Origin of the sequence: Pontibacter sp. H249 (assembly GCF_037892465.1) — a bacterium.
In the GTDB taxonomy this organism is placed as follows: Bacteria; Bacteroidota; Bacteroidia; order Cytophagales; family Hymenobacteraceae; genus Pontibacter.
On sequence record NZ_JBBKTR010000003.1, the window covers coordinates 1 to 57,671 of the forward strand.

The window sequence follows — 57,671 nt, forward strand, 5'->3', positions numbered from 1 at the left end:
CCAGGACAGCGAAAGGGCCAGTAAATTGAAACAAGAAATGACACAGTTTAAATTACACTCCCCATGGTTGCGGTTACTGTTCTCTAGCTTTGTGAAAGTTACACGGCCCATGTTCATACGTGTAGTAATTGTGTAGCCTTTCTTGCTGGCTCTTCTCTTTTTATAATAATCAATGTCAGGATTTGGAACTGCAGGTGGTTGTTGTATACTTTTCAACTCCTTTTGTTTGCCAAACAGGTAAAATGCCGACAATTGCACAACAACATTCCTTTTCCAGTTTTCCTGATCGATTACTTCTTTAAAACTCTGATTGAAGCGAACACCTAAACCCAGACCTGATAATGTTTGGTACCCAAAGCCACCGACGAAGCCAATATCAAATCTTTCAACAACACCAATCAAATTCCTGGTATGGCTGTGTTTGTTAATTGCACCACCAGCATCAGTTGTGCGTGTTACAGTCCGCTCTCCGTCCGCAAGAAAAGAGAACTGCGGTCCTAGTTCGAAATAAAAGCCTTTTGTCCCAATTTTAGCCAATATAGGCAGGTCGAGGTAATTAATTCGATTAGTTTCCTGATATAAGACAGTATCCTTATAAACCTGTTTATTGCTTCTGGCGATCTCGTATTGGTATCCCTTTTGAGCATAGTTTAGCTCTGGTTGCAGATAAAGGTTATCGTTGATCTTATGCGCTAGTATTATACCACCGTGGTAATGGCGTATCCAGTTGTAGCTGCCAAAAGAGGTGCTGATGCCGTTAATTTTGCTTATACTTCCTCCAAGGCGTATTCCAGGCATTGTTTGTGCCAAAAGCAGGTTTGTCTGTATCAGGAATAAGAGCAGTAGTAGAGCTTTCTTCATAAATATCAGAAAGTGAAAAATAGCTGATGTTTATGGAAGATATACGTATTGCAGCAATCTGGAAGGTAATATTTATACTTCTGAGTTAAGAGTGTAAAACAGCAGGTGCAGCTGCATTATTTATAAGTAACAGTGCAACAGCAGGGCCAAGAATAATCAAGTTGTTTTAGGGAGGAGGTTTATACTTTAACTAGAGATTGAAGGTTGAAATCTGAAGGCCAAAGCCATAAAACAAGTAACCCGCCTGCCAGTGCAATACCAAACAGCAAGAATACTCTCAGAAATACTCGCCGATTACCAAGTATGCCAACCAGTGCTCCTTTAAATACCAAGTTCGATAAAGCCGCCACAAGTATAACTTTCCAGCCTGTTTGCACCTCCAGGTTTCCAATGTTCATTAAACGAGCTGTAGATAACGTAATGGCATCAACATCTGTTAACCCGGAAACAATGGCTACAATAAACAAGCCTTTACTGCCTAGTTGGTCTTTGGCAAAGGCTGTGGCAAGTATAACAAGGGCATAAACCAACCCGAATACAAGTGCAGTTTTAAGTTGAGCCGGGTTATCCTGCTCCGGCATTTTCTCGCGGTCTTTTTTGCTGAACAAGTAGGTAACAGCACCTATAATCAGCATTAAAACTAGGAGTGCTGCAAGCGGAGGTAATACCACTGATATAGTGCCAGGAGCTACCACCGCTATTTCGGTTATAATGCGTGCTATAGAGACAATGGTGGCAATAAAAATAACAATGGCAGCAAGGCTGGTGCTGGTTTCAGCTTCTTTGCTGCGGCGGGCATAGCTTACGGTAGTAGCTGTGCTGGAAATTAACCCACCTAAAACACCGCCTAGTATCGTTCCGGCTCTTCCTCCAAATACTTTATAAGCAAAGTAGCCCAAAAGGCTAATGCCCACAATGAGCACTACCATTAACCAAATATTGTGAGGGTTCAGTACTTCATAAGGGCCATAAGTTTCGTTGGGCAGCACCGGCAGAATAATGAGCAGGAGTACTACAAACTGCATAATGGCTTTCAGATCCTTTTGCCCGATACGCTCTACAGCACGGTGCAGTGTTTCTTTGAGGTGTAGCAGAACTGCAGTAGTAGCACCAATGGCAATGGCTACAGTACCGCTACCCAGCATCAGGAAAGCTCCCACAACAAACATAAGTAAAGCTGCTGCCTCTGTGGTAAGGCCTGGGTCAAAATTTGGGTTATCTCTTCTCAGGGTGTTGGCAACAGCAACGAGTGCGGCCAGGCTAAGTAAACCTGCTGCCAGTACCCATCCGCCAAATTCCTGAGAAAGAAGTGCGGTAACAGAACCAAAAAGCGTTATAAGCGGAAACGTACGGATGCCTGCCAACTCAGACCGGTCGTGTTGCCGCTGTAAGCCTACAAGTAGTCCTAGTCCAAGGGATATCGCTAGTTTCTGGAACAGCTCTGACTCCATAAGGTGATGTTAGGTAATGCAATATACATTGCCTAAAACGATAAAAGTATAGCTATGGCTATACTTTTATACTTATATGCTTTAACTAAGGCAGAGTATGTAACTATAGTTGCTTTTCCTGGAGCAGTGTTCCAGATAGTCGTTTCATTTCAACTTCGGCGGTTTTGGCCTGGAACTGAATATCTATTAACCGATTAGATGCTACTAACTCGTTACGCTGCGCCTCTCTTAGCTCAATGGCTGTTAAAAGGCCTAATCGGTAACGCTCCAGGGCAATCTCTGCATTCTCTTGTGCCAGTTTCAGGTTATATTCTTCCAGGTCCAGTAGCTGCAGGCGGTTAGCGTACTGGCTGTATGCACGTGCCAGGTCAGATTGTAAGCGGTTTTGTTCCCGCATATACTCCAGGTTCACTGACTCCAGGTTTATGCGTGCATTCTGGGCCTGTCGATTAATGTTGAAGCCGTTAAAAATGGGTACACTAAGTGTTAAACCATAGTTGTAGCCTCTGTTCTGGTTAAACCGTGCCTGGAATTCGTTCAGAGGTTCTGCTTCCGAACGGCTAAAGTTATAGGCGCTGGTAACACCAATCACAGGAAAACGACTGGCACGAATAGCTTTTACATCAAGTTGAGCTAGTTGGCGGTCAAGTTGCAGGCGCTGCAGCAGCGGGTTAGAGGCACTCAGGTCTGTAGCGGCCATACCATAAGTTAGAGTAGGGTCTACTACAATGCTATCTGTTACTACAAAATCAATATCAGGATTGCGGCCTAACAATTGATTCAGGTTTATTTTGGCGTTTTGCAGTAGCTCCTGCTGCAACAGCAGCTCCGACCTATCGGCGTTGTAATCTACCCGTGCACGCAATATTTCTACTTTGGCACTAACGCCTACCTCGTATTGTGCTTGGGCAATTTCTACTCGCGCCTCTGAAATAGCAATGGCGTCCTGCAATGCCTGTATTTTAAAGGCCTGTCTGGCAACTTCAAAATAGCTTGCTGTAATTTGAGCTAGCGTTGCCTCCACTGTCTGCTTGGTAAAAAGCTCACCGGATTTTTCTAGTGTCTTTAAACGGTCTAAGTTGATAAACATGCCTAAGCCATCAAAAATTACCCAGTTTAGATTTGCCCCATAGCTCAGGTTGTTGGAACTGGCACCTCTGCGTATGCGGTCTGGTCCGGTGTTAAACTCCTGCCTGGAGTTGTTTTCGCTGAAGGTACGTGAAGCCCTGCCATCCACATTTGGCAGAAAACCTGCATTGCCCAACGTTACATTATTTTCAGAAATTGCCTCCTGCTTGGATGCAATCTGTATATCGTAGTTATTTTGCAGACCTAAACGAATGGCCTGCTCCAACGAAAGCTGCTCCTGGCTTAAAACTTTACCAGGCAGTAGTAGTGCTAATGCGACAAGAAAAAGCGCCGCTGCTCTATATGAATACATTTATACTTACTCTATCGCGTTAAAATCCTTTGGCTAATAATAATTGGTGCGAACTGGCGTGCTTATACGTACTCCGGCTGCTGCTTTTTGGCTTTCTCTTGTTTCTCCTCTTCATCAAGGTCCCGGATTACGTTAGCCTCAGCAGTTGAGAAGTAAGAATAAACCGCTGGAATTACATAAAGTGTAAGACCTGTGGCCAGAATAAGACCGCCCACAACGGCAATACCCATTGGCACACGGCTCTCTGCACCTGTACCCAGCGCAAGCGCAATTGGTAAAGTACCTAATATAGTAGAGAGCGATGTCATCAGGATAGGGCGGAAACGGGATACGGCGGCATCTGTGGCTGCATCAAGTTTCGTGAGGCCTTCTTCTTTACGTTGGTTGGCAAACTCTACCAGCAGGATACCGTTTTTCGTTACCAGACCTACCAGCATAATCATACCAATCTGGCTGAAGATGTTCAATGTTTGACCAAAGTACCATAAACTTACTAAAGCACCCGAAAGGGCCAGTGGTACGGTAAACATGATAATGATCGGATCACGGAAGCTTTCGAACTGTGCGGCAAGTGCCAGGTAGATAAGGCCTAGCGCTAGAAGGAAAGCAAACATTAAGCTGCCTGAGCTCTCAGAAAAATCTCTTGACTGGCCGCTAAGGCTGGTCTGGAAGGTTTCGTCCAGTACTTCGTCTGCAATACCATCCATTACTTCTAAGCCATCGCCAATAGTTTTGCCTTTAGCTAGTGTAGCACTAAAAGTTGCAGCCGCAAAACGGTTAAAACGGTAAACCTGAGGCGAAGCGCTTTCTTCTTTTAATTCGATCAGGTTGTCTAGTTGGATCAGTTCACCGCTGCTGCTCTTTACATAAAGGCTGCGCAGGTCTAGAGGTTCACTGCGGTTTTCGCGGGCTACCTGGCCCAGTATCTGGTACTGCTTGCCGCCTTTTACAAAGTATCCGAAGCGTGAACCGCTTAAGCCGAGCTGTATAGTTTGTGCAATATCGCGCACACTCACACCTAAGCTTTGTGCTTTTTCACGGTCAATTTCTACGCGCAGTTCGGGTTTGTTAAATTTCAGGTTTACGTCTACAAAGTTGAAGGTCGGGTCTTGCTGTGCTTTTTCAAGGAACGGCGGGATGATCTCGCGCAGCTTCTCCATATTCTGAGACTGCACCACGAACTGTATAGGTTGCCCGGCGCCACGTCCGCCGCCTAGTCCTTTATCACCTGAGGCAAAAGCCCTTGCACCTGGTATCTGGTTAATTAGCGAAGACATACTTTCCACAATTTCCTGCTGTGTCTGGGTACGCTCCTCAGCAGGCACTAAACGCAGGCGTATAAAGCCTGAGTTTGAGTTTCGCGTCATGGAAGTTATACTTGAGATACCCTGCACCGAATCGTTAACCAAAGCGGTAAGCTCATTCATGTACTGGTCCATAAACTCAAACGATGCACCCTCAGGGCCTGTGGCGTTTATTCTAAGTCCTGCTCTGTCTTCATCAGGCGTTAGCTCAGATTGCAGCGTAGACATCTGCCACCAGATAGTGCCTGCGGCAACACCAATAAGTATAAAGGCTACCCAACGTACGCGCATAAAGGCTTCCAGGCTGCTGCGGTAGCCATTAGTCAGAGCCAGGAAAAACGGCTCAGTTTTGCGGTAGAACCAGTTTGGCCTGTCTCTGTGCTTAAGAATGCGCGACGACATCATCGGCGTTAAGGTAAGCGACACAAACGACGAAATAATTACTGAACCTGCCACCACAATACCAAATTCACGGAACAGCCGGCCTGTTGAGTCTTCCAGGAAGGCTACCGGCATAAACACTGCCGCAAGTGCAACAGTAGTAGAGATAATAGCGAAGTAAATCTCCTTGGCTCCTTTTTTAGCTGCCAGCAAGGGTTTTTCGCCCTTCTCTATACGGGTGTAAATATTCTCCAGCATTACAATGGCATCATCTACTACCAGACCAATGGCCAGTACGATACCCAGCAACGTGAGCACGTTAATGGAGAAATCCATCACGTACATGATAAAGAAGCTACCGATCAGGGATACCGGAATAGCAACCACAGGTATAACTGTAGAACGCCAGTCGCGCAGAAACAGGAAGATCACAATTACTACAAGGCCAAAAGCTACAATAATGGTCTCCTTCACCTCTGCAATAGAAGCCCTTACATACTGCGAGTTATCGAAGCCGATAGTCAGTTGCAGGTCTTCGGGGATATCTTTTTTGATGTGCTCCAGGCGTCGGTAAAACTCGTCGGCAATCTCTATTTGGTTAGATCCTGGCTGCGGTACCAGCACCACACCGATCATCGGGATACCGTTGTAACGCAGTACTGTTTTCTCGTTTTCAGGGGCTAGCTGGGCGTAGCCGATATCTCGGAAGCGGATCAGGCGGTCAGCATCCTGGCGCACAATCAGACTATTAAACTCCTCTGGTGTAGAAATACGGCCCATAGTTCTAACGGAAAGCTCGGTGGTAGCACCTTCTATACTTCCGGAAGGCAGCTCCACGTTCTGGCGCGCTAAGGCTGTTTGTACTTCAAGAGGTGTAACGCGCAGGGCAGCCAGTTTTTCAGGGTCCATCCAGAGGCGCATCGAGTAACGCTTATCACCCCAGATCATGATCTCACTAACACCCGGTATGGTTTGCAGCTGCTCCTTAAATACGTTTGTTCCGATGTCTGAAAGATCAAGCAGCGAACGGCTCTCACTTCTGATGCCCAAGAACAGAATAGGGTTGGCATCGGCATCGGCTTTTGCTACGGTAGGTGGCTCAGCATCTTCAGGTAATCTCCGCTGTGTTCTGGCTACACGGTCGCGTACATCGTTTGCAGCAGTTTCCAGGTCTACATCCAGGTTAAACTCTACGGTAATGTTACTGCTACCATCGCTGCTAGTTGAGGTTAGTGTTCTGATGCCCGCAATACCGTTGATTGACTCTTCCAGTGGCTCCGTAATCTCGGATTCTATTGTTTCGGCGTTGGCACCCGTGTAGGAGGTTCTTACGTTAACAATCGGCGGATCCACGCTGGGGTACTCCCGCACCCCGAGGTAGGTAATGCCAATAAATCCGAATACCATGATTGTGATGCTCATCACGATGGCCAGTACCGGACGCTTTATACTTATATTTGATAAACTTGCCATATAGATCTTTGGTAGTATCTGGTAACAGAAATAAGTATACTTTAAAGCAGCTTGTGCTATGTAATGTTTAAGTGCTTAATTCTTTTACCTGTTTGTAAGCGTTTATTAGTTTGTCTTCGGGTTAGCAGCCTGCCTGCATTAATTATACAAAGGCCGGCTGCCACTATTTTAGAACGTTTCCGGATATGTTTCCGGCATTTCTGCGGTGTAAATTATTCTTTAGCAGCTGGTTGTTGTGCAGTAGTCTCAGGCTCATCAGCTTTTTGCACCTTGCGTATGTTCAGGTTTGAGCCGTCGCGTAATTGCATAATACCAGAGCGGATAATTGTATCGCCGGGAGCCACACCTTCTACAATCTGTATTAGGGTTTCGGAGCGCTGGCCAATTTTTACCATTTGCGGTACTGCTTTACCATTTTTAGCCAGATAAATTTTATGTCCGGTTGCCTCTGGTATGATAGACTCTGTCGGGATCAAGATGGCATCGTCTGAGTTTTGCAGCGAAAGGGCTACACTTACAAAGGCGCCTGGCTTTACCTCTTCGTTTTTATTGTCAAAAAGGGCTCTCACCTGTAGCGTACGGGTGGTTGGGTCTATCCCCGGCTGAACAGCGTAAACAGATGCATCATATACTTTTGGATTTCCTTCTACTGTAAAGGTAATCTTATCGCCGGCTTTTACCTGCTGGCTATAGCGGCCGGGTATGGCAAAATCTATTTTTACAGGACTGATGTCTACAATGCGGGTGATAGGCGTAGTGGCAGACACATAGCTGCCCTCACTTACCTGGCGCAAGCCGATTACTCCATCAAAAGGAGCTCTGATATACGCTTTAGCCAGTGTAGCTTTTAAAGCCTGTATGTCGGCAGTTGCCGTAGCTAACTGGTTGCTTACCTGGTCGTACTCCTGCGCGCTGATGTACTCTTTCTTCAGCAGGGTGCGCTGGCGCTCCTCCATATCGCGGTACAACTTCTGGTTAGATTCCAGCTTTTGCAGCTGAGCACGCAGTTCGGCATCGTTTACAGTTACCAGTAGTTGGCCTTTCTGCACGCGGGTGCCTTCCTTAAAATTTATACTTGTAACACGGCCGGCAATCTCGCTGCGTAGTTCTACTTCTTCGTTTGGTAGCACTGTACCGGTAGTTGTAATTTTGTTTTGGTATGCAGACGGCGAAACGACAAACACATCCACGGCTACTCGCTGCACCATAGGACCGCCGCCACCCCTTCCGCTTGCTGCTGGCGCTGCATCTTCGCCGGCAAATATTTTAGAATAGAGGAGGTAGCCAACAGCTACAACAGCTACCAGTATAAGAATGGACTTGACAGGTTTACTCATTTAGTTTAGTTCCGTGTTATTTTATAGGTTAGCGTAAATTACAATGCCCTTTGCTTCGTAAAGTCTTTTAAACAAGGCATCTTGTCTTAGACTATGCAAAAGGTAAAACGTTTAAAGTTACTCCATAGCAAAATTAAACAAAAGTAAGGGTGCTGGTTACTCTACCAAACGAGGCATTTAAAAGACAAACAACTTGCCTCTGTGTTTAAACAGTATTTGTATAAAATTAGTCCTCTATGAGCGAAAACAAAAAGAAAGAGAATTTTTTTCAGGATGTGTACGAAGTGGTACAGCTTATACCAAAGGGTAGAGTAACATCTTACGGTGCCATTGCCAGTTACCTGGGGGCCAAAGGCTCTGCTCGCATGGTGGGTTGGGCACTTATCGCCTCGCACCCGCTTACAAAAATACCAGCACACAGAGTGGTTAACAGAGTAGGCCTACTAACCGGAAGCCAGCATTTTGAAGTTCCCAACGCCATGCAGGAGCGGCTGGAGGCAGATGGTGTTAAAGTAGTGAACAACCAGGTAATTGATTTTGAGAAGCTGTTCTGGGACCCGGCAAAGGAACTAGTTTAAAGTAAACGTTAGGGCATGTTGCAACGGAATTATGCAGCCAAAGCCAATAGCGTAAGCGAAGATTACAACGTCAGAATTGAGATGGGAGAGATAATGTGTTAAGATACATCATCTTTTGCTTTACCCACTTCGCCTGGCACATAAGATAATCTAGTTATAAGTATACTCAGTTGTAACAAGCAATGTAAGTTATACCTGTTTTGTTGCAACAGACTATTTCTAAACCCGCAAAGTATTTGTTTGAGTTCTCGTTTATACTTTACCCTAATACTTATTTAACAGAGCTAAAAATTCTTCCCCACCTGATTTTATCAAACAAACCACCGTATTGGTTCGTTGACATCCAAACAAATACTGCCTTCCCTACAATATGGTCTTCTGGCACGTAGCCCCAGTAGCGGGAGTCTAGGGAGTTGTGGCGGTTGTCACCCATCATAAAATAATAGTCTTGCCTAAAGGTATACTGCTTCGTTTCTTTGCCGTTGATGTATAACTTCCCATCCCTTACAGCTGCATCCTCGTTGTGCTCATAATCAAGTATAGCCTTCTGGTAGAAGGGCAGAGACTCAGGTGTTATGGCTACGGTAGCACCTTTTTGAGGGATGTATAACGGTCCGAAGTTATCTCTGTTCCAGTTAAGGTTTGCCAACTGTGGGAAAACCTCTCCGGCTGTATCAGTTTGCTCCCACAGGGCAACTTCTTTTATAAAGTCAAGCGATTTAAGCTCTGCAACCAACCCAGGAGAGGCATCAATTACATATCCTTCATCCCATAGCATCACATCATGCACTCTAATATTTCTATCAAGGAAGAACTTCTCACTTAATCGCCGGTCTGTTTTAATGTAGTACTTGTACTGCGTCTGCTCTAACATCGACAGTGCTTTGCCATTTATGTACACCTGGCTGTTCCGAATCATGAGGGAGTCGCCGGGTAAGCCAATGGCGCGCTTGATATAGTTGGTGCGAAGGTCGGCAGGGTGATGATCCTCTGTGGGGAAATTAAACACTACCACATCGTTGTGCGCTACAGCTGAGAAGCCCGGCAGGCGGTATGAGGGCAACTGAAAGGCATTGGAGTATGAGGGAATGTTTGTGCCCCAAATGGTCTGGTGTGTTAGGGGAACCTGCAAAGGGGTAACTGGTGTACGCGGACCGTAATGCAACTTGCTTACAAACAGGAAATCGCCCACAAGCAAGGACTTCTCCATGGATGGTGTGGGAATGGTGTAGGCTTCAACTGTTCCCCACCTGATCAAACTGGCGGCCACTACGGCAAAAAGTATAGCATCTCCCCACTCACGGGCAAAACTTTTTTTCTTTTTGGGCGCTGTAACGGCTGGTTTCTTATTGAATAGCTTTGTTTTCATGAGTGTTGTCATTGTAGGCTGCTGAAGATAAGTATTAATTTGCTTATCTGTATCGAGAGAGGTTTGGAAGGCAGCCCTAAAGTATTTCTATTCTTCGTAAACGGTACTGCTAAAGACAGCCGCCGTATCAGGTTTAATTCGTTAACTGCAGGCAAGATAGCTATTTGCAGAGGAGCTATCCAACTACATGGCGGCGGTTGCCTTTAGCTTTGGTTGGCAGCTGGCTTTATTATTTATCCATATGCTATCATTATCAACTGTATACAATAAAGCTTGTCAATATTAAACAGAAAGCTATTATTGTCAAATTAATAAATGCTCGTATAATCCAGATTTGTTTCGAAAAATTATGCTTAAGAACTTTAGTTAACAAAACAGCAAGCCCCATAAACATAAACCAAATTGTAAAAAAAAAGCGAAATTCTCCCTCTAACGATTATCGTAACAGCATCATGAATCAGGCCACAAAAAATAAATGTGAAAATCAATGAAATCGAAACTGGCAAAATCCTTTTCAGTGGTTTGAAAATGAATTTTCCTAAATAATATCCAAAGATGGGATTCCAATAATTCCAAAATGTTGAAAAATTTTTCGCTCCCAATGAACGATAAAGATTGTTTCTTAAAGATTTTGGGCCTCCTATTGCTACGCCATTCCTTTTTTTTACATATTGTGTTAAAGTTAAATTCATTTCTAAATGGCTTTTTTGATTACCACAAACGGTCTAGTATTTGGTTTGTAGCTATAAAAAATCATTATACTGTCCGTCTGCGAAATAGTGAGTTGAGAGCCGATGACCTTATTTTAAGCACTTTCCCCGCCATGAAATAAATGCTGTATTGGTACGCGTGCTTTTCATTATTCTATATTAATTTTTTGTCGTTCTTCTTCCACTTTGTCCCATAATTCTTGGTTGTCCGATTCCGCCATAGCTTTTTTAACTGCAATGACATAATCTGGGTGGTTTCGGTACTTGAATTCTAACCAGGCCTCTTTTGGGAGGAGTAACATAATTAGTCCAAGTCCACCGTAAACAGCAATGCGCTTAAATATTTTTGTGTAGTAGTCTGATTTTGACTTGGAGTACTTCACTGCTCCAACTATCAAGGCAACTACGAGCCCAAACAGGCCAACACCTAAATTTATACTTGCGCCAGGCCAATCTTGGAATTTGAAAAGTAACCCGATGAGTGTTATTGAGAGAGCAAGTCCTGTCAGTACAGCCCCAATAATTCGCATGGTGCTAATGCCTTTATAGGAGTCTTTCTTGAAAATGTGGCGTAGGCGTATGCCGTTGAAGAGAGCAAAACTCAAGTACATGTAAAGCACCGAAATTGCTGATAAGGATAATACTGTCAGGACGCTACCACCCGGAGCAAATAGTAAGTTGAGCAATAGTGCTACAGCAGCAATTGCTCCAAGAACTATTTCTGTTTTCTTCATTTTTGTCTATAATATATGTGTGCCAATTTACTTAGCTAAACTGTGGCGTAGCTAAAGTGCAGGTGTGGTTAGGTTAAAGCATATTAAAGAATGTTCACTTACATTAACTGATATAAATTCAGTAGAAGCAAAAGCACACTTATAATTAAAGTGATTAGCGAAATGATCTTCCATACTGCTGGTAGCTTCATAGCGATGTTGCTTAGCACAACTGCTACTGCGCATAAACTAACACTTATATAGTTCAAAGTATAGCTACCATGGAGAAATGCAGGTAAAAAGTTATTAAAGATGGCTACCCTTTCTTCATGTGTTCCTGCAGCGTTAAAAGCTTTGATCCAGGCTACTTGGATAAGCAAAGCAATAAACATACATACAGCCCCACTGTAAGCAAAAGCCTTTAGGCTTACCAAATTCTCACTTTTTACATCCATGGTTGTATTACTAATGATTTAACGTTTAGTACAGGCGAGGCCCGAAGCTTCAGCGCAGGGTTTAGCTTATACATTGTTATGGGTTTTTATAATTCCTTTATATCATTTAGTAAATTATTCATAGTATTCCATAGTTTGCCTTGTGTTTCGGGACCACTTTGATTTGTAATTATGGAGACACCTAAATTATACTTAGGAATAATTAATAAGTAGTTTTGTGTACCGAATGCACCACCGTGGATGGTATAGTAGATATCATCTTCATCGTTAGTAATTATTGGCCATAAATACCCCATTTTTATATCATTTTCAGAAAAAATCAATTTATGAGATTCTGCTGCTGCTAAATTGTTGTTTTCAAGCTGAAACTTCATATAATTTACTAAATCAGCTGTGGTTGATTTTATACCACCATCTGCTCCCCATAAAGTATTTGCGAAATGAGGCACTAGTTTATTAGTTTCACCATAGCCATTTGCTAATCTGTTTAATTCTTCTGCTGATAATTTTACTTTAGTATCTTTCATTCCAGCTGGTTTACAAATAAATTTTTGTAATAGCTGGTCATAAGTCATTTTATATACTTTTTCTAAAATGTAGGCCATTACCTCTGTATCAGCATTTGAATAGTTAAAGCTAGTTCCAGGTATAGCAGCAATTTTTACAGTTTGCAAGTCACCCAAAAATTGAGTTTTACTATAGTTTTTTTCTATCTCATATATTCTAAAGGGAAGTTTCTCATCAATAGTATCGAAGAGGGCATCTATACTTGTTGGTAAGGATCTCGGAAGTCCAGAAGTATGCGTAATAAGGTGCTTTATTTTTATAGGACTATTATTGTATTCTAAGTTCGAAAAATCTCCATCAAGATACTTTCGAATATCATCGTCCAAATTAATTTTCTTATCGAGAACTGCTTGAGCGACCAAAGTCCCTGTGAAAGATTTGCTAACAGAAGCAATTTCATATATTGTTGCATCTGTCGGTTTGTTCCCTATTCCCTTATCCAATTCTCCAAAATGGCCTGTGTAGGTTTCTCCATCTTTATAAATACCAATTGAAACTGAATTTATTTTAGGATCAAGAAGCAGAGAATCGGCATTCTTTTCTATTGAAATCTTAACACTATCAATTTTGCTATTTGTAATGTTTTTTGAATGTTTATTGCAACTTGAAATTGTAATTCCAAGAATCAAAAGTATAATTAACTTCATTTTTTTAGGTTTTTTATTGCCCATAACGGTCTCTTACATTAGGTGAGCGAGGCTCTGCCGAAGCTTTGCACATGTAAATTGTTAGCCTGATTTTTTCTTATTCTCCGCAAACTACCTTTGTCACCAATTGTGTCTCAGGGTCAAAGTATATTTCTGTTCCTGTCGAAGCAAGAAATACTGAAGGATAAGTAAGGTAGTATGTCTTTTCTTTGCTGTTGTTAAAGCTGGTCCATATCTCACTTCTATTTCTCATTCTGTAGTATTCATAGTCTCCCATCACTTTCTTCGCTTCTTCCAGCGTCATACCTACTTTCACACTTCCACACATAGATAAGTATTGGGAAGCGTCATTCTGTTCTTTCAGAAAATCATATATGGTTTTAACAGTAGCAATAAAGCCTATGAATGCAAAAATGTACAAGAGTTTCTTCTTCATTTAAATTAAGGCTAACTACTGGATAAACACAAACATACGCTTATCTGCACTATGTACGGACTTAATTAATTCTTACTTTAAAAGCTTTTGCCGTCTTAAAAGCCTAACTAATTGTTTCTTACGTAATATAGTGCTTGTGCAATATAAGGAATTATGTTTATGTATAAGTTTCTGCTTCATTCAAACTAGCATGGTGAACAGGAAATATATATGTCCCCCCGACATAGCATCTGTACTATACTATTTTTACCTATAAGCTGCTATGTCTGGTTCATTAATAAATTCATGTTTTTACAAATCCAGAAATCTCTTCAGTAGCAGCCATAGCAATCAGGAAAGAGACTGCACTAAGCTATATTAACTGGTATAATTAAAGTATAAATCAGAACCCTATTCCTTGATACTTTCTAAGTAAATCTTTTTGCCCCAGAAACTGTTAGACCAGCAAATGATGCTGCTTGGCCTTTATACTTAGTCAATTGTCTAAAACAAAGTATAGCAGGCTAGCGCACAGCAGTATAAAGTATAACTTTGTAACATGGAAGTAAAGTTGAGTACGGTCAGGGCAATAACCCCGGAGGCATGGAGTCTGCCTGATGTGCGTAACATTACGCAGAACAGGCTGATGTTACACGTGCTTTTTTGGGCGGTATATGTGGTGTTTTTTGGGTTGTTGTATGGCAGCTATATTGATGATTACTACAACGCATTTATGGTAGAGCTGGTAGAGCTGCCGTTTAAAATGCTGCTAGTATACTTTAATATGTACTACCTGATGCCGCGCTACCTACTCGAAAAACGATACCTCGAGTTTTTCGTGTACCTGCTACTGCTCATGGGTGCCATTGCAGCAATGCTGCAGTTTGTGCTGCTTCCCTTCCTTATTCATCCGCTTTTTTGCCCCACTACCTGCACACAGGACAACTTTACGATGTATCGTTTTATTAAAAACGAAGTAAATGTAAGTTATGTAATTGCCATTACTACGGTTATCGCCTTGCTTAAAACCTGGTACCGGCAACAGAAAGCTGCTCAAAGCCTTACGCAAGATAAACTGGAGGCCGAGCTTAAGGTGCTTAAAGGCCAGATTCACCCACACTTCCTTTTTAATACGCTTAACAGCCTATACTCACTCACTCTTAAAAAGTCCGACAACGCCCCGGAGGTAGTGCTAAAGCTTTCGAGCTTAATGGACTACATGCTCTATGATGCCAATGCCGCCACTGTGGCGCTTGAGAAAGAGCTGGCGTACATTAAAAACTATGTGGCCCTGGAGCAGATGCGCTATGGCGATAGGGTAGATGTGCAGGTAACCGAAGCCGGAAGTATAGCAGGTAAACAGATTGCCCCTATGCTGCTGCTGCCCTTTGTAGAGAATGCCTTTAAACACGGTGTAAGCACCGAAACCGAAAATGCCTGGGTGCGCATAGATGTAAAGGTGGTAGAGAACAAGTTGGTACTGCTGGTAGAGAACTGCAAATGCGGTACAAAAGCCAGCACGAATACCCGCGACATGGCATCTGGTATCGGGCTTAAAAACCTGCAGCGCCGCCTAGAGCTGCTTTACGATGGCAAGTTTAAGCTAGATATAGAAGATGAACCGGAAAGTTACGCAGCCAGGCTGGAGATAATCCTTGATTAAGTTTAATTGCAATGTATAAAGTAGATCGCAGGTCAAAGTATACATAACACCTGTTTAACCTCAAGATAAAAGTATGAAAATCAAATGCATGATAGTAGACGATGAGCCGCTGGCACTGGATGTGCTAGAAACGTTTATCGAACGCCTGGATAACCTGGAGCTGGTGTGCCGCTGCAATAACGCCCTGGAAGCCTACAACTGCCTGCAAACCCACAAGGTAGACCTGCTGTTCCTGGATATACAGATGCCCAAACTAACAGGTATTGATTTTCTGAAAACACTCACTAACCCACCTAAAGTAATTTTTACTACCGCCTACCGCGACTACGCTTTGGAAGGTTTTGAACTGAATGCTGTTGATTACCTGCTAAAACCGATCGCGTTTGAGCGCTTCCTGAAAGCGGTATCTAAGGTAACAACTGCTGCTGAGGTAGCAAAGCCAGCTGCCATTGCTGCACCTGTTGTGGCACCACTTGCCACCACCTCCGGCCCCGGTTACAAAGAGGCTTTCATATACCTTAAAGCCGATAAGAAAATGGTGAAGATAATGCTCTCGGATATACTTTACATAGAAAGCTTAAAAGATTACATCCGGGTTAAAACAGAGACAAAAGAGATTATCTCGTATCAAAAAATTTCTTTTTTGGAAGAAAAGCTGCCAACCGATAAGTTTCTGCGCATACACCGGTCTTTTATCGTTGCACTAGATAAAATACAAGCCTTTTCTGCCACCGCTGTCGATATCGGTAAAACCGAAATTCCAATCGGCCGCTTCTACAAAAACGAAGTACTGCAGATACTAAACCAGAACAACCTGCTGGAGGCGTAGATGTACGAGTTATAAATTATGAGACAGCTAAAGTATAGCGTTTATACTTTAGTTACTTAAATTGATAGGGCAAAGCAGAACTATAGCAGTTTATTAAAAGTATAACTTCTGCTCAGACCGTAATTTTAATTCAGCATTTAGATTTCCCCCAAAGTGTACATCTCCAAAAAAAAGCTGTTTTACCCGATCAGCAAAGGGCTACGCAAGTACCTGCACCACTACGACCGCGAAACAAAGCTGCCGGTAAAGTACGAGGACCTGCTGCATTATTCCGATTCGTTTCCGTATTACGACAAGCAGGGGCACGACACGCTGTGGGAGTCGGTGATGTATGAGCAGCAGTCTCAGGGAGAGCTGAACCGTGGCCTTACCATGATCTATGCCTTGCTGAAGACAGACGGCGATATGTCGGTGATGGAGCACTTATACGTATCCAGGATAGATTACTGCACATTTGGTAACTCCAATCCGTTTAGGGTGCAGATCATGAACCAGCTAAACGACAACTACGACTACTTTTATGTGAAAAAAGCCGATGCCTCACGTGTATATGGTCTGGAGCTGGAGCACATACTATCGCCAAGCCGTATTAACTACTTGGTAGATGGAGATTCGCTGATTGAGGAGCACATTGCAGGTATACCCGGCGATGCTTTCATAAAAGATTACCTGAACCGTAAAACAGCCAACAAAGTACGTATCGCTAAAGAGTTCGTAAAATTTAACGAACGCTGCTTTATCCGTCTGCTGGGCGATATGCGTTCTTACAATTATGTGGTAGACGTAACTCCCGATTTTGAGGACGAACAGTACCGTGTGCGCCCCATCGACTTCGATCAGCAGTCTTACGAAGGTAAGAAAACCATGTATCTGCCCCAGTTCTTTAAAGACAACAACGCCATTGTAAACCTCGTGCTCACGCTACTAAAACCAGATGTAGTAAAGCAGTACCAGAACGAGGAACGCACCCTCATGTTCCGTAGGCTTAAATCGGCACGTTACCGCCTGAAAGATTTAATTGACTGCATGCGGCAGGATACGATCTCCACACCAGAAAAAATTGAACTGCTAAAGAAGGAGCTGGCTGAGCATCACAACTCCAAAGAATTCTTGAAGTGCAAATGTATGGGCGATCTAGTACGTTTAAACCTTAAAACTTTACTTGTAAAGGTGCCTAAGCTGGTGTGAGTGATTGCTGGTTTTTGATTATTACCCGGTACTGCCAATTTTAAAGATTCTGTATTGGTTTCGTCATTTCGAACGCCAGTGAGAAATCTGGTGCATATCACGATACCGCAATATTTCAGATTTCTCATTGGCGCTCGAAATAACAACTTAGCTCTAAGTTAATGGTAGGTGTGATTGAACCTCGTTAATGTGAAATCAACAATTAGCAATTAACAATTATAGCTTCTCCAGGTCAGTTTTGGTGCGCTCGCTGTTTTGCAGGTTACCAGTGTTTACGGTACTAGCTGGCTCAAACATGAGTACATCGGCCTCGACGGGGGCTACAGGCTTATGCTCCACGCCACGAGGTATTACAATGCATTCTCCCGGATCTAGTACAACCACCTTATCGCGTAGGTGCATTTCAAACTGGCCGCTTACCACCAAGAAAAACTCATCCTCGTGCTCGTGGTGGTGCCACTCAAACTCGCCTTTAAACTTAGCCAGTTTTACCTGCTGTCCGTTCAGTTCGCCGGCAATTCGTGGGTTCCAGTAGTCGTTTATCAGGCTAAATTTTTCGACTAGGTTTACTTTATCTATACTTTGCATGCTATGGATGATAAATATCAGTTAAATTTATTTGGACTCATTCTAAATAGTCGTTAGCTTTGTAACGTTATAAGAAAGCAGCTACAGCTAAGTTAGGAGAGAAGATGCACACATCCATACAATTAACTGATATTTATACTTCGGAGGCAGGAGCGGTTTACCAGTGCGATCGCCGCAACAGGATTTTAGTTGATTTTGCCAATGAACTGGCGATACTTAAAGTGGATGCCTTCCTTAGACTGAAGAAAGCAGTAGATAGTATAAACCTGGAGCAAATGGCCGGCAGCACCGACAGAGCTTCTGACTTCGAGATTGTATCGGTTTGTGGCTGCGATAAAATATATGTGCTGACTCTGCCACAGCTTTATGCCTTTAAAGAACTACTAGCTGAGGCAAAGTTTACGTTAGACCTAAACAGTATGCTGCACGAGTGCCTCTTCACACAGATGGCATAGAAGTATACTTGAATTCACTGATCCAGCACAGCCTAACCGCTGTGCTTTTTTATTTAGACTACTTCCATATTTCGGCCCCTGTAGCCAGATTTAAAACAATTCCTTTAAATTTAGGTATGTATAAGGAGGCCCGATTTATAATTGGGTGCCATTATCTAACCAAAACTGATCTACCAAATGAAGGATTTATTAAGACTTAGAACCTCACTTACCGAGGACATAGAGAGAGCCCTAAACGACCAGATAAAAATGGAAGCGGAAGCCTCTGCGATGTACCTTGCCATGAGCAGCTGGTGCGACCGTAATGGCTTCGATTTTAGTGCAGGCTATTTTAAAAAGCAGTCGGATGAGGAGCGTGAGCACATGCTGCGCCTATTTAAATATGTTTCTGATATGGGTGGCCGTGCTGTTTCTCCGGATGTTACAGGCGTGCAGGTAGAGTTCGAATCGTTTAGAGGCGTATTTGAGCAGGCGTTGCAGCAGGAGATAGCCGTTACGCAGTCTTTTAACCGCATGGCTGATAAATGCCAGAAAGCAAAGGACTATGTTACGTTCACGTTCCTGCAGTGGTTCCTGAAAGAGCAGATTGAAGAAGAGTATATTGCCCGCCGTGCCCTGGAGTTGTTTGAGATAATAGGAGAGGAAGGCACAGGCCATTACGAGATAGATAAGCGCGTACCAAAGATCAAGTATGAAGATACCTATGAAGGTTAACAGCGCTGTAATAGATTAAAAGTAAAAAGCCTTTGGTGTAGACCAAAGGCTTTTTTTATGCTAAAACTTTTCAGCAGGTGGAGTTTTCTTTAAGATTTTATCTTCGAATGCCTGTTTTGCCTGTTGTTCTGTTACATGGTGCATCCAAACATTTTCAGGCTGAAAGGACATAACAGGTGCAAAGTCGCAGCGATCGGTGCATTCAGTTTTTACTACTTCCACGCTTCCTTTCAGGCCTGCTTCTTTAATTAAGCTTCGGAGTGCCTTGCCATTATCTTTGCCGCCTTTTTTTTTGCACTTGCTGCCGGTGCATACATATATTACTTTATCAGGGGTGTTAAATGATTTGCTCATGTGAGGGTTTACGGGTGCAATAGTAACATTAGTTTAGCTATTCTGGCTAATTCAAAATTTGCTTAAGCCGAGGCAACTACGTTTGTCTTAATTTTAATCCAGTCTTGAGCATCAGCCAATCGATCAAACAGTTTAACTTCAAAAGAGTTTTCTGCACATTCTGCTAATTTTTTTGCGGCCTCCTCGGCAAAAGAGCCTTTGCTTACAACGTGTGCATAAAATCTCAATCCAGATAATTTCGCTGCAGGTACCCAGTAATTGCACAGCCATTCTAATGAACTGTCCCAAGGGCCTACAAATTCGCTGTTATCTGTAATAGCGCTAGAGCAGCTAGTCTCCTGCAAAACCTCAATATAAGAATTAGCACCCTGCTTTACGTTTTCAGAAGACGCATATCCAATCCAGTTGTTATAGATAAGGTCGTTTGTGCTATCATAACTAATCGTTAGAAAAGTCTTGCCAGTCGCGCTCTTAAATTTTCTCATATTTTCCATAGCAGATTAGTAATATACTAGCCTCCATAACCTTTTCTGATGCAACTTAGTTCTAAATTAAAAGCTATTTAATATTCTGGGTTACAAATATTTAGGCTTTTTTTATTTTTTTATAAAAGCTGTTTTTATGATTTGCTATAAGTTGCTAAATATGAATAGTTTATATGCAAAGTCCCGGCAACTTTCGGTGCCGGGACTTTATATGTAACTTAATATAAATATACTTATTAAGATGCCTGTCTTGGTTTTGGAAGCGGCTTTCGTGGAACCAGCTTATCGCGCATGGCAGTATGGTACACAATTGATGCTACAATCGTGGCAGCTTGCTTCAAATCATCTGCCTGAAGTCGCTCATACGTGTCCTGGTTGGTGTGGTGTGTACGGGTATCATAGTCAATCTCATCCTGAATAAACTGAAAGCCCGGTAAGCCTACTGCATCAAAGGCCAAATGGTCGGTGCCGCCGGTATTTCGGATGGTGACAGTTGTAGCACCCAGATCGTAGAACGGTGCCAGCCACGCCTCCATAATAGATCTGATAGCATCATTGCCCTGCAAGTAAATGCCCCTGATCTTACCAGTGCCGTTGTCGAGGTTATAATAGGCGGATAGTTTTTCGTGTTCTTTGGTTAATTTCATAGTAGCTGGGTCGCCGAAGTGGTTTTTAACATAACCTCTGGAGCCGTGCAATCCTTGCTCTTCGCCACCCCATAGTGCAATACGGATGGTACGCTTTGGCTGCAAGCCCAGTGACTGAAGTATGCGAACAGCTTCCATCATCACGGCTACACCGGCAGCATTGTCGGTAGCGCCTGTAGATGCATGCCAAGAGTCGATGTGACCACCCAGCATTACAACCTCATCTTTTAGTTTCTTGTCTGTTCCCGGAATCTCGGCAATCACGTTATAGCCTTTCAGATCGTCGGAATAGAATCGTGTTTTGGTTTCAACTTCCAGTTCAACTGGCTGTTTGGCCTCTAATAAGCGTACTAGTCTGCCATAGTCTTCCAAGCCCATTTCCAATTCTGGTAGGGCAGGAGCGGCATCTTTGGCATAAGGTGCACCATTGCTGGTAAAGTGCGTACCATGCATGCCACCTCTGGTGCTAAGTATAACGGCGGCTCCTTCTGTTTTAAAGAACTCTGTGGCTTTGTTGCGCAGAGCCATCCGTGCGCGGTACTGGGCAATACGTTCTGGTGTCCAACTGGAGGTGGAGTTACCGGTTGCTTCCGGGCTCATGGCCAGTTCTTTTAGCTGATCCAGTGTATAACGCTTGGCATCTGCCTCAAACGTAGTTTTAGCCTCGTTGTCCAGTTTGGTAAGTATGATTTTGCCAGCTAATTGGCCTTTATACTTTTGCAGGTCTTCTTCTTTCTCGATTTCTACCAGCACAGCCTTGCCTTTTACGGGGCCATTTGTGCCCGGAGTCCAGGCTTTAGGAGTAGCGATTAAATGCTGGTAGTAAGGTGCCGTCATGGCAATGTATGATTTTTGTATCTCCCAGCCTTTGCCGAACTCGCCCCAAGACTCCAGTTTCGCGTTTTTAAGACCCCACTCGGTCAGCTTGTCTTTTGCCCACTGGTTAGCTCTGTCTAGCCCCGGCGAACCTGATAAGCGTGGTCCTGATACATCGGTCAGGTAAAAAGCGGTTTCCATTACCTGAGAGTTTTTCAGGCCTTCCTGTTTAATGCGGTGCACCACATCCAGGTTTACAGGTTCCTGCTGGGCCTGTGCCACAAAGGCAAATTGGAGCGCAACAGCAGCTAAGAGTAGAGGTTTTTTAAGCATAGTTTAAGTTTAGTTAATTAAGATTAGTTGAGGGAATATAAGGGAAATTTTCTGAATGATCTTCAATAGGATTCAAATTATGTAAAACTACATGGCCATCAATACTAGTCTTACTTTCAACATATTCTACAGTGCCACTTCTATTTCTTAAGTCTCTTGCCTTGCCTGGAATACCATCACGGCCTTTCTGCCCAGCCTTATGTAGTATAGTAATACTATTTGTATCTCTTTGTTCCTGATTAAAGACAGGAACAAAGCCGCTGGTTGAATAAGTGAAGAGTAAATTTCCTCCGTTTCCTGCATTGCCTCCCTGAGTTGCATTTGAGCCATCTGTTCCTGGCTCTCCTGGGTGTAAAACCTTGTAAGACTGAACAACTCCCTGAGAGTCCCTATAAGTAATGGTTTCAGTTCTGCTTTTTGTCCCGGGCTGTCCATCATGCCCATTTCTTCCTTGTGCACCGTTGCCTCCTCTTGTGTCAATTATCAAACTGCCTAGTCGTTCTAATCCTAATTGAATTGTTAAGTTTCCCCCATTCTGGCCATGTGTTGCATCGCTTTTAGATCTATTTTTCGCACCATCGGCTCCTTTGGATATAATGACACAGCCATTCCCAATGATTGCTACTTTGACCTCCAATGTTCCATGTAGTTCGGGATTAAAAACGATGCTAGATTTATCAAACATAATAAGTGTATCTACTCGGAGTGTATTGTCAGAGCTAACAACGTACTTCTTCCCCTTTTCTACCACTAATTTGTTAAGGTATGTGGTTTTATCTTGTGCATACAACTTGATGCTTATTAGAGCAAATACAGTAAAAATCAAAGCTAGGGAGATGAATTTATAGTGTGTTTTCATATGGTATTTGTTCGTGGATTTGGATTGATTCCTTAGTATTGAGCAGGTGCAGTACAAGTATATAGTATAGTAGTTTTATTTCAAATAGGATTGGTAACTGTGCGAAATTTGAAGTATGAAGATATGAACGCTGAAGCTTTACATATTTTGCTAATTAACTTGACTGTTCAAAATTATCAATTCTAACCGACCATTGATTCTAAATGCATTTTTTCGGCCTCCTGTATTTAATTTAATATGCTATTGATATCATGTTAATTACGGTTGAAAATTGGGCTAAAGCCATCTGTGCTATACATAAACATCAAGTTACCTCCGTTTCCTCCTTTTCCACCCCTGGTAGCAGCAAGGCATTGGTGCCAATAACAGCGACTTTTGCTTCAGGTACATTTACTTAGATGGAATAAAATTTATGGTTGCTTTGCCATGCATATAGTAATTAGCAAATACTTTAAGTTAAGCAGTATCTTTAGGTACTGCTTAACTTCATGGCAATAATCATACCTAAAATATTTAAGAAATAATATATAGATATGTTTAATTGCGAATTGATTGGTTGCATGTTGTTCAAACCAAAAAAACAAGCAGAACTTTAAACTCTTCACCTTATATTTAGTCTACAGTTCAACTTAACTAATCTAACCTAAAACATATCGTATGAACTTTACTAAAACCAAAACGGCCAGGCGGTTAGCCTCCTCTCTGCTGTGCCTGCTGCTGTTAGGTGGTTCTGCTCCTGTTGCCATAGCGCAGAGTAAGCAAGACACCAACATCGGCTACCAAAAACCGCCGCAGGCCATGGCCGACATCATCGAGGCGCCTTCTACACCGGGGGTAAGCATTAATTCGAAAGGCGACTGGATGCTTTTGATGGAAAGATCTGGTTACCCAAGTATAGAAGAAGTATCAGCGCCAGAAAGCCGCATAGCCGGCCTGCGCATTAACCCGGCCACTAACGGACAAAGCCGCAGCAGTTTTTCTAATGGCTTAAAGCTAAAGCAGGTAAACAGCGGACAGGAGTTTGAGATCAAAGGATTGCCTAAAAACGCCCAGATATCTTATGTTAGCTGGTCTCCGGACAATAAGCACATCGCGTTTACAAACACTGTTGCCAACGGAATAGAGCTCTGGACAGCCGACCTTAGCTCAAAGCAAGCCAGAAAGCTGACCAATGCCGTAGTGAACGATGCTTACAGCGGACGCCCTTTTGAGTGGGCTTCTGACAGCAAAAGCCTTCTAGTTAAGTTTATCGACGAGAAGCGCGGAGAGGCGCCAAAGTATAGCCATGTACCAGCCGGGCCAAACGTGCAGCAAAACATTGGCAAAGCAAGGCCATCGCGTACGTACCAGGATCTTCTAAAGAACCGCTACGACGAAAGTCTGTTCGATTACTACATGGCTACCCAGCTTAAGTTCGTAACGTTAGACGGTCAGCAGACACCAGTTGGTAAGGCTGGTATCATTAAAAGTGTAGATATTTCTCCGGATGGCCAGTACTTGTTAGTTTCTACTATCCAGAAGCCATACTCTTACCTGGTGCCTCACTATTACTTCCCGTACAATGTAGAAGTATGGAACCGTGATGGTAAAGTTGTGAAAGAGCTTGCCAAACTGCCATTGGCCGAAGATATTCCGATCGCGTTTGATGCCGTGGCGAAAGGTCCGCGTAGCTACAACTGGCGCCCTGACAAACCTGCCAGCCTGTACTGGGCTGAGGCGCAGGACGGCGGCGACGCTAACAAAGAAGTAGCTGTTCGTGATAACGTTTATACCTTAGACGCTCCTTTTGTAAGCAATCCTACTAAAATAGCTTCTACAAAATATCGTTACAGAGGCGTGCAGTGGGGCCAGAACAACATGGCCATCGTGAACGAGCGCTGGTGGAAAACCAGAACAGAGCGTGCCAGCCTGATAGAGCCTAATAATCCATCTAAAGCCGCTGTAGTACTTATCGAGCGTTCTTACGAGGATAACTACAACGATCCAGGCTCACCGGTTTATACCAAAAACCAGTATGGCCGCAGTGTGCTGATGACCGACAAGAAAGGCCAGAACATCTACATGATATCTGAGGGTGGATCGCCGGAGGGTAACAGGCCTTTTGTGAGCGAGTTTAACCTGAAGAACAAGAAAGGTAAGATACTTTGGAGATCTGAAGCGCCATACTATGAGCGTCCGGTGGATATCATCGACCTGAGCAGCAAAAAGATCATTACCAGAAGAGAGTCTGAGAACGACCCGCCGAACTACTTCGTACGCGACCTGAGCAAAAAATCGCTGACGCAAGTAACTAAATTCCCGCACCCAACTCCTCAGTTGCAGGGTGTGCAGAAAGAGATGCTGCAGTACGAGCGTAACGATGGTGTAAAACTGACAGCCATTTTATACTTGCCGAAAGATTACAAGAAAGGGGACAAGCCACTACCGATGCTGATGTGGGCTTACCCGCGCGAGTTTAAGAACGCCGATGCAGCTGGCCAGGTAAAAAGCTCTCCTTACGAGTTTACACGCATCAGTTCTGGTTCCCCGTTGTTCTGGGTAACCCAAGGTTACGCTGTACTTGATAGAACCGATATGCCGATTGTTGGTGAAGGTGATGCACAGCCAAACGACACGTATAACGAGCAGCTAGTGGCAAGCGCTAAGGCTGCCATCGATAAAGTGGTAAGTATGGGTGTGGCTGATCCGAAACGCATTGCAGTTGGTGGTCACTCTTACGGTGCCTTTATGACAGCTAACCTGCTGGCGCACTCCGATCTGTTTGCGGCTGGTATCGCGCGTAGCGGTGCTTACAACCGTACGTTAACGCCGTTTGGTTTCCAGCAGGAAGAGCGTTCTTACTGGGAGGCCCCTGAAGTATACTTCCAAATGTCGCCGTTCTCTTATGCGCACAAGGTAAAAACTCCGATCCTGCTGATCCACGGTGAGGCCGATAACAACTCGGGTACTTTCCCGATCCAGAGTGAGCGTTTCTACAATGCTTTAAAAGGACATGGCGCTACTACTCGCCTGGTGTTCCTGCCTGCTGAGTCGCATGGTTACGGTGCTAAGGAGTCTATCCTGCACATGCTTTGGGAAATGAACCAGTGGTTGGATACCTATGTGAAGAACCGCCCTGTGCAGTAACACCGCATACTTTATACTTTAACAAAATGCCCCAGCTATACTTTAGCCGGGGCATTTTGTTTTAGATCAGGATTTGCAGGAGGTAGATGGATAGGAATATGTTCAGTACTAGCCCCTGCAAATCTTGGTTCTACTAATTACAGCTGATAAACTCCTCTTGCTGGGTCTTGGTGTAGAAGTTGGCTCAGTGCCTCATACAAAGTTGGATTAGAAAGCCTGAAATCATGCGGCCTCTCAAAGAAAGACTCTACACAAACAGCAAAGAACTCGTGTTCGTCCTCACAGGCCTGTTGCCTTAAAAAGCCTGTTGGCTGGTGCTGCAGCTTTAGCATTTCACTTCTCGAAATAGCTTGCCAATTCTCTAGGTGCTGCCTATCCAGAAAATCATACTCATTGTTGCGGATCATGTTCTCCAGGTGCAGCGCATGGGCCATTTCATGCAGCCCCAGGTTCAGGCCATCGGCAACGTTGCCGTAGCCGCTCTCAAAATCCCGCCACGATAGCACAATAAGGCCGCGCATGTTTACTTCACCGCAATGGTAGCGCTTAAAGATGGTAGAGTAGTAGCGGTCGGGGTACACCAGAATGGTTTTGAAGTGAGAAAGGTAAATCGGCCCCAGACCGAATGTTGCCTGTATTGCACTGGCTGCAATGTGCACTTTCATAGGCAAGGTAATCTCAAAGCGATCACCGCGTGGAATGAAATTCTTTTGAAGTATAAACTGGGCTACCCGCTTTTCAAATTCCTGTTGCTGACTGTGCGGCAGGGCCATGTAATATGGTAGCTGTCGGCGGCGCAATTCTGCTTTGTATGGGCTCAGGCGTAGCTGCTTTATACCATACTGTACCAACTCAATAACCCCATACACCATTGCAATAGCAACTAAGGCCTGTAAAGCTGTAAGCTCATCTAATACAAAAAATGAGGTAAATAAGTTGCTGTAGAGCAGCGTTGGTTTATAAGTTAACACTTTGCTATTATGATATGTATTAAGGATCAAAAAGACCAACGCAAGTAAGTGCAGATAGCTGCATCTGAAGCTTTTAAAAATAGGCGCCAGTTAAAGTATGAGTTTTGATTTGAAAAGTCCCGGCTCCTCTGTTTACTCCCAGAACTTTTCTATTATATAAAGTATAGATTATAATAATCTCTTACTCATTCGTCACCTTAACCGTGTGCTTTACTACCTGCCTTGGCCAGTTCTGTGCGTCAACAGGTTCTTCTGCTATCTTTTCTGCCACATCCATTCCTTCAATCACTTCTCCAAATACCGTATACTCTGTATCTAAGCCGGGTTCACCGCCTATTGTTCTGTAAGTCTCAACCTGCTCAGGAGTATACTTTGTATTGTGCTGCTGTTCGTAGGCTGCCAGTTCATCAGCATTGCGTTTCTCGCCTAGCACAATGTAAAAGTTATGCGATGATGATTCCTTGTCGGGGTTACGCTCATCGCCATAGCGGGCCATAGCCAGTGCACCTCTTTTATGGATATACTTGGTGTTAAACTCCTGAGGCAACCTATACTTGCCAAATTTCATGGTTCGGTTATCAGAGTCTCCGCCTTGTATGGCAAAGCCCTTTACTACCCGATAAAATTCTCCCTGGTCGTAAAAACCTGCTTTGGCAAGACGAACGAAATTAGCACGGTGCAGGGGAGTATCTTCATATAGCTTTACTTTAATATCGCCGTGCCGCGTACTTATAACAGCAATGCTATCTTGGTTTTGCTGGCCATAAACTGTTAAGGCATCTACAACATTCTCTGACGTTAGCTGCTCCAGTGTGGGTTCAGCCGCAGTGGCTTCAGAGTCAATATCAGTTCCTTCCTTATCAGAAGAATTGCAGGCAGTAGCAAATAACATACAGCCAGCTGCTAGCAAAGCTTTGCTAATCTGCTTAAATGGTCGGTTATATTTCATGTTATACATTGTTTGCTGATTTACTAAGCTACTAAATCTATGTTATATATACTATATACGCAAAAGAGTAAACGTAACCCTAAAGGCTTAATAAATTGTAAATTTCTGATATAATTAGATGTATCGTATCTGTGCTTCCTTTTATTACAGTATAGCTATATTGATGTATAACAGCAGATGTAGTAGCAGGTGTCCTAAAATATAGGTGCAGCAGCTGTCAGGCAAATAAAACTGATGATTATGTCTGGTTCCTGTGTTATAACATAAGATACTAATTAGACTTTATTTTTATAAATACGCTATATATCATTTGTGTATATTTATTATAATCAATATATTAGAATTGACGTCACTAATTTTTATTGTTCTTTTTTAATCACTAACACCTTAAACAAGTATGAAAAACACCTTACATTTTCGTGGAATTGTACGCTCTGTACTATTTGGAGCAGCTTTAACTACTGCGGCTTGCACATTCACTTCATGCGATCAGGACACAGCAGAGGCTTTGAGCCCACAGCAGGAGGTTGATGCGGTATCAGAGAATGGAGCCATCATTCCAGGTCAATACATTGTTGTATTTAATCAAGACGAAACATTGCGTTCAGATCCTGATGCTACTTACGAGCAGCGCATTGAAGTAGTACGTAAGAGAGGCCGCAGCATTTTAGAGGCTAATGGCGTGCAAGATGTAAAAATTGAGCAGGCCTTTGGTAAAACGATAAGCGGTGTAGCTGCCAGGTTATCAGAGGGTGAGGTAGCAAAACTGCGCCAGGATTCAAGAGTAGCTTACATAGAGCCAGACAGGGTTGTAATGCTTGCAAAGCCTAGCAAAGGCGGCGGTGGCTCTACCGCACAGGAGACGCCTTGGGGTATTACCCGTGTTGGCGGTGCAACCAGTGGTGCCGGTAAAACAGCCTGGGTTATCGACTCTGGCGTTGACCTGGATCACCCAGACTTGAACGTAGATGCAGGCAGAAGCTTTACAGCCTTTACTTCGGGCAGAGATAACACTCCAGACGATAATAACGGGCACGGTACACACGTAGCCGGAACCATCGGCGCGTTAGATAACTCGACTGGTGTAGTGGGTGTGGCACACGGAGCTACAATTGTAGCCGTAAAAGTACTGGATGCCCGTGGCAGTGGCGCTTATTCGGGCGTGATTGCAGGTGTAGACTATGTGGGGGCAAACGGTAAAGTAGGTGATGTAGCCAACATGAGTTTGGGCGGACCAGTATCCCAGGCACTTGACGATGCCGTTAAGGCAGCCGCAAACAAGGGAATCAAATTTGCACTGGCAGCCGGTAACGAAAGTACAGACGCAAATAATTCTTCTCCGGCAAGAGTAAACGGTGCCAATATTTACACGGTATCTGCGATAGATGTGAATGATAGATTTGCCTCTTTCTCTAACTACGGTAATCCGCCTGTTGATTATGCTGCACCGGGTGTAAGTATAAAATCTACCTGGAAAGGTGGTGCCTATAACACAATCAGCGGTACGTCTATGGCATCGCCACACGTAGCTGGCCTGCTGCTGTTAGGTAACATAACTACATCGGGTACTGTAGCAAACGATCCGGATGGCAACCCGGACCCAATAGCACACAACTAATAAGAATTTAAGTTTGAAGTTAAGGTTAACTGAGGGGGCAGCTTATGGCTGCCTCTTTTTTTTGGCAACTTAAAGCTTCTTCCGCATCACGTAGTCGTTCATCCAGTAAGGGCCAATGGCAATATCCTCCTGCTGGTGCACATGGTAGCCGCAACGCTCATAAAACTCCTTTGCTTTGTTGTAGCGGTTCACGTTCAGGTCAAGTACAGCGGCTCCTTCCTTTTTAACTTCCTCTTCCACAGCTCTTATAAGTATCCTGCCATACCCTTTGCCCTGGCATGCTGGCAACAGGTATATTTTATTCAGCTTGAATACTTTCTCTATCTTATCCTTTTCTGAGTAAGACGCAAAGCCAACAGGGCGTTCTTCTTCTAAAAGTATAAAAAAGCGCTGCCCTGCCTGCATTTGCTGCTGCAGCGCCTCATACGTATAAATTACCCCGAACATATAATCTATTTGCTCCTCCGATAGTATACTGCTGTAAGTATGGCTCCAGGTGGCTAGGGCAAGTGCTTCTATAACAGGGATGTCTGCCTGGGTGGCTGATTTTATACTTAGGTCTGGGTGCATGAGCATGTATTTTAAAACAAACGCAAGTTAAAGCCGGCGAACCTAAATGCCAATGCCGGCTGTACTTTATACTCTTACCTTAACTATTATCTTTGTAAGTATAGCTCCTTAATCATATTAACAGAAAACCATGAAAGCGATATACCTTGAAGCCATTAACAAGCCTTTTACCCTGATCGAAAAAGAGAAACCCAGCGCCGGACCAGGCGAAGCTGTAGTGCAGGTAAAAGCTGCGGCTCTTAACCACCGCGATGTCTGGATACAGTATGGCCGCTACTTCACAAAAGACTACCCTGCTATACTTGGCTCTGATTGCGCTGGCATTGTAACTGAGGTAGGAGAGGGCGTTGACAAAATGTGGCTTGGCAAAGAGGTTATTGTGGATCCGTCATCTGACTGGGGTGATAACCTGAGAGCACAAGGTAAAGAATTTAAAGTACTGGGGATGCCTGAAGACGGAGCCTTTGCAGAGTACGTAAAAGTACAGGCTGCTAACCTGCATGAGAAACCCGAGCACTTAACATTTGAAGAAGCAGCAGCCTTGCCTTTGGGCGGTGTAACAGCTTACCGGGCCATGTTTACAAAGTGCGGTTTGCAGGCCGGCGACAAGGTGCTGGTAACAGGTGCAGGCGGTGGCGTGGCTTTGTTTGCCATTCAGTTTGCAGCGGCTGTTGGCGCCGAAGTATGGGTAACTTCTGGCAGCGACGAAAAAATTGGCTTAGCCTTGGACCTGGGAGCCACAGACGGTATCAACTATAAGTCAGAAGGTTGGGGCAAAGCGCTCAAAGAAAAGGCAGGTGGTTTTGATGTGATCATTGACGGTGCTGCCGGAGAGGGTTTTGTGCAACTGGTAAAGCTGGCTAAACCCGGAGGGCGCATTGGCATGTATGGTGGCACCACTGGTATGATCGGGCAGCTTAACCCAGCAGAGATATTCTGGAAGCAGCTAGCTATACACGGTAGTACCATGGGAACTGCCCAGGACTTTGCAGAAATGGTGCGCCTGGTAGACGAGAAGGGGATAAAGCCTGTAGTAGACATTGTATTCCCACTTGAGAAAACCGAAGAAGCCATGCGTTATATGGAAGCCGGAAAACAGTTTGGAAAGATCGTAGTGAGAATTGACTAGTGATAAAGGATATTATTTATCTAGTAGATTTAAGAATGTACCTGCTATGCCTTGAGAAGGCTTACAGCAAAGTATAAGTTTAATAAGTACGCTATAATGAATGTAAATGCATGGCCGTTTAAACGAATGGCAGTAATGGGAGGTGCTATAGGTCTGTTAATTCTCGGTTCCTGTGCCGGCCCAACCTTTCAAATACTTGAGAAGCCTATCTTATTTGATAAGGAACGAAAGCAGCTCTCGCTGGAGTACATGGAGAAGAGGTATAACATTCGGCAGGAGGTGCCCTATATAGAACCTAAAATGATCGTGCTGCACTGGACGGCCATACCTACGCTGGAAAGATCTTTTGCTGCCATGAATCCGACATTACTTCCGGGCGCACGCACTGAGATTGGCACTGCAAGCAACCTGAATGTATCTGCTCAGTTTCTGGTAGACAGAGATGGCACCGTTTACAGGCAGTTACTTGATACAGCTTTTGCCCGCCATGTGATCGGGCTGAACCACTGCGCAATCGGTGTAGAGAATGTTGGAGGAGGAAAAGAAGGGCTTACAAAAGCACAGCTTAAAGCAAACGAAGACCTGGTACGGTACCTGAAAAGCAAGTATGACATAGAGTACCTGATAGGACATTACGAGTATCAGGATTTTGTAAACCATCCGCTGTGGAAAGAGGTAGATACAGGCTACAGAACCCAGAAAGTAGATCCAGGTGCAGATTTTATGAAAAAGATCAGGCAAAGAACAAAGGATTTGGGGCTTAAAGGATCTCCAAAGCCTTAAAGATGATAAAGTATAACTAGCCTAACCATTTATACTTTAGAAAACAGAATGGCCGCTGCTATACTATAGCAGCGGCCATTCTGTTTAAATCTATTGAACTTATAAAAGCCCTTGATCACGGGTTTTACTGATTCTGGTTCACAAGGTTAAGCAGGAAAGCATATTGCAGGGCAGTTTCCTTATAACGCTCAAATCTCCCAGATGCACCGCCATGTCCTGCTACCATATTCGTGTGCAGTAGCAGCATGTTGTTGTCGGTTTTCATTTCACGGAGTTTTGCTACCCATTTGGCTGGCTCCCAATACTGCACCTGAGAATCGTGAAGGCCGGTGGTTACAAGCATATTAGGATAATCTTGTGCTTTCACGTTATCGTAAGGCGAATAAGACAGCATGTAGTCATAATACTCCTTCTGTGCCGGGTTTCCCCACTCATCAAACTCGCCGGTTGTAAGCGGAATACTTGTGTCCAGCATAGTAGTTACCACATCAACAAAAGGCACAGCTGCTAGCACACCCTTGTACAGGTCTGGGCGCATGTTTACGATAGCACCCATCAGCAGTCCGCCGGCGCTGCCACCTTGTGCAAATAATTTGTCAGGGTTTGTGTACTTCTGTTCTATCAGGTACTCAGAGGCATCGATAAAATCAGTAAAAGTGTTTTTCTTTTTCAGCATCCTGCCTTCTTCGTACCATTTGCGGCCCATTTCCTGGCCACCGCGTATGTGCGCAATGGCATAAATAAAGCCTCTGTCCAGCAAGCTCAAACGTACAGAACTAAACCCAGGGTTGGTGCTGATGCCGTAGGAGCCGTATGCATATTGCAGCAATGGGCTTGAGCCATCCATTTTTGTGCCTTTGCGGTAAACCAGCGATATCGGAATTTTAGTGCCATCATCGGCAGTAGCGTAAACGCGCTTAGCTTCGTAGTTATCCGGGTTAAAATCACCAACAACCTCCTGGCGCTTCTTCAGCTCCCTTTGCTTAGTTTGCATATTGTAGTCGTAGGTAGAGTTTGGTGTTGTTAGTGAGCTATACTCGAAGCGAATTATATTACTGTCGAAATCAGGGTTTATACTGATGTAAGCCGTATAAGCCTCTTCACCAAAGTCGATGTAGTAGTCTGATTTAGGGTCGTTCCATTTCTTTATTCTGATTTGGGTAAGGCCGTTTTTACGCTCCTGCAGTGCCAGCTGGTCTTTAAAAATTTCGATACCCTCCAGCAATACATCCTCGCGGTGTGGAATAACATCTTTCCAGTTGGCTTTGCCCGGTTTAGTAACCGGTGTCTGCATCAGTTTAAAGTTTGTAGCACCATCCTTATTGGTAACAATGTAGAAGTTATTGCCGAAATGGTCTATACTATACTCCAAGCCTCTTTCGCGTGGCTGAATTACCCTAAATGTGCCATTAGGGCTATTAGCATCCAGGTAGCGGTACTCATTTGATACGGTGCTGTTAGAGCCAATGATCAGGTACTTCTCAGACTTAGTTTTGTAAATAAATGTGCTGAAGGTTTCGTCTGCCTCATGGTATACTTCTTTATCTTGGGAGGAGGGAGTGCCAATGGTGTGCTTAAAGATTTTGAAAGAGCGCAGCGAAGGGGCTTTAACTGTATAGAAAACCGTTTTATTATCGTTGGCCCAAACAGCTCCTCCTGTTGTATTCGGGATGTGGTCTGTCAGCAGCTGGCCGGTGCTCAGGTCTTTAAAGCGAATGGTATACTTGCGGCGGCTTACGGTATCCTCGCCAAAGGCAAGTAGCTTGTTATTTGGGCTAACGTTCATCCCGACAGCAGAGTAATAGCTAAGTCCCTCTGCACGCTCATTGGCATTTACCATTACCTCTTCGGTTGCGGTTAAAGTACCTTTTTTACGCGCAAAAATTGGATACTCTCTGCCTTCCTCAAATCGGGTATAGTACCAGTAGCCGTTTTCTTTAAAAGGTACAGACTCATCTTTTTGGGGTATGCGGCCAACAATTTCATCGTATAACTTTTCTTGTAGGTCCTCAGTGTGGCTGAGCATCTGCTTTGTGTAAGCATTCTCGGCCTCCAGATATGAGATTACTTCAGGGTTCTCACGCTCATTAAGCCAATAGTAATTATCTGTGCGGGTATCGCTATGTGTGCTTAGTTCTTTGGGTACTTTTTTAGCGATTGGCGGCTGTGGTGCAGGAGGAGTTACCTTCTCTGTAGTTGCCACAGCAGTTTCGGTGCCGTTAGTAGAGGTGCTGGCGCTGGTAATAGTGCCGGAGGTGCAGCTACTGAACAACCAGACCGGCATAGCGGTTAGTAGCACCGCGAATGGCATCTTGTAAAGTGGTTTTTTCATATTGTTTTAAAATAGATTAGTTGTTAAAGCCTTACAAGTATAGAAACACAAGCAATAAAGCCTGCAAAAAAAAGCGATTTAAAAGTTATGCATGCAGTGTATTTTTATTTATCTTGAAACTTACCTAACCACAAACCAAAACTATGGCTACACAACAAGAATTTGATAGTGCAGTAGAAAGATCCAAGTCTCTAACAGAACGCCCGTCCAACGACGTGCTGCTGCAGTTATACGCACTATTTAAACAAGCGACTGAAGGCGATGTAAATACCGATCGCCCGGGCGGTTTCGATTTTAAAAACATTGCAAAATGGGATGCTTGGAAAAAGCAGCAAGGTAAAAGCAGCGAAGAAGCTCGCAAGGAATATGTGGAGCTGGTAAACAGACTGGCCGGAAATTAAGCGGTAAATTTTAACTAATTAAACTAAAGCAGCAGCCTTTCAGGTTGCTGCTTTTTTTATGTGCTCTTTGCAAAGTTTGCATTACATTATACAATTATTTAATATTCAGTAGATGCCTCATTCTGCAAAAATATATTTGTTTTATACCAAAAATGTAAACTGTCGTATATAGTACATGGCTGTTGCTGAGGTATCTAGCCTTTTCGAAACGCATCTATCACTTAATCTATATAATTATGAAGGAAAATTACCCTATCAGGGTGCTCATCTTGTTTCTCTTGATGGTGCCCTTTGCTGTTTTTGGCCAAACTTCGGTAACAGGTGTTGTAACAGATGCAGGGTCTGGTAATACATTGCCAGGTGTAAGCGTGGTGGTACTAGGGACTACAACAGGTACTACAACAGATGCTGCTGGCAAGTATACTATACAGCTGCCTGGTGCCACAGGGCGCTTGCAATTTTCATACTTAGGCTATGTAACACAGGTAAAAGATGTAACCGCATCTACTACCTCAGTAGACGTAAGCCTGCAAGAGCGAACAACTAACCTGCAGGAGGTAGTTGTAACAGGTTTGGCAACCACAGTTAAACGCGCAAACGCAGCCAACGCAGTAGCGGCACTTAATACCAAAGAATTGGTAGGCACTACAAATCCTCAAACGTTAGATGGGGCTATAAGTGGTAAAGTGGTGGGTGCCAATGTGGTAGCTAATTCAGGTGCGCCAGGTGGTGGTATATCTGTTAAGTTACGTGGTGTTACTTCTATTTTCGGAGAGTCGGAGCCGCTGTATGTAATTGATGGCATTATCATGGACAACTCTTCTATCTCTGCCGGGCTTAACGCAATAACGGCTGCAGCTGGAGGTGGTAACTCTTCTAACCAGGATAACCCTTCTAACCGTATTGCAGACCTTAACCCTGACGACATCGAAAGTATAGAATTTTTGAAGGGAGCTTCTGCAGCGGCAATTTATGGTTCGCTTGCATCTGCTGGCGTAGTTGTTATTACTACTAAGCGCGGTGCTATGGGCAAAACTATAGTTGATTTTTCACAGGATATTGGTGTGGCAAGAGTGGCAAATCTGCTTGGGCAGCGCACCTTAGACGAGGAGCGGGTAAGAGCATCTTTTGGAGCTACAGCAGTGCCTTTGTTTATTGCAGCCAGAGACCAGGGCCGTTTGATTGATTACGAAGAAGAGCTTTACGGTAATACAGGTATGCTATACAACACCCGCTTAAATGTAAGCGGCGGTTCTGAAAAAACGCAGTTTTTTGTAGGCGGCTTAATACAGGATGAAGAAGGTATTATTGAAAATACTGGTTATGAGAAAAAATCTCTTCGGTTTAATCTAGACCATACTATCTCCAACAGATTCGACTTTAGTTTAAGCACAAACTATATTAACTCATCAGCTGATAGAGGTTTAACAAACAACGATAACAGGGGTGTGTCCTTTGGTGTGGCACTATCCTCTACTCCAAGCTTTGTAGACCTTTTCCCGGATGAAAACGGATTATATCCAAACAACCCCTTCGGTGCATCTAACTTTCTGCAAACACGCGACCTAATCACCAACAACGAATCCACTAACAGATTTTTGGGTGGTTTAACTTTTAACACACAGCTTTACGAAACAGACCAGAGCACAACAAGGCTTACCATACGGGCAGGTTTAGACTTCTACAACTTAAAAACAAGAGCTCTTTTTCCAAGGCTACTGCAGTTCCAGGCAGATGGAAACGGTACAGGTGGTGCCTCTATCCAAGGCAATAATTTTAACCTGAACACGAACTATGCCGCGTTTTTAGTTAATAACTTCTACTTATCAGATAAGACCGTAACTTTTACAACAACAGTAGGAGCCACCCGCGAAAACTTTAACCAGGACCAAACGCTGAATGTGGCCACACAGCTAATAGGCAGCCAGACCAACCTTGATCAGGCAGGTGCTGTAGATGTAACTCAGACCCGCATCATCGAACGCAACAAAGGCTTGTTTTTCCAGGAGGAGTTCAACTTTAAAGACCGGATAATTGCAACAGCAGGCTTGCGCTTAGATAAATCATCAAATAACGCCGATGCCAATGAGTTTCAGGCTTTCCCTAAGTTCTCTTTAGCTGTAAACCTTGCCAACTTTGATTTTTGGACAAACGAAACCATTGGGTTAATTAAGCTGCGTACTGCTTACGGCGAAGCTGGTGGCTTCCCGGTATTTGGAGCAAAGTATACATCTTTAGTGCCGTTTAACATTGGCGGTAATGCCGGCCTAATTAACGCAATACAGCGAGGTAACGAGGATATACAGCAGGAGCGCCAGAAAGAGCTTGAGGCAGGAGTAGACGTAGGTTTACTGGATAGCAGAGTTGTGTTTGAAGCTACAGTGTATCAGAAAACTGTAGAGGATCTTATACTGGTGCAAAACGTGCCTTCTTCTTCTGGCTTTACCACTCGTTTTGTAAATGGTGGCGAGTTGCGCAACAGAGGTATAGAATTAGGTTTAAGTGTTACCCCTATAGAGACTCCTGCTTTTAAATGGGATTCCAGAACAAATTATTGGGTAAACCGCTCTGAAATGACAGAGCTTGATGTTCCTGCTTTCCCGCTGGGAGGCTTTGGTAATACGTTGGGCACCTTCTTTATAGAAGAAGGAGAGTCTGTTACGCAAATTACTGGTATCAAAGGAGAAGAAGGTGTGCAGAAGCTAGGTGATGCGGCGCCTGATTTCCAAATGAGCTTCCAGAACTTCTTCACTATAAAACAGAACCTTACCTTTTCGTTTATGCTGCACTGGAAACAAGGCGGTGACAACATTAACCTAACAGAGTTATTAACTGACCTTGGCGGCACATCCCCAGATTATGACGATGACGATGACGGAGACGGTGTGTCTAATGCGGCAGAGCGTATAGCTGCGCTAGGTGTAAGTGCTGAGCCTTTCGTTCAGGATGCATCTTACCTGCGCCTGCGCGAAGTAGGTTTATACTATAGCCTGCCTCCAACTGCTCTGCAAAGCGTTTTTGGAACAGTAGTGCGCAATCTTCGTGTGGGTGTGTCAGCCAATAATCTTTTCACAATAACAGATTATAGAGGGTATGACCCGGAAGTATCCAACTTTGGAGGCAACGGCCTTTCTACAGGTGTTGATGTTACGCCATTCCCTAACTCCAGAAGAATGTTTTTCCACTTGTCAGTTGGATTCTAACCCTAAATTAAAGAGACCATGAAAAATCTTAAAAATATATCTAAATACTTGAGGGGCTATATCGGACTTGTGGCTTTAGCGCTTGTGCTCCCTGCCTGCGACATAGATGAAATAGAAGATCCTAACAACCCTACCATAGAGTCTGTTCTTGAAAACGCTACTGTTGACGAGTTGAATAATCTGGTAGTCGGAACAGAGTCTGGTATGCGCAATGTGCTGGGAACCTATTATGATAACGTAGGAGTGATAGGCCGTGAGCATTACAGGTTTTCGGGAGCAGACCCAAGATTTACTTCAGATTTGTTAGGGTTTGGTAGCTCTATCTTAGATAACAATACCTTTTACACCACTAACCCTTGGGCTGCACGGTACCGAGTGGTTAAAAACACAAACACGCTTATAGACGCTGTAAATAATACCAATTTGGTAACTGATGAGCAGAAGCAGGGGTATCTTGGGTTCGCGAAAACAATAAAAGCGCACCAACTGCTCCTAAACCTTACCATGATGAATGAAAATGGCATTCGTATAGATGTAGATGATTTTGATAATTTAGGACCTATTGTAAACCGCACTGAAGCACTGGCTGCCATAGAGGGACTATTAGAGGAAGCGAAACAGGATCTTTCAAGCGCTGGGTCTAGTTTTGCCTTTACTTTATCCGATGGGTTTGATGATTTGATAACTGAGCCGGAGCTAAGAAACTCAGCCTCGCCTTCTGATTTTCTGGAATTTAACAGGGCGATATTAGCCAGAGTGAATGTGTATCAGGAGGATTTTAGCGGAGCATTGCAGGCGCTAGACGAATCCTTTCTGGAGCTAAACAACAACTTTGCAAAAGGAGCATACTATATTTTTAGTACGGGCCCCGGAGATCAGCTTAACCCGCTGTTTTTTGCACGAAATGCTACAGGAGAGGTACGTTTAGCACATCCAAGCTATGTAAGTGATGCAACACCTGGCGATGACCGGTTAGGTAAGGTGGCACTGCGAGATGCTCCGGCTACACAAAGTGGCTTAACGAGCCAATATGATGTGGCGCTGTATAATTCTAACACTGATCCTGTGCCTATCATTAGAAATGAAGAGTTGATCCTGATTTATGCAGAGGCGAAAATCCAGACAGGAGCTTTGCCAGATGCTGTTACCGCCTTAGATATCATTCGTACAGGGCACGGATTGCAGCCTTATAGCGGACCTGTTACAAGCGAGGCCTTGATTACAGAGATGCTTCGCCAACGCCGGTATTCTTTATACTTTGAAGGGCACCGTTGGGTAGATATGCGCCGGTATAACAGGTTAAATGAGTTGCCAATTGATCGTGCTGGAGATGATGTCTGGGTAAGCTTCCCGATACCGTTTTCTGAGCTGGATGTATAATTGAATTTTGTCCAACTAAAAAGGGGAGCTGCAAGGCTCCCCTTTTTAGTTGGATTTCCATGTATGGCCGCATTCGTGGCAAGTATACTTTTTTCGGTTCAGGAACGGTACTGGAAAGCCCAGAAACAAGTAACTGATCGAGAATACAGTTTTATTAAACTTTACCTGTTCTACATTATCGGAGCCGCAGTTCGGGCAGGTGTTCACAACTTCGTGCTCCTGCATGGGCGGCGCCAACTCTATAGTGTCATAATCAAAAAGTGTATTTCCTTCCTGTATTCGGGTAAGTATGGCTTTTGCCTCCATTACATCCGTTTCAGGTACCTTAAGCTTAACACCGCCAACGGCATTGGCATAAAAAGGCTGCACACCTATAATGTTCTCGTCACCTAAAAAACAAAGTATACCCTCTGCCTCCAGTCGTCCTTTCAGAATATGGGCTTCGGTTACATCGTTAAATGTGGCGATTGTTATCAGGCGCTCAGCCATACTTTTTTAGTTATTTTTTAGGTGGCAGGTCAAAAGCTTCCGCTTCGTGCTCAAAGTGGCCTTTGTGAGAGCCATCGCAGAACGGTTTGTTTTTAGACAGGCCGCAACGGCAGATTGAGACAAGCTCTCTGCCTCCCAAGCCGTATGCATTTCCGTTTTTATCTACAATTTCGAAATCACCCTCTACACGTAGCGAGCCGTTGTTATTAACAGTAAGTCTAGTTTTTGCCATTCGTCTTAAATTTAATGTAAAACAAATATAGTCAATTTTAGACTGTAATAGAACGAATAGTTTTAAGCAACGCTGTAATAAAAAAAGCCACTCCCCGGTTTTCAGGGAATGGCTTTTCATAAATGCTTTCGCTTATATAAGCTTACTTACTATACACATAAGTATAAGTTTCGCGCTGGCCGTTTGGCTTAACAATTGTCTGGCTTACTGGGTTGCCTGCGTCGTCGTACTTATAAGAGTAAGAATACTTATACGTTTTGTTTGTGCCGTGCACTGTTGTGCTGGCCACAATCACGTTGTTAGGGCTGCTGGTTGTACCAGGCTCTGCAAACTCGAAGAATGGATTACGGTTAGAGTCGTAAGAGTAAGTTGTAGTTGAGAAAAGCTTGGCGGTACCTTTATCATCTATAACAAACTGCTTCTCCTGCGTGTAGTTACCGTTAGGTAGAACCTCATACGTAGTATAAGATTTGGCTTTGCCTTTGTCACCTGTTCCTTCAAAAACAGACTTTTTCTCTAGCGTTTGGTCTTCTTTGTAGCTGTAAGTAGCGTAAGTGCTATACTCTACGTTGCTGTTGTTGTAGTAAGTTGAAGTAGTTCTTTCAAGGTTACCTTTGTCGGAGTAAGCATACATTTGCACCGACAGTACCGCCTGGTTGTCACCGGCGTGTGTTGATACTTTAGTTAGTTTGCCTTTGGCATCGCGCTCGTATTTCTCGAAGCTTTCCAGTTTGCCACTTTCTTTATCGTAGTGGTTAACCTGCGTTACCGATTGCCCGGCAAAGTTGTAGGCAGTCACCTTCGATGAGTCGGCTAATACCTGTGAAATAGTGCCTTGCTTAAATTCCGGCATCACATTTTCCTGCTCACTCTTCTCACAAGAGCTTAGCGCTACCACACCGAAGAAAAGCATGGCAGGTAAAATTCTGTTTTTCAATTTCATTTGGCTAAAAGTTGAAAAGTTGAAAAAAATTAGAACACTACGGCACCTGCTGCCGGTAGGTTGCAGTGAAAACGGAGGAAGACTTAAAATAATTGCATTTTTATAAATAATTTTCTGTGAGCAGGTATGTTGTTATAGGATGCTCTGGTGTTTTGCTTGATGTAAGTTATTGACTATTAGTGTTAAGTGTAGATATTTAGAAGGTTGAAAAAACTTTTAAAAAAATTGAAAAATAGGATAATATATAATGTTTCCTATTTTTAAAACCTGTAAAATGTTTAATTTAAACTTGCACTTTGAGCAATGTTGAGCAACTCATCCCCGGCATCTATATTATGGCGCAAGTGTTCTTCAAAGCTAACCTCAACTCGTAAAGCTTTTAACCCCTGCACACCCTGCATCTCTTCTAGCTCAAGCCGTTCAATTTTTTTACCTATATAGCCTTCAGATTGTAAGAATTCGATGTAACGCACATATTCTTCAGCTTCTTTTTGTTGAGTATACACAATAGCGATTTTGTTGGGCTGCGTAAGTCGTTCTTCAGTTCCGCGTAGAGTAGCCTTATCCAGTCGCTTTTTAATGATCTCATACCGGATGTTATTAGCTCCATCCACATCAAACTTTTTCTCGTCAAGTCGGAAACGGATAGAGATCGGGTCGCTGTGTACAAGTATAAGCTGGGTAATTTCTAATGGCAGTTTAAGGTTTGCCCGTAGGTTATGGATGCGCCTGGCTACTTCGCAGGTAAGCATGAGTTGCCATAGGCGCAGGTTTTTTAAATAAATTGGCTGGAAATTGCCATCGTTTAGCAACGATGAGCCTATGTAAATGTTATACTCCAGACCATCTGTTTTATACTTCTCAAAGTAGTGCGGGAAAATCTGCTGCGCCTTCTCTTCTTCGCGTTCCAGGAAAGTAGAAATCGTCTCATTTATCATGAACATACTTTCTTCGTAGGCGCGCCGCTTATTGTACACCACCCTATAAGGATTATTAATTGCTGAACGATAGGCATTAATAGCCTTTGTGGCAATAGAATTCTTCTTGGCGAAATAATCGAAAAGCGGCTCTATCTCTTCTCTTAAAAAGCCTAATATAATTGCCTCTTCATCAGATGCGAGATCCTGTACAATGCCTTGCGACAACTTGTCTGTTTTAAAAATGAGCTCATCAAGTATGGCAAGTGGTAAGCTGTCTTTTGCAGCCAGCAATACTTCTTTTGCTAGTACCAGCTGCTCCAGCAGGTCGCCTTGTATGGCCTTGTTGCGCTCTATAGCCGATCCGCGTATATCTGACGAGCCGTAAAGCGGGTACACATCCCGAAACACAATCGGTTCTATTTCGGAAGAGGCGTTGCGCTCCATTTTCTCCAGCAGGTTTATGGCTGCCTGTGTAAATCGCCACTCCACTATTGGGTGTATGGCGGTATACTTTTCTTTGATGATGTTCTGTATGCTACTGCGCAGTTCTTCCAGGCCACGGTTCATGGCGAGGGCAAACAGCGGCAAAATCTCCTTTAGCCTGATCGTTGACAGTGCGTTAAGTTCTCCGGGTATAGGTGAAGCCAATTCCATCAATCCTATAATCCTGCCTTCGTACTCTAGTGGAGCAATTATAAGGTTGCGTATGCCGTGCTCCAGCAGTTTATCTTCTATGGTGGTTGGCACCGGCAATACTTTTAAGTCTTCCACAATTATAGTGTGGCCTTTTTTTATCACCGGTTCATAAATAGAGCCATTCAGGTCTTCCAGCCTCAGGTCTGAGCCTTGCGAAAGTATAAGTCCGTTCCAGATTTTGCGGGCATAAGTAGTGTCAAACTCCTGCAGGGCAGGGCAGGAGGCAAAACCAAGGCGTATACCCGGCAAGGCGTACAATACCCTTAATTTCTGTTGCAAAATCTCAAAGCCCTCTTCTGTGGCAATAGAATCACGGTCCAATAGTTCGTAACGTAACGATGAAATGGTTTCTTCTATGGTTACTTCTGTGAAGTCGTATATCGCAAAGCCCGAAAACTCAAAATTCTCAGGCGGCAGCTTTTGCATCCAGAGGTCTAGGTTGTTGTAGCGGTTTATCAGATAGTTTATTTCCTGGGCCCTAAGCTTCTTTATCTCACCTTTGGCTTTTACCTCCATAAATTTCAAGTCTATACTTAGCTTGTAATGGCGGTCTAGTTTGGTAAACTTATCCTGTATGGTAAAAATAAAAGGCTCATCTACGTGAAAATTGGCGTTATAGAACTTATCAAGTATAATAGTATAGGCTGATAAGGTTAACCTAAAGAGCAAAGTCTTTTTATCAATGTTCAGTTTTTCGGAGTAGTTATCGCCACCTAGCAGTTTCAGCTCTTCCAGTTTGGGTGTGGCGTAAAAGCTGTCAAAATGAAAGGGAGCCACAACAGCCTTTAGGTCGTTTTCCCAAAGTGCTCCGGCAAAAATGTCTTCCATCAGCACATCTACGGTGTCTATATGCCGGTCTGTAACAGATACATCGTGTATTGGCGAAATAAGGTCTCCTTTTTCGCGGAGCAAGTCGGCTAATTCGCTTATTCTGGAAGCATTGCAGTTGGGATCGTTTATCAGTTTTTCTTCCCAATAGGCAATAAGCGGAGATAAACTAAGCGCAGACTGAAACGGAAATTCATCTACGCTGAGAATAATTTCATCATTATTGGTGATGGAAACAACTGTTTCATGAAAGCTACCTTTATGGTGTTTGCTCATAGGGTTTAGTGCATCGTGCAGCTTAAGGGTGTACTGTATTCTCTTTTATGTTATATAACTGGTTGTTAAAACATTTCTTAAACCTATAAACGAAAGTTTTCTGTAAAAGATAGTGCAATTCTGATTAAGAAGGTGTTATGCTTTTGTATAATGCCCTTCCAGTGCTAATACTTGTATAGGCCTCTTCAGAAATATATCTTTGGCATAATATTTACTGTAACGGTGAGTTATAAAGTAACCAATACAGCCTTAACTATGATACGAAGTACAGTTACAAAATATGCGCTGGCCATTGCGCTTACAGGTTTCGCGTTCGGAGCCCAGGCGCAGTCACAGTCTCAGTTGGAGAAAGATCTGGCAGCATTACGAAGCTGGATGCAAAACAAAGCCAGTCTTGCCGACAGCACCATCCGGCAGGAGTGGCCCAGTGTAAAGCGAGAGTACCGCGAGCTTACCTACTCTCTTGACCAAAATACCCGCAAGATGTCTGAAAAATCGAGAAGTGAGTATGGGCAAATGAAATCTCAGTACAAAGAGTGGGAAGAACGAAACGAAACCCGCCAGGCAGTAAGCCTGAATAAGGACGAATTGGAGCACTGGGAGAAAATTATGACGGGTACTACCCGGATTGGCAGTATAAAGCCTGCTAACTTGCGTGAGGCCTTTATACTTGCTCTTGATGTTACCCGTGAGCACCGCCGCAGCTGGAACTTGCGCGACTGGGAGTATGCCGAGTTTGTGGTGGGGGAGCTTAACACGCGTAAGGCAGAAGTGCTGGATAAACTAAACAACAGCGATAAAATTAAAATTGCAGCGCTGCAAGTAGAGTTCGCCACCCTGAAGAAAAGCAAAGAAGCAAAAGACCGATACCAGGAAATGCGGGAAGAGAGCCGCTAAGTATAAAATTGAACAGGCCCGGAAAGTATAAACTTCCGGGCCTGTTTCGTTAAATAGCGTTTTTTCCTTTAGTGCCGCCGGATTGTTCTTTGTTTTGGTTCCGGCCCTGGTCCGGGCTTTTGTTTTGTTTCTGATCGGTTAAGTGGCGGTTTTCTTTTACATTATTTTTATCTCTCGCCTCAGGGTTACTCTGCTTGTGTCGGTCTTGATTATGTCCTTTTGTCATAGCTTGTTTTCTTTTGGTTTGTACTATAGCTTACGGCAGGTTTGTTGGATTGTTAAAAATGCAATGATCCGGAGGTGCCAGTTTGTACTTTACAAAAGTGTGGATAACTCGGTGGGTATTTATCTGAAAACTGGGGACTGCATCTGCACAAAAAGCCCTACTTTTGTAACCGGCTTTTACTAAAAACCTCAGATTACCATGCACATTGCAATTGTAGGCAACATTGGCGCTGGCAAAACCACCCTGGCCACCAAGCTGTCGCAACACTTTAAGTGGGATTTATACCTGGAGGCGGTTGAGAACAACCCCTACCTAAAAGACTTTTATGAAGATATGGAGCGGTGGTCTTTCCATTTACAGGTGTTTTTCCTGAACAGCCGCTTTAACCAGGTGCAGCAGATAAAAACGAATGGGCGCAGTGTTATACAAGACCGCACCATTTACGAAGATGCCCACATTTTTGCTAAAAACCTGCACCAGTCGGGCCTTATGAGCACGCGCGATTACGATAACTATTTTGCGCTGTTCGAGTCGATGATTACCATGGTAAAAGCTCCTGACCTAATGATTTACCTGAAGGCAGATTTACCAAAGCTGATCGGGCAGATCGAAAAGCGAAACCGCGATTACGAAAGCAGCATCAGCATAAACTACCTGCGCAACCTGAACGAGCACTACAACACCTTTATCAACAACTACGATAAAGGAAAATTGCTTGTGATAGACGTAAACAACTTAGACTTTGTGGCTAACCCAGAAGATTTAGGTAGTATAATTGAGAAAGTACAGGGAGAGCTATTTGGTTTGTTTTAGCGAATAATTTATACTTTTAAGGAAAGGCAATGCACGGTGGTGCATTGCCTTTTTTATTTTTAACTGGCTTAGCTTAAAAAGCTTCTGCCCTAAATCAATCTACTGAAGGTAAACCTGTTCAGTTGCAAATCTCAGGTGTTCTGGTCCTACATACTTGTAAGTATAAACCTGCACTCTTACCACCTCTAATTTCACATCAACTTAAAAATAACTATATTCATACCTGCAACTAACCTATAAAACTACAATGAAAGGAAAGCACATACTTTTTGCCTCGGCTATAACAGCGGCTATAACAGCGGCTACATTTGGCTGCACAAGCAATACAACCGAGGGCGAAACGGCTACTACCGCAGTAGAAACCAACAATAGCATAAAGCAGAAACTGGATATGTATACTACGGTGCGTCTTACATCTGACTTAAGCCATTTAAGTGAGAATGAACGCAAGATGATCCCGTTGTTGATAGAAGCAGGCAATATTATGAACGAGTTGTTCTGGTATGAGGCTTACGGTAAAAGAGACTCTTTAATGACTGCCCTTAATGATGAGCAGGTGAAGCGTTTTGTGCAGATAAACTATGGCCCTTGGGATAGATTAAATAACAATGAGCCTTTTGTTACTGGAGTGGGGCCTAAGCCAGACGCTGCAAACTTTTATCCAGCCGACATGACCAAAGAGGAGTTTGAGAGCGCAAACCTGAAAGATAAAACGAGCCAGTATACCTTTTTGCGCAGAGATGCGAATGGGAAGTTAATTACAGTGCCTTACCACGTACAATTTAAAGACCAGGTAAAACGGGTATCAGACTTGTTAAAGCAAGCTGCCACTTTAGCGGAAGAACCAGGCCTGAAGAAATACCTGAACCTGCGTGCCGAGGCTATGCTTACGGACAACTATCAGCCAAGCGACCTTGCCTGGATGGATATGAAAAACAACAAAATTGATGTAGTAATTGGCCCGATTGAGACATACGAGGATAAACTGTTTGGCTATAAAGCAGCTCACGAGACTTATGTATTAATCAAAGACATGGAGTGGAGTGAGCGTTTAGCAAAGTATGCTGCATTCCTGCCAGAGCTTCAGCGTGGATTGCCGGTGCCGGCCAGCTATAAAAAAGAAACACCAGGAACCGACTCAGACTTAAACGCATATGATGTAGTATACTATGCCGGCGACAGCAATGCAGGCAGCAAAACTATCGCCATTAACCTGCCAAACGACGAGGAAGTACAGCTGAAGAAAGGCACTCGCCGCCTGCAACTCAAGAACGCCATGCAAGCCAAGTTCGACAAAATAATGGAGCCAATTGCTGACGAACTTATTGTAGAGGACCAGCAGAAGCATGTAACCTTTGATGCCTTCTTCGCCAACACTATGTTCCATGAAGTGGCACACGGCTTGGGCATCAAAAACACCATCAACAACAAAGGCACCGTTCGCGAGGCTCTTAAAGAGCACGCATCTGCATTAGAAGAAGGCAAGGCCGATATTCTTGGTTTGTACATGATCACGCAATTGCACGAGAAAGGCGAAGTAGAAGGCAGCCTGGAAGACTACTATACTACCTTCCTGGCTGGTATTTTCCGTTCGGTGCGTTTTGGTGCGGCTAGTGCACACGGCAAAGCCAATATGGTACGCTTTAACTTCTTTAAAGAAAACGGGGCCTTTGAGCGCGATGAGCAGTCTGGAAAGTATAGAGTAAACTATACTAAAATGCGCGAAGCCATGAATAAGCTGTCTGAGAAGATCCTCACCCTACAAGGTAACGGCGACTACGCCGGAGTTGGCGATTTGCTAAACAACCAGGGGCAAGTAAGTCCACAACTGCAGTCTGACCTGGATAGGCTTTCTAAAGCCAACATACCTGTTGATATTGTATTTGAGCAGGGAGTGGATGTACTCGGTTTAAAATAATTATTACCTGATGGAGATTATAAACTGGAAACAGGAAGGAATTTCTGGACGAAAGTATAGCATTCGCTCAGCTGGTGGGCAGGTTAGCAAGCTTGTCTTTGATGGCTGGTCGAGTTATAATGCTGTTTATAGCACCGGTGAAACAAAGCTGACTTTTAGCTCTAAAGGCTGGTTTGAGCAAGAGGTAACTATACGCTATAACGGTGAGGTGATTGGACATGGTATCACATCCATCATGGGAAAAATACGCATCGAGATGGCAACTGGCGAAAAGTATGTTTTGCAAAACAAGGGCTTCTCTCAAAAGCAGGTAATGACTGATGCAACAGGTAAGAGTGTCCTTAGTTTTGAGCAACCGAGCTTCAGCTTTGGTAAAGGCCATATTGCAGTAGCTGATAGCGTACCGGAGCTAACTAAAATAGTTCTGGTTAGCACAGGCTTATACTTTAAAACAGTATCAGACAGTCAGGTAGCTATCATGATTGCCATCTTCACACCTATTTTTCTACAGATAATTAGGTAATCCTTTAAACAATATTTGGAAAAAGCCCGGCAAGTTGCTGGGCTTTTTTATTTGCTTCAATCTACGGAGTTTAATGATGCTTTTGATTTATATGCGTTGATTATCAGTTTTTTGTGCGTTGCTTATTTACACGGTTTAATAATTGGCACGAGAGTTGGAAATACAAAATCATCAGCGGGTACGGTGGACAAATACACATGGCGCCGCTGAAGTACAATCAAATATAAATGTTATGGACAATGTCAGAACTTTTATCGCTTATTTACTAGTAGTAGTCTTTTTATTAGGAACAATAGTCGCCAGCGCACAAACAACACCTAGAAAGCCGGTGAGCAAAACCGTAAAAGGTGGTGTTATCGGAGCCGTGGTAGGCGGTGTGGCCGGTGGCTTTATAGGTAATAAAAAGAAAAATACAGCAGGAGGCGCTATTATTGGTGCCGCTGTAGGCGGTGCAGCTGGTGCTGTAATTGGCCGTTATATGGATAAGCAGGCAGCAGAGCTGCAACGAGAATTAGCCAATGCCAAAGTAGAACGTGTTGGCGAGGGTATTAAAATCACTTTCGATTCGGGTATACTTTTCGATACGAACTCTGATAGGCTGAGCTATGCGGCACAGCGTAACATTACTGATCTAAGTAAAACACTAAAAAAGTATAAAGACACCAATGTGGTTGTTGAGGGACATACAGATGCAAATGGTACAGATGCTTATAACCAAAGCCTGTCGGAGCGCAGGGCAACCTCAGTGTACCGGCAGTTATCTGCTGATGGTGTGACAGCAAGCCGTGTAACGGCACAAGGTTATGGCGAGTCGATGCCAGTGGCAAGTAACAGTACAGCAGTTGGTATGCAGAAGAACCGTAGGGTGGAAGTTGCCATTTTTGCGAACGAAAAGCTCAAGAAAGCTGCCGAAAAAGGACAGATATAACATAAGATCACTTGTTTATTAGTGAACCGACCGTATCATTTTGGTGCGGTCGGTTTTTTTTTAGTAAAAGCTGTAAAATAAGGTAAATCAAACGCTTACCTAAGAAAATAGGCTGAACAAAAGCAGCGGGTTGGGAGTATGTTAATCTTGCTGAATAAGCTTATACCCAAATGTTTAATCCTTAAAATAAATCATGAAAAGCTTTTTTGATTTCAACAGAAACAGTCCCGAGGAACGGCGGGAGCGCAACAATCTTTATCCCGAATTAGCAAAATTTCATATCGCCTTACGTGAGGAAATGAGTGAAGAAGAATACCAAGCCTACTTTAATTCTGAAAAGGAAGCTACCAGGCATACCAGACCTATGTTATACCAAACTGCAAATAGATGGATATCGGCTTACTAAAAAGCAACAAGCACCTAAATTAAAAAGGCAAACAACTCATGTTGTTTGCCTTTTTAATTTAGAAGAGTTTATACTTCGTTTTCCTGCTGGTATTCTAATATATCGCCTGGCTGGCAATTCATCACTTCGCAGATGGCTTGGAGTGTAGAGAAGCGGATAGCTTTTGCTTTGCCAGTTTTAAGTATAGAGAGGTTTGCCAACGTTAGCCCCACCCGCTCCGAAAGTTCTGATAATGACATTTTTCTTTTGGCAAGCATAACATCAAGGTTTACAATTATTGCCATTATATGGTTAGCTGCTCTGCTTCGTAAAGTTTATTTCCTTCTTCAAATATCTCGGCAAGTATAAAGGCTGCTATAGCAAAAGCCAGCGGCATAAACTGGAAGTAAATTCCAAAGAATGAATACTCCGGTAGGCCAATCCATTTAAAAGCTGAGAGTACAAAAATTCCTAAACTATACTTACCAATTCTATTTAAGGATTTGCCATTGCTGCTCCTGAAAGTTTTTAAGCCCTTTACAGATTTAATAACTCTTTTTATCTCCTGTATAATCAGCAACCAAAAAGCTAACAGACCAACCGACTGCAAATAATGTACATATAAAGACACATGATTTAATTCTGTAAGTCTGATAAGGTCTTTGTTGCTAGTATCAATCTTTTTATTGCTAGTACCAGGCCCAGTGAGTGAATAACTATCTGCCATAGTAAAAACTGCATTACTGGTTTTATCTATAGTAATATTTATATTTTCATAAGTGTTAGGTGATAAGTGCCAGTGAATCAACAGAATAGTTGATGCGGCAATAAACACGATGAACAGGTATTTAAATATATCACAGATGAGCAATGTTATATTGAGGAGTTTGTTCTTTTGCATAGCTTTTACATTTACTTTCATAAATGTAAAAGGAATTTATTGATAATCAATATATATTTTATGATTATGGATAAAAATTACCTCGAGATAAAAGAATATGGGTGTTAAATCTGCTTCAGCACCAATTCGGCACCCTCTTCACCAACCAAAGAGCCAATAGCCACACCCATGCCACCCATGCGCACAGCACAGCTTACCCGCTCCGACACCTGCTCCACAATGGTTGTTTTCTGGTTGCCCATGCCCATAATACCGCTCCAACGGTGTTCCACCTCGTAAGGTGTTCCCGGAAGTATAACAGTAGATAAAAGCTCCTCCAGTTTATGCTGCACCAACTCTGTAAGGCCAAGTTCGGTAGTTTCTTCGGTTTTAAAGTCTAGGTTGCGGCCGCCGCCAAACAATACCCTGTTACCGATGTTGCGGAAATAGTAATAGCCGCAGTCGTAGTGGAAAGTACCCTTTAGCTTAAGGTTTTTTATAGGTTTGGTAATAAGTACTTGAGCACGGGCCGGTACTACAGAAACGTTTGGCAGTAGCTTTTGGGCAAAACCGTTAGTGGCTACTAAAGCGGCACGTGCCTTTATATTTATACTTTGAGCGGTAGTAGCGGTTATACTTGTGCCTACGTCGTGCAGTTCCTGTATCTCCAGCCCATTTAGTACCAGCACTCCTAGTGCCTGCACCTTCTGGGTAAGTGCCATTATCATCTTGCCGGTATCTATCTGGCCTTCTGCAGTGCTCTCCAGCAGGTGTGCCACGTGCTTAAATCCGAACTGGGTTATCTTATGGTCGGCGTGGCGGTAAATATCCGGCTCTCCAACTATACTTTGTAGCTGCCTGTTCAGGTAAGGCAGCTTGTCAAGACAAGCGTTGTAGAGGTCTAATTGGGTATCGGTAAAAAGTTCGTAGCCTCCCCAGCGGTGGTAATCTATGGCAGCATCGCCCAGGTTCTGGCGTAGGCGCTGCAGGCCTTTCCAGCGGCGCTCCACTAAACCAAAAACCTGCTCTTCGGTGTGGTGCGAAAGATCTTCAAGCAACTCTGATGGGCTGCCGAAGCAGGCAAATCCGGCATTTTTAGAACTAGCTCCGGTTGGCAGGAGCCCACGCTCCGCCACTAGTATTTTTAGCTGCGGCTGTTTGTTTTTGAGGTGAAGAGCTGCGTTCAGGCCAACAATACCGCTACCAACAATCAATATATCAATGTTGCCAAAGTATGTTTCCTTTTCCCAAAAGCTGAGTTGCATAGGTTGTTTAGTCGTCTTCGCGGTAATATTCGTGTTTATAATTGCGGGCAGTAGCTTCATCAAGCATCTCGAAGTGCGTAAGCATAATTTCGCGCTCACCGTTGTTCAGGCCACGCACAAATATACCTTCCGGAGTTTCATATACAGCATAGTTGTGCCTACCGAAAGGGTAGAGGTTGTTACTCTTTAGTGTAGTGGCATTGGTCAGGTCTGCTGTCTGGCCGTTAGTGGTGGTAATTATAAATTTATTTTTGTTCGTCATGAATGCAATCTAGTAAAATTCGGCTTAAAATGGCGCTTACTTCTTCGGCTCTGTGTATAACCATCAGGTGTTCTGCGTCCTTTAGCTTAATGATGTTACCTGAATCAGCCATAGGTAGTACTTTGTCAGCGGTGCCATGTATCTGTATGGTATTTTCAGGGGGGATTTCCTGATCCCAGTCCAATAGCCTAGCCAAAGCCCAGCGCAGGAACTTCTCGTTTATCCTGAAAAAAACCGACTTTAGCATCCTACGCTCATAAGGAGTTTGAGCGCCGAAGAAAAACGGAGCAATAGGATATGTGTTTTGCATCAGCTTAAATGGCAGGTATTTATGCAGCAGTGTTTTACCAGCTACACGGTAGTACCAGGGCAAGTTATGGCGGGTGGCTATACTTGATATGATAATTGTTTTAACCGGATGGAGCACCTTTGCCAACTCCATAGCCACTAAGCCCCCGAAAGAGAAGCCTACAAGTATAGGATGTGGATCATCTATTTGCGGAAGCAGGCGCTGTACGTAGTTCTGTAAAGGCTCATCAAAACTTTCCGGCTCTACCCATTTTACCTGCTCTACGGCTATTTGGTCTGGAAGCTTAAGAAACTGGAACATACGCCAGTCTGCCCCAAGCCCGCTGATGAAGTATGCTTTACTCATGGTATGCTTTTACGCAGAGCAAGGTAAGGGTTTCTAATAAAGTATAGCTAAGCAGTATACTGTAATTTAAAAGTAAGAGGGCGACCGTAATTCTATCGCCCTCTAGTATAGCTAGATATTCCTCTATGTTCTCGAAATAAATTAATTGCACAAATGATTTACTTGCTTACAGCCAATTCACTTCTAAGAAAAGCAAGCGCATCCTGCACCGTTTCCTGTGGCTGCTCCTCCATGGGTATGTGGCCGGCGCCTGCGTATGTCTTAAGCTGAGATCTTCTGATATCCTGAAGAAACCGCTGTGCATCAGTAACAGGCACCCATGCATCGGCTTCGCCCCAAAGTATAAGTGTAGGCGCCTGCACCTGCGCTAACTTGTGCAGATGGTCGTCATCCACAGTGTTCATCCGAAGTATAAATGCCTCACGGTTGCCTTCGCGCAGCAGCAGGTCGTGGCTCAGGGTTATGGCCTCATCAGTTAGCCTTTTATCGTCGCCGTATACTTCTTTCAGGCTCTTTTCTACAATAAAGCGAGGTGTAATATACTTCAGCGATTCTTTTACCAGTGGCGTTTGGGCCATCATGAAAGGCAACGAAATACTTTTGTCGTTTGCGTTGGTAACGCCGGTTGGCGATACAAGTATAAGCTTTTGCACCCGCTCCGGATGGTTTGCGGCAAAATCAAATGCAATCTGGCCGCCTAGCGAACTGCCGGCAATATGCGCCTTATCAATCCCGAGTTGATTGAGGAAGTTGAGAACCAGGTTAGAATAGTAGGCTATTGTATAGGTATCGGTGCTGTTGCGTCCGGTTAGGCCAAAGCCCGGCAGGTCGAGGCGCAGCACTCTGTGAGTTTTGCTTAGCTCTGCAGTCCAGCCATCCCAGGTATTTAATGAGGCAGCTGTGCCGTGCAGCAGTATAATGGGAGTGCCCTGACCTTCGTCGCGGTAATGCAGGTTAGCGCCACCTATACTTATAAACCTGGAGGCTGGGGTGGTATACTTTTCTTTGATTTCTTCGGCAGGAATATCTTTCCTGATCTGAAAGGCGGTTGCGGCTACTAGGGCCAATACAGCGGCTAAAGCCACATATTTTTTACTTAATCTCATAGTTTTACAGGGTTGATGTAGCTTATATAGTATAGCGAAAATAACCATTTATACTTTAAGTTGCTTTACCTGCCTGCTACATTTTTACTTAAAAAAAACCAACTGAGTGCAGCCTTCACTATCCCTGTGATGTCTTTATAATAAACAATTTAGGATGTTAAAAATCATAAATGTCATTTATCCAGTTATGAAAGCAGTTCACAGTAAAAAAATGGGTGTTTGTATAAAACAGTAGTAATTAATGTAACAGTACCTTGCATAACAAAGTACTGTATAATATATTTGTAATGTAAATCAGTCATAAACCAATTAAAACCTACAACTATGAAAATTGTCATTTTATTATTCGCCATGATGTTCGGCTTCGGTGCCTCTGTTAAAAAATCTGCTGACGATCAGAAAGAAATGCAGAAAAGAGCTGAGTTGAACGAGTACAAGTCTTACCCTAACATGCTGCCTGAGGTAGAGATAGTTGCAGAGAGACAGTAAGCAAAGGATAATTTAGACTTTGTAAAAACCCAAGTATAACCGCAAACAAAATAAAACCATGAAATTTTTAGTTCTGTTATTTGCCGTATTAGTTGCCTTCGGATTTGCTGTAAAAGAGACGGTAAGCGTTAAGGCTCCTGAAAAAGAAATTGCAACTGCACAGGTAGTAGAGGAGGTAGAGTCTCCGGTGATGAGTATCCTGCTTGATACCGTTGAAATTGCAGTTAGCTCACAGAACGTGATCGCTGGCTTATAACAGCGATCGCGTTCTTAAACCTCTGGCAGTGGGTAAGTATACTTTACCTCCCGGTTTTGTAATCCTGCTGCGTGCGTGCTGCTTGCGCGTGTGGCGTGTCAGAATGCCATACAGCACTCCAGCCTCCGCCAAAAGAGTTATCAATTTTACCTTTTACCACTGATAAGCCAGCTACTATTAAGCCAACAGCCATATCGTTTACAATGGCGGCCGTTTCCGAATAGCCAAGTACCCATGGTGCCAGTAAGAGCCACAGAGCCAGCGGCAGGTTGTAAAGCCTAACCACTCGGGTTGCTTCCCACCACGATATGCAGGCAAAGCTGGCTATAACCGGACCTATAATATGGTCGTTATCAGCAGAAGTGCCCTCCAAGCCCAGTATGGCAGGAGAGGCCATCAACCATATCCCGAGTATTGCATTAATTACCTGTGCCCACATATTACATTACTTTTCCCTGAATACTTTTATAACCCCAGAATGCTTTCCACTTAGATTCTCCTGCGTCTTTTACGCGTTTCATATACTGCAGGCTGGCCAGCATTTCGTCCATAGCCGGGCCTATCATTACAACAGAAATGGCTGCAGTAGCTAGGCAAAGGGTGCACCAGGCATCGTATAACACAGGCTGCAAAATAACCAGCAACACACTTATAAAACCAAGCGGACCAACGGCCAAGCCAAACGCAATCACGATCCAGGGCATGGTGCGCCACCGGTTTGTACCGCCAATAGCACCAGTAACAGCATCAGCAATATAGCCTAAAGCTCCTAAGGCAGCATCTGGTATAGGTAGTAGCTGTGAGGTTTTGGAGGTAAGGATTTTACGGCTGTCGTTTCCGAAAAACGGCTCCCATACATCGCTGGTAATCTTAAACTGGAAAAGTGCCAAGTAGGCAGCTATAAAAAAACCAACAATGGCAAGTATAATAATAGGCATGCGCTGCCCCCAGGAGGCGGGGTTGTAATTCCAGCCGGGTGGTATCCCTTTATCTTCTTGCATAGTTTCTTAAGTAAATGTCGATCAATATTTTACTTTATGGTGCTATGTCAGGTAGTACGGGAGAAGTTATTTGGTGTTATAAAAACAGCGATCCAAGTAGTTTAAGCTATACTTTGAAGCAAAAAAAAGCCTGAAGTATGAGCTTCAGGCTTTGGAGTGTTGATAGAATTTATGCTTAGTTTTTACTTTTCTTAAACCTGTTGCCGAAGAAGTAGAAAACCGGAATACCCAGACCTACTATTATGAACCCAGGCCAGGTAAAAGTTGGCTTATAAATTAGCAGGGTAACGCATATGGCTGATGCAAGTATAACATACATAGCCGGAAGCACAGGGTACCCAAAAGCCTTATAAGGGCGCGGCAAGTTTGGCTTACGCACTCTTAGCACAAATACTCCCACAATAGTAAGTATGTAAAAGAGCATTACTGCAAATACTACGTAGTCCAGAAGGTCGCCGTAGGTACCGGTTAGGCAAAGCAGGCAGGCCCAGATACATTGCAGCCATAGGGCAGCAGCCGGTACTCCGTTCTTATTAAGGTGGCCTAACTTCTCGAAAAACAATCCGTCTTTTGCAATGGCATAGTATACACGCGCACCCGAAAGTATAGCACCGTTGTTACAGCCAAACGTAGAAATCATGATAAGTATAGCAATGGCTACAGTAGCAGGATAGCCACCAATAACTTCTGCCACGGCGGTTGCCACCCGATCGTTATCGGCATGAGTAATGCCCAGAGCCATGGTGGTTGCACCGTTTGGGTCGCCGTTCATGGGCAGCACTAGCAGGTATACAAGGTTTATGATCAGGTATAGGCCCATAACAATAGCGCTACCGATCACCATACTTAATACAATAGTCCGTTTCGGATTCACAATCTCATCGCCGGAGAAACCAATGTTGTTCCAGGAGTCGGCGGAGAAAAGGGCGCCTACCATTGCAATGCCAGCTGCTGAAAACAATGCCCAGCCCATCGGTGGAATTAACTCATCTCCGGCAGTTGATATGGTGCTACCCCAGAAGTTTGAGAAGTTAGCCTCTATAGCAGTATCGTTTACGCCCAGCAGAAAACCGAAAAGTATAAGTCCGAAGAGTGCAATTAACTTTGTGCTGCCAAATATGTTCTGAATCAGTTTGCCGCTTTTTACGCCTCTTGAGTTGATATAAGTAAGGTATACAATACTTACTATGGCCAGCAACTGCACAGATGTGAAATCAAATCCAGCTATACTTAATAATATATTGTTCTCGCTAAACCATGGGAAAATAACACCTGTAAAACGCGCGAAGGCAACACCTACGGCCGCAATCACACCCGTTTGTATAACCAGGAACAGCGTCCAGCCATACAGGAAGGCCACCATTTTGTTGTAGGCTTCTTTTAAGTATACATACTGCCCACCCACATTCGGAAACATAGAAGAAAGTTCGCCATAGCTGATGGCGCCAACCATGGTTAAGAAACCAGATAGTACCCACACCAGCAGCATGTAACCCGGCGATACCATGGTACGGGCAATGTCTGCGGTAACAATAAAAATACCAGAGCCTATCATACCGCCTGTCACAATCATGATGGCGTCGTAGAGCTTTATTTCTCGCTTAAATCCAGATTCTGAATCCTTTATTTCAGGTTTTGTAGGGGTGTCGGTTTGCTGCATAAATTAAATGTGTGTAACAAAATTACTTGTTTTTAAACCAATTGCAGATTTAAAGCAGATGTATTTACTAAAGTTCAGGAAAGAATAAAGCCTTTGATTATTATATGTTAAATGGTATAGCCTTGGTAAGTGGCTGTTTGTCTTGTTTTTGCAGAGGTTGATAGTAAAGAGAGGGATGTTAGTCTAATACCTCTTAAGGTACCTTGTATTACAAAGTACTGTGCTTTATATTTGTAATGTTAATTGATACATGAACCACTAAAAACATACAATTATGAAAATCATTGTTCTTCTTTCAGCTTCAGTAATAGGTTTTGGTTTGGCTTGCAAAGATGTAGCAGACGCTACAACGCCAAAACAAGTAGATAATACAGCTATTGCCCTAGAGCAACCGGTAGCGCATGTCGTATTAGATACAGTTGAAATTACTGTTGAGGCACCAAAAGCCATTGCAGTTAATTAAGGTTGACTGCAATGGCAGTACTTACAAGGCAGGGGTTGGCACTTTATTATGTGGGTCACAAGACTTAAGCCACTTTACGGCATCTTTGCGATGCAGAAAATTCTCCATCTGTAGGTCCGGAATAATTCTTAGGTAAAGGTCGCGTGCTGATAATTTGCTGAACATGTTGTGTGAGTACACGTGTGCAAAACACTTTAAACCAGCTGTCCTGACCTGAGGCAGCCACTCATACTCCATCCAGTCATTTGCTTCTTCCCAATCACCGCTTGCTTCGGTTTTATCGTTTAGTAGTTTGGGGTTTGGTTGCTTTTTGAGTAGTTCGAGGTATACTTTGGCTGCTGTAATTACATCATCAGCGTTGATGTGGCCAAACCATCTTGCTTCGATGTAGTCTTTTTTAGAAGTAAACATCAGAAACACATCGCCCTGTTCATGCTTAAGCAGCACCGGATGCGGCCAAACAGC

56 protein-coding genes (1 of these 56 running past the window's edge) are annotated in these 57,671 nt (G+C 43.7%); 22 read left to right on the plus strand and 34 right to left on the minus strand.

Features of this window, described 5'->3' with window-relative positions; all coding sequences use genetic code 11:
- The 5 genes from WG943_RS04825 to WG943_RS04845 form a co-directional block, all read right to left on the minus strand.
- Window positions 1-861 (minus strand): porin family protein (locus tag WG943_RS04825; RefSeq protein ID WP_340407132.1); only part of this gene is annotated, 861 nt, incomplete at its 3' end.
- A 179-nt stretch (window positions 862-1,040) separates the two neighbouring features.
- Window positions 1,041-2,312 carry an MgtC/SapB family protein gene (locus WG943_RS04830; RefSeq protein WP_340407135.1) on the minus strand — a complete coding sequence of 424 codons (1,272 nt, stop codon included), beginning with the start codon at window positions 2,310-2,312 and terminating at the stop codon, window positions 1,041-1,043.
- 103 nt (window positions 2,313-2,415) lie between these two features.
- A complete protein-coding gene (locus WG943_RS04835) occupies window positions 2,416-3,753 on the minus strand; it encodes a TolC family protein (RefSeq protein ID WP_340407136.1) in 1,338 nt (445 codons plus the stop codon).
- Between the two features lie 62 nt (window positions 3,754-3,815).
- Window positions 3,816-6,911 carry an efflux RND transporter permease subunit gene (locus WG943_RS04840; protein ID WP_340407137.1) on the minus strand — a complete coding sequence of 1,032 codons (3,096 nt, stop codon included), beginning with the start codon at window positions 6,909-6,911 and terminating at the stop codon, window positions 3,816-3,818.
- A gap of 212 nt (window positions 6,912-7,123) precedes the next feature.
- Complete coding sequence (locus WG943_RS04845) at window positions 7,124-8,248, minus strand: efflux RND transporter periplasmic adaptor subunit (RefSeq protein WP_340407138.1); 1,125 nt, start codon at window positions 8,246-8,248, stop codon at window positions 7,124-7,126.
- A 236-nt stretch (window positions 8,249-8,484) separates the two neighbouring features.
- On the opposite strand from WG943_RS04845, the gene WG943_RS04850 reads away from it, so the two are divergent.
- Window positions 8,485-8,826, plus strand: a complete 342-nt coding sequence (locus tag WG943_RS04850) for an MGMT family protein (protein ID WP_340407139.1) — start codon at window positions 8,485-8,487, stop codon at window positions 8,824-8,826.
- A 271-nt stretch (window positions 8,827-9,097) separates the two neighbouring features.
- On the opposite strand, the gene lepB is transcribed toward WG943_RS04850, so the two are convergent.
- From lepB to WG943_RS04875, 5 genes are all read right to left on the minus strand, one after another.
- Window positions 9,098-10,195, minus strand: a complete 1,098-nt coding sequence (gene lepB, locus WG943_RS04855; protein ID WP_340407140.1) for a signal peptidase I — start codon at window positions 10,193-10,195, stop codon at window positions 9,098-9,100.
- A 362-nt stretch (window positions 10,196-10,557) separates the two neighbouring features.
- Entirely contained in the window at window positions 10,558-10,887 is a 330-nt protein-coding gene (locus WG943_RS04860; protein ID WP_340407141.1) for an MBOAT family O-acyltransferase, read from the minus strand.
- Between the two features lie 167 nt (window positions 10,888-11,054).
- Window positions 11,055-11,639 (minus strand): GldL-related protein, encoded by a 585-nt coding sequence (locus tag WG943_RS04865; protein ID WP_340407143.1) that lies wholly within the window; start codon window positions 11,637-11,639, stop codon window positions 11,055-11,057.
- Window positions 11,640-12,159: 520 nt separating this feature from the next.
- The gene (locus tag WG943_RS04870; RefSeq protein ID WP_340407145.1) at window positions 12,160-13,287 is read right to left on the minus strand and encodes a serine hydrolase domain-containing protein; all 1,128 of its coding nucleotides are present in this window, start codon (window positions 13,285-13,287) and stop codon (window positions 12,160-12,162) included.
- Window positions 13,288-13,384: 97 nt separating this feature from the next.
- Window positions 13,385-13,723 carry a hypothetical protein gene (locus WG943_RS04875; RefSeq protein WP_340407146.1) on the minus strand — a complete coding sequence of 113 codons (339 nt, stop codon included), beginning with the start codon at window positions 13,721-13,723 and terminating at the stop codon, window positions 13,385-13,387.
- A 538-nt stretch (window positions 13,724-14,261) separates the two neighbouring features.
- Between WG943_RS04875 and WG943_RS04880 the strand changes: the two genes are divergently transcribed.
- The 3 genes from WG943_RS04880 (at window position 14,262) to WG943_RS04890 (ending at window position 17,382) form a co-directional block, all read left to right on the plus strand.
- Window positions 14,262-15,365, plus strand: a complete 1,104-nt coding sequence (locus tag WG943_RS04880; protein ID WP_340407148.1) for a sensor histidine kinase — start codon at window positions 14,262-14,264, stop codon at window positions 15,363-15,365.
- Window positions 15,366-15,438: 73 nt separating this feature from the next.
- Entirely contained in the window at window positions 15,439-16,194 is a 756-nt protein-coding gene (locus WG943_RS04885) for a LytR/AlgR family response regulator transcription factor (RefSeq protein WP_340407149.1), read from the plus strand.
- Between the two features lie 153 nt (window positions 16,195-16,347).
- Window positions 16,348-17,382 (plus strand): hypothetical protein, encoded by a 1,035-nt coding sequence (locus WG943_RS04890; RefSeq protein WP_340407150.1) that lies wholly within the window; start codon window positions 16,348-16,350, stop codon window positions 17,380-17,382.
- Between the two features lie 216 nt (window positions 17,383-17,598).
- Here WG943_RS04890 and WG943_RS04895 read toward each other — a convergent pair whose 3' ends face one another.
- Window positions 17,599-17,970, minus strand: a complete 372-nt coding sequence (locus WG943_RS04895; protein ID WP_340407151.1) for a cupin domain-containing protein — start codon at window positions 17,968-17,970, stop codon at window positions 17,599-17,601.
- A 104-nt stretch (window positions 17,971-18,074) separates the two neighbouring features.
- Between WG943_RS04895 and WG943_RS04900 the strand changes: the two genes are divergently transcribed.
- Both WG943_RS04900 and WG943_RS04905 read left to right on the plus strand, forming a co-directional pair.
- Entirely contained in the window at window positions 18,075-18,425 is a 351-nt protein-coding gene (locus tag WG943_RS04900) for a hypothetical protein (protein WP_340407152.1), read from the plus strand.
- Between the two features lie 177 nt (window positions 18,426-18,602).
- Entirely contained in the window at window positions 18,603-19,139 is a 537-nt protein-coding gene (locus WG943_RS04905; protein WP_340407153.1) for a ferritin, read from the plus strand.
- Window positions 19,140-19,199: 60 nt separating this feature from the next.
- On the opposite strand, the gene WG943_RS04910 is transcribed toward WG943_RS04905, so the two are convergent.
- The 4 genes from WG943_RS04910 to WG943_RS04925 form a co-directional block, all read right to left on the minus strand.
- Window positions 19,200-19,493 (minus strand): (2Fe-2S) ferredoxin domain-containing protein, encoded by a 294-nt coding sequence (locus WG943_RS04910; RefSeq protein ID WP_340407154.1) that lies wholly within the window; start codon window positions 19,491-19,493, stop codon window positions 19,200-19,202.
- Between the two features lie 62 nt (window positions 19,494-19,555).
- Window positions 19,556-19,987 carry a hypothetical protein gene (locus WG943_RS04915; protein ID WP_340407155.1) on the minus strand — a complete coding sequence of 144 codons (432 nt, stop codon included), beginning with the start codon at window positions 19,985-19,987 and terminating at the stop codon, window positions 19,556-19,558.
- A gap of 227 nt (window positions 19,988-20,214) precedes the next feature.
- On the minus strand, window positions 20,215-21,774 hold the full coding sequence (locus WG943_RS04920; RefSeq protein WP_340407156.1) for a M20/M25/M40 family metallo-hydrolase: 1,560 nt from the start codon (window positions 21,772-21,774) through the stop codon (window positions 20,215-20,217).
- A 13-nt stretch (window positions 21,775-21,787) separates the two neighbouring features.
- Window positions 21,788-22,633 (minus strand): hypothetical protein, encoded by an 846-nt coding sequence (locus WG943_RS04925; protein WP_340407157.1) that lies wholly within the window; start codon window positions 22,631-22,633, stop codon window positions 21,788-21,790.
- Between the two features lie 657 nt (window positions 22,634-23,290).
- Between WG943_RS04925 and WG943_RS04930 the strand changes: the two genes are divergently transcribed.
- Window positions 23,291-25,759, plus strand: coding sequence for a S9 family peptidase (locus WG943_RS04930; RefSeq protein WP_340407159.1), 2,469 nt, complete (start codon window positions 23,291-23,293; stop codon window positions 25,757-25,759).
- Window positions 25,760-25,896: 137 nt separating this feature from the next.
- On the opposite strand, the gene WG943_RS04935 is transcribed toward WG943_RS04930, so the two are convergent.
- Together WG943_RS04935 and WG943_RS04940 are read right to left on the minus strand one after the other, a co-directional pair.
- A complete protein-coding gene (locus WG943_RS04935) occupies window positions 25,897-26,730 on the minus strand; it encodes a zinc-dependent peptidase (protein ID WP_340407161.1) in 834 nt (277 codons plus the stop codon).
- A 181-nt stretch (window positions 26,731-26,911) separates the two neighbouring features.
- On the minus strand, window positions 26,912-27,679 hold the full coding sequence (locus WG943_RS04940) for a peptidylprolyl isomerase (RefSeq protein ID WP_340407163.1): 768 nt from the start codon (window positions 27,677-27,679) through the stop codon (window positions 26,912-26,914).
- 397 nt (window positions 27,680-28,076) lie between these two features.
- Between WG943_RS04940 and WG943_RS04945 the strand changes: the two genes are divergently transcribed.
- The gene (locus WG943_RS04945; RefSeq protein WP_340407165.1) at window positions 28,077-29,297 is read left to right on the plus strand and encodes a S8 family peptidase; all 1,221 of its coding nucleotides are present in this window, start codon (window positions 28,077-28,079) and stop codon (window positions 29,295-29,297) included.
- Between the two features lie 69 nt (window positions 29,298-29,366).
- On the opposite strand, the gene WG943_RS04950 is transcribed toward WG943_RS04945, so the two are convergent.
- Window positions 29,367-29,867: a GNAT family N-acetyltransferase gene (locus tag WG943_RS04950; protein WP_340407167.1), complete on the minus strand. Its 501-nt coding sequence runs from the start codon at window positions 29,865-29,867 to the stop codon at window positions 29,367-29,369.
- A 130-nt stretch (window positions 29,868-29,997) separates the two neighbouring features.
- Between WG943_RS04950 and WG943_RS04955 the strand changes: the two genes are divergently transcribed.
- Both WG943_RS04955 and WG943_RS04960 read left to right on the plus strand, forming a co-directional pair.
- Window positions 29,998-30,996, plus strand: coding sequence for a quinone oxidoreductase family protein (locus WG943_RS04955; RefSeq protein ID WP_340407169.1), 999 nt, complete (start codon window positions 29,998-30,000; stop codon window positions 30,994-30,996).
- A gap of 51 nt (window positions 30,997-31,047) precedes the next feature.
- Window positions 31,048-31,779: an N-acetylmuramoyl-L-alanine amidase gene (locus WG943_RS04960; protein ID WP_340407171.1), complete on the plus strand. Its 732-nt coding sequence runs from the start codon at window positions 31,048-31,050 to the stop codon at window positions 31,777-31,779.
- 124 nt (window positions 31,780-31,903) lie between these two features.
- On the opposite strand, the gene WG943_RS04965 is transcribed toward WG943_RS04960, so the two are convergent.
- Entirely contained in the window at window positions 31,904-34,111 is a 2,208-nt protein-coding gene (locus WG943_RS04965; RefSeq protein ID WP_340407172.1) for a S9 family peptidase, read from the minus strand.
- 143 nt (window positions 34,112-34,254) lie between these two features.
- Between WG943_RS04965 and WG943_RS04970 the strand changes: the two genes are divergently transcribed.
- From WG943_RS04970 to WG943_RS04980, 3 genes are all read left to right on the plus strand, one after another.
- Window positions 34,255-34,512 (plus strand): acyl-CoA-binding protein, encoded by a 258-nt coding sequence (locus WG943_RS04970; protein ID WP_340407173.1) that lies wholly within the window; start codon window positions 34,255-34,257, stop codon window positions 34,510-34,512.
- A gap of 236 nt (window positions 34,513-34,748) precedes the next feature.
- On the plus strand, window positions 34,749-37,715 hold the full coding sequence (locus WG943_RS04975) for a SusC/RagA family TonB-linked outer membrane protein (RefSeq protein ID WP_340407174.1): 2,967 nt from the start codon (window positions 34,749-34,751) through the stop codon (window positions 37,713-37,715).
- Between the two features lie 18 nt (window positions 37,716-37,733).
- Complete coding sequence (locus WG943_RS04980) at window positions 37,734-39,095, plus strand: RagB/SusD family nutrient uptake outer membrane protein (RefSeq protein WP_340407175.1); 1,362 nt, start codon at window positions 37,734-37,736, stop codon at window positions 39,093-39,095.
- Between the two features lie 45 nt (window positions 39,096-39,140).
- On the opposite strand, the gene WG943_RS04985 is transcribed toward WG943_RS04980, so the two are convergent.
- From WG943_RS04985 to WG943_RS05000, 4 genes are all read right to left on the minus strand, one after another.
- Window positions 39,141-39,584, minus strand: coding sequence for a putative signal transducing protein (locus tag WG943_RS04985; protein ID WP_340407176.1), 444 nt, complete (start codon window positions 39,582-39,584; stop codon window positions 39,141-39,143).
- Between the two features lie 10 nt (window positions 39,585-39,594).
- Window positions 39,595-39,816, minus strand: a complete 222-nt coding sequence (locus tag WG943_RS04990; RefSeq protein ID WP_340407177.1) for a CDGSH iron-sulfur domain-containing protein — start codon at window positions 39,814-39,816, stop codon at window positions 39,595-39,597.
- Window positions 39,817-39,958: 142 nt separating this feature from the next.
- Entirely contained in the window at window positions 39,959-40,759 is an 801-nt protein-coding gene (locus WG943_RS04995) for a hypothetical protein (protein ID WP_340407178.1), read from the minus strand.
- A 278-nt stretch (window positions 40,760-41,037) separates the two neighbouring features.
- Window positions 41,038-43,479, minus strand: a complete 2,442-nt coding sequence (locus tag WG943_RS05000; RefSeq protein ID WP_340407179.1) for a GAF domain-containing protein — start codon at window positions 43,477-43,479, stop codon at window positions 41,038-41,040.
- Between the two features lie 255 nt (window positions 43,480-43,734).
- On the opposite strand from WG943_RS05000, the gene WG943_RS05005 reads away from it, so the two are divergent.
- A complete protein-coding gene (locus WG943_RS05005; protein ID WP_340407181.1) occupies window positions 43,735-44,376 on the plus strand; it encodes a hypothetical protein in 642 nt (213 codons plus the stop codon).
- Window positions 44,377-44,425: 49 nt separating this feature from the next.
- On the opposite strand, the gene WG943_RS05010 is transcribed toward WG943_RS05005, so the two are convergent.
- Complete coding sequence (locus tag WG943_RS05010) at window positions 44,426-44,602, minus strand: hypothetical protein (protein WP_340407182.1); 177 nt, start codon at window positions 44,600-44,602, stop codon at window positions 44,426-44,428.
- 198 nt (window positions 44,603-44,800) lie between these two features.
- On the opposite strand from WG943_RS05010, the gene WG943_RS05015 reads away from it, so the two are divergent.
- From WG943_RS05015 to WG943_RS05035, 5 genes are all read left to right on the plus strand, one after another.
- A complete protein-coding gene (locus WG943_RS05015; RefSeq protein WP_340407183.1) occupies window positions 44,801-45,415 on the plus strand; it encodes a deoxynucleoside kinase in 615 nt (204 codons plus the stop codon).
- A gap of 247 nt (window positions 45,416-45,662) precedes the next feature.
- Window positions 45,663-47,333: a dipeptidyl-peptidase 3 family protein gene (locus WG943_RS05020; protein ID WP_340407185.1), complete on the plus strand. Its 1,671-nt coding sequence runs from the start codon at window positions 45,663-45,665 to the stop codon at window positions 47,331-47,333.
- A gap of 10 nt (window positions 47,334-47,343) precedes the next feature.
- Complete coding sequence (locus tag WG943_RS05025) at window positions 47,344-47,856, plus strand: hypothetical protein (RefSeq protein WP_340407186.1); 513 nt, start codon at window positions 47,344-47,346, stop codon at window positions 47,854-47,856.
- A 328-nt stretch (window positions 47,857-48,184) separates the two neighbouring features.
- Entirely contained in the window at window positions 48,185-48,784 is a 600-nt protein-coding gene (locus WG943_RS05030; RefSeq protein WP_340407187.1) for an OmpA family protein, read from the plus strand.
- A 193-nt stretch (window positions 48,785-48,977) separates the two neighbouring features.
- Window positions 48,978-49,190 carry a hypothetical protein gene (locus tag WG943_RS05035; protein WP_340407188.1) on the plus strand — a complete coding sequence of 71 codons (213 nt, stop codon included), beginning with the start codon at window positions 48,978-48,980 and terminating at the stop codon, window positions 49,188-49,190.
- 68 nt (window positions 49,191-49,258) lie between these two features.
- On the opposite strand, the gene WG943_RS05040 is transcribed toward WG943_RS05035, so the two are convergent.
- From WG943_RS05040 to WG943_RS05065, 6 genes are all read right to left on the minus strand, one after another.
- Entirely contained in the window at window positions 49,259-49,474 is a 216-nt protein-coding gene (locus WG943_RS05040; protein WP_340407189.1) for a helix-turn-helix domain-containing protein, read from the minus strand.
- Window positions 49,474-50,091: a hypothetical protein gene (locus WG943_RS05045; protein WP_340407191.1), complete on the minus strand. Its 618-nt coding sequence runs from the start codon at window positions 50,089-50,091 to the stop codon at window positions 49,474-49,476. The genes WG943_RS05040 and WG943_RS05045 overlap by 1 nt, the downstream gene beginning before the upstream one ends.
- Before the next feature lie 83 nt (window positions 50,092-50,174).
- On the minus strand, window positions 50,175-51,314 hold the full coding sequence (locus WG943_RS05050) for an NAD(P)/FAD-dependent oxidoreductase (protein ID WP_340407192.1): 1,140 nt from the start codon (window positions 51,312-51,314) through the stop codon (window positions 50,175-50,177).
- Between the two features lie 7 nt (window positions 51,315-51,321).
- Entirely contained in the window at window positions 51,322-51,576 is a 255-nt protein-coding gene (locus tag WG943_RS05055; RefSeq protein WP_340407194.1) for a hypothetical protein, read from the minus strand.
- On the minus strand, window positions 51,560-52,231 hold the full coding sequence (locus WG943_RS05060; RefSeq protein ID WP_340407195.1) for an alpha/beta hydrolase: 672 nt from the start codon (window positions 52,229-52,231) through the stop codon (window positions 51,560-51,562). Before WG943_RS05060 ends, WG943_RS05055 begins: the two co-directional genes overlap by 17 nt.
- A 158-nt stretch (window positions 52,232-52,389) precedes the next feature.
- On the minus strand, window positions 52,390-53,337 hold the full coding sequence (locus tag WG943_RS05065) for an alpha/beta fold hydrolase (RefSeq protein WP_340407196.1): 948 nt from the start codon (window positions 53,335-53,337) through the stop codon (window positions 52,390-52,392).
- Between the two features lie 324 nt (window positions 53,338-53,661).
- Between WG943_RS05065 and WG943_RS05070 the strand changes: the two genes are divergently transcribed.
- Complete coding sequence (locus tag WG943_RS05070; RefSeq protein ID WP_340407197.1) at window positions 53,662-53,826, plus strand: hypothetical protein; 165 nt, start codon at window positions 53,662-53,664, stop codon at window positions 53,824-53,826.
- A gap of 58 nt (window positions 53,827-53,884) precedes the next feature.
- Complete coding sequence (locus WG943_RS05075) at window positions 53,885-54,082, plus strand: hypothetical protein (RefSeq protein WP_340407198.1); 198 nt, start codon at window positions 53,885-53,887, stop codon at window positions 54,080-54,082.
- A 43-nt stretch (window positions 54,083-54,125) separates the two neighbouring features.
- Here the strand turns inward: WG943_RS05075 and WG943_RS05080 are convergent, their stop codons facing one another.
- The 3 genes from WG943_RS05080 to WG943_RS05090 all read right to left on the minus strand — a co-directional run bounded on the left by WG943_RS05080 (window position 54,126) and on the right by WG943_RS05090 (window position 56,743).
- Window positions 54,126-54,521, minus strand: coding sequence for an SPW repeat domain-containing protein (locus WG943_RS05080; RefSeq protein WP_340407200.1), 396 nt, complete (start codon window positions 54,519-54,521; stop codon window positions 54,126-54,128).
- Window position 54,522: 1 nt separating this feature from the next.
- The gene (locus WG943_RS05085) at window positions 54,523-55,083 is read right to left on the minus strand and encodes a vitamin K epoxide reductase family protein (RefSeq protein ID WP_340407202.1); all 561 of its coding nucleotides are present in this window, start codon (window positions 55,081-55,083) and stop codon (window positions 54,523-54,525) included.
- 175 nt (window positions 55,084-55,258) lie between these two features.
- Window positions 55,259-56,743 (minus strand): APC family permease, encoded by a 1,485-nt coding sequence (locus WG943_RS05090; protein WP_340407204.1) that lies wholly within the window; start codon window positions 56,741-56,743, stop codon window positions 55,259-55,261.
- A gap of 274 nt (window positions 56,744-57,017) precedes the next feature.
- Between WG943_RS05090 and WG943_RS05095 the strand changes: the two genes are divergently transcribed.
- Entirely contained in the window at window positions 57,018-57,206 is a 189-nt protein-coding gene (locus tag WG943_RS05095; protein WP_340407205.1) for a hypothetical protein, read from the plus strand.
- A 21-nt stretch (window positions 57,207-57,227) separates the two neighbouring features.
- On the opposite strand, the gene WG943_RS05100 is transcribed toward WG943_RS05095, so the two are convergent.
- Window positions 57,228-57,671 carry the 3' portion of a hypothetical protein gene (locus tag WG943_RS05100; RefSeq protein ID WP_340407206.1) on the minus strand. Its footprint extends 36 nt past the window's final position, so 444 of the gene's 480 nt are visible here — the last part of the coding sequence; its start codon lies beyond the right edge, outside the window; it ends in the stop codon at window positions 57,228-57,230.

Excerpts from the sequence above, each read along its gene's own strand:
- WG943_RS05015 (WP_340407183.1), top strand. The coding sequence starts at position 44,801 with ATGCACATTGCAATTGTAGGCAACATTGGCGCTGGCAAAACCACCCTG.
- lepB (WP_340407140.1), bottom strand. The coding sequence starts at position 10,195 with ATGAAAACAAAGCTATTCAATAAGAAACCAGCCGTTACAGCGCCCAAA.
- WG943_RS05085 (WP_340407202.1), bottom strand. The coding sequence starts at position 55,083 with ATGCAAGAAGATAAAGGGATACCACCCGGCTGGAATTACAACCCCGCC.
- WG943_RS04970 (WP_340407173.1), top strand. The coding sequence starts at position 34,255 with ATGGCTACACAACAAGAATTTGATAGTGCAGTAGAAAGATCCAAGTCT.
- WG943_RS05075 (WP_340407198.1), top strand. The coding sequence starts at position 53,885 with ATGAAATTTTTAGTTCTGTTATTTGCCGTATTAGTTGCCTTCGGATTT.
- WG943_RS04910 (WP_340407154.1), bottom strand. The coding sequence starts at position 19,493 with ATGAGCAAATCATTTAACACCCCTGATAAAGTAATATATGTATGCACC.
- WG943_RS05060 (WP_340407195.1), bottom strand. The coding sequence starts at position 52,231 with ATGAGTAAAGCATACTTCATCAGCGGGCTTGGGGCAGACTGGCGTATG.
- WG943_RS04955 (WP_340407169.1), top strand. The coding sequence starts at position 29,998 with ATGAAAGCGATATACCTTGAAGCCATTAACAAGCCTTTTACCCTGATC.
- WG943_RS05045 (WP_340407191.1), bottom strand. The coding sequence starts at position 50,091 with ATGAAAGTAAATGTAAAAGCTATGCAAAAGAACAAACTCCTCAATATA.
- WG943_RS05000 (WP_340407179.1), bottom strand. The coding sequence starts at position 43,479 with ATGAGCAAACACCATAAAGGTAGCTTTCATGAAACAGTTGTTTCCATC.
- WG943_RS04940 (WP_340407163.1), bottom strand. The coding sequence starts at position 27,679 with ATGAAATATAACCGACCATTTAAGCAGATTAGCAAAGCTTTGCTAGCA.
- WG943_RS04925 (WP_340407157.1), bottom strand. The coding sequence starts at position 22,633 with ATGAAAACACACTATAAATTCATCTCCCTAGCTTTGATTTTTACTGTA.
- WG943_RS04860 (WP_340407141.1), bottom strand. The coding sequence starts at position 10,887 with ATGAATTTAACTTTAACACAATATGTAAAAAAAAGGAATGGCGTAGCA.
- WG943_RS04945 (WP_340407165.1), top strand. The coding sequence starts at position 28,077 with ATGAAAAACACCTTACATTTTCGTGGAATTGTACGCTCTGTACTATTT.
- WG943_RS04905 (WP_340407153.1), top strand. The coding sequence starts at position 18,603 with ATGAAGGATTTATTAAGACTTAGAACCTCACTTACCGAGGACATAGAG.
- WG943_RS05050 (WP_340407192.1), bottom strand. The coding sequence starts at position 51,314 with ATGCAACTCAGCTTTTGGGAAAAGGAAACATACTTTGGCAACATTGAT.
- WG943_RS05095 (WP_340407205.1), top strand. The coding sequence starts at position 57,018 with ATGAAAATCATTGTTCTTCTTTCAGCTTCAGTAATAGGTTTTGGTTTG.
- WG943_RS04885 (WP_340407149.1), top strand. The coding sequence starts at position 15,439 with ATGAAAATCAAATGCATGATAGTAGACGATGAGCCGCTGGCACTGGAT.
- WG943_RS04990 (WP_340407177.1), bottom strand. The coding sequence starts at position 39,816 with ATGGCAAAAACTAGACTTACTGTTAATAACAACGGCTCGCTACGTGTA.
- WG943_RS04950 (WP_340407167.1), bottom strand. The coding sequence starts at position 29,867 with ATGCACCCAGACCTAAGTATAAAATCAGCCACCCAGGCAGACATCCCT.
- WG943_RS04975 (WP_340407174.1), top strand. The coding sequence starts at position 34,749 with ATGAAGGAAAATTACCCTATCAGGGTGCTCATCTTGTTTCTCTTGATG.
- WG943_RS05035 (WP_340407188.1), top strand. The coding sequence starts at position 48,978 with ATGAAAAGCTTTTTTGATTTCAACAGAAACAGTCCCGAGGAACGGCGG.
- WG943_RS04995 (WP_340407178.1), bottom strand. The coding sequence starts at position 40,759 with ATGAAATTGAAAAACAGAATTTTACCTGCCATGCTTTTCTTCGGTGTG.
- WG943_RS04845 (WP_340407138.1), bottom strand. The coding sequence starts at position 8,248 with ATGAGTAAACCTGTCAAGTCCATTCTTATACTGGTAGCTGTTGTAGCT.
- WG943_RS04850 (WP_340407139.1), top strand. The coding sequence starts at position 8,485 with ATGAGCGAAAACAAAAAGAAAGAGAATTTTTTTCAGGATGTGTACGAA.
- WG943_RS04915 (WP_340407155.1), bottom strand. The coding sequence starts at position 19,987 with ATGGAAAATATGAGAAAATTTAAGAGCGCGACTGGCAAGACTTTTCTA.
- WG943_RS04930 (WP_340407159.1), top strand. The coding sequence starts at position 23,291 with ATGAACTTTACTAAAACCAAAACGGCCAGGCGGTTAGCCTCCTCTCTG.
- WG943_RS04980 (WP_340407175.1), top strand. The coding sequence starts at position 37,734 with ATGAAAAATCTTAAAAATATATCTAAATACTTGAGGGGCTATATCGGA.
- WG943_RS04875 (WP_340407146.1), bottom strand. The coding sequence starts at position 13,723 with ATGAAGAAGAAACTCTTGTACATTTTTGCATTCATAGGCTTTATTGCT.
- WG943_RS05020 (WP_340407185.1), top strand. The coding sequence starts at position 45,663 with ATGAAAGGAAAGCACATACTTTTTGCCTCGGCTATAACAGCGGCTATA.
- WG943_RS05080 (WP_340407200.1), bottom strand. The coding sequence starts at position 54,521 with ATGTGGGCACAGGTAATTAATGCAATACTCGGGATATGGTTGATGGCC.
- WG943_RS04880 (WP_340407148.1), top strand. The coding sequence starts at position 14,262 with ATGGAAGTAAAGTTGAGTACGGTCAGGGCAATAACCCCGGAGGCATGG.
- WG943_RS05005 (WP_340407181.1), top strand. The coding sequence starts at position 43,735 with ATGATACGAAGTACAGTTACAAAATATGCGCTGGCCATTGCGCTTACA.
- WG943_RS05055 (WP_340407194.1), bottom strand. The coding sequence starts at position 51,576 with ATGACGAACAAAAATAAATTTATAATTACCACCACTAACGGCCAGACA.
- WG943_RS05040 (WP_340407189.1), bottom strand. The coding sequence starts at position 49,474 with ATGGCAATAATTGTAAACCTTGATGTTATGCTTGCCAAAAGAAAAATG.
- WG943_RS04965 (WP_340407172.1), bottom strand. The coding sequence starts at position 34,111 with ATGAAAAAACCACTTTACAAGATGCCATTCGCGGTGCTACTAACCGCT.
- WG943_RS04830 (WP_340407135.1), bottom strand. The coding sequence starts at position 2,312 with ATGGAGTCAGAGCTGTTCCAGAAACTAGCGATATCCCTTGGACTAGGA.
- WG943_RS05065 (WP_340407196.1), bottom strand. The coding sequence starts at position 53,337 with ATGAGATTAAGTAAAAAATATGTGGCTTTAGCCGCTGTATTGGCCCTA.
- WG943_RS04895 (WP_340407151.1), bottom strand. The coding sequence starts at position 17,970 with ATGCAAAGTATAGATAAAGTAAACCTAGTCGAAAAATTTAGCCTGATA.
- WG943_RS04870 (WP_340407145.1), bottom strand. The coding sequence starts at position 13,287 with ATGAAGTTAATTATACTTTTGATTCTTGGAATTACAATTTCAAGTTGC.
- WG943_RS05070 (WP_340407197.1), top strand. The coding sequence starts at position 53,662 with ATGAAAATTGTCATTTTATTATTCGCCATGATGTTCGGCTTCGGTGCC.
- WG943_RS04835 (WP_340407136.1), bottom strand. The coding sequence starts at position 3,753 with ATGTATTCATATAGAGCAGCGGCGCTTTTTCTTGTCGCATTAGCACTA.
- WG943_RS05010 (WP_340407182.1), bottom strand. The coding sequence starts at position 44,602 with ATGACAAAAGGACATAATCAAGACCGACACAAGCAGAGTAACCCTGAG.
- WG943_RS04865 (WP_340407143.1), bottom strand. The coding sequence starts at position 11,639 with ATGAAGAAAACAGAAATAGTTCTTGGAGCAATTGCTGCTGTAGCACTA.
- WG943_RS05090 (WP_340407204.1), bottom strand. The coding sequence starts at position 56,743 with ATGCAGCAAACCGACACCCCTACAAAACCTGAAATAAAGGATTCAGAA.
- WG943_RS04840 (WP_340407137.1), bottom strand. The coding sequence starts at position 6,911 with ATGGCAAGTTTATCAAATATAAGTATAAAGCGTCCGGTACTGGCCATC.
- WG943_RS05025 (WP_340407186.1), top strand. The coding sequence starts at position 47,344 with ATGGAGATTATAAACTGGAAACAGGAAGGAATTTCTGGACGAAAGTAT.
- WG943_RS04920 (WP_340407156.1), bottom strand. The coding sequence starts at position 21,774 with ATGCTTAAAAAACCTCTACTCTTAGCTGCTGTTGCGCTCCAATTTGCC.
- WG943_RS04900 (WP_340407152.1), top strand. The coding sequence starts at position 18,075 with ATGCACACATCCATACAATTAACTGATATTTATACTTCGGAGGCAGGA.
- WG943_RS04985 (WP_340407176.1), bottom strand. The coding sequence starts at position 39,584 with ATGGCTGAGCGCCTGATAACAATCGCCACATTTAACGATGTAACCGAA.